The sequence below is a fragment of the Pseudomonas sp. PDM32 genome (assembly GCF_019219225.1).
Lineage (GTDB): Bacteria > Pseudomonadota > Gammaproteobacteria > Pseudomonadales > Pseudomonadaceae > Aquipseudomonas > Aquipseudomonas laurylsulfatiphila.
In genome coordinates this window covers 1-55,928 of record NZ_JAHUWE010000021.1, presented here as the reverse complement: position 1 = coordinate 55,928, position 55,928 = coordinate 1, and the positions used below count along the sequence as shown (strand labels likewise).

The following is a 55,928-nucleotide window of genomic DNA, read 5'->3' as shown; positions in this document are numbered from 1 at the left end:
CAATGGTGATGACCTTGCCGCTGTCCAACGTCACGGTGACCGGACCGTTCTGCGCGGTGACCGGTTTACCCTGGGCATCGGTCAGGGTCGCGGTGTAGGTGATGGTGCCGTTCTCGTCCACGCTCGGCGTCGCGGTCAGGGTCACGGTGGTGGTGTCGTTGACGTCGTTGACCGTGGTGGTCACTGGCGTTGTGTTTGGCGACACCAATTCCAGGTTGCCACCCACCGCGTCCTTGATGGATTCAGTGACGGTGGTTGGACCGGTGTAGACGTCGTTGCCGACAGTGACCGGCAGGCTACCGGAGCTCTGACCTTCGGCGATGGTGATGACTTTGCCGCTGTCCAACGTCACGGTGACCGGACCGTTCTGCGCGGTGACCGGTTTACCCTGGGCATCGGTCAGGGTCGCGGTGTAGGTGATGGTGCCGTTCTCGTCGACGCTCGGCGTCGCGGTCAGGGTCACGGTGGTGGTGTCGTTGACGTCGTTGACCGTGGTGGTCACTGGCGTTGTGTTTGGCGACACCAATTCCAGGTTGCCACCCACCGCGTCCTTGATGGATTCAGTGACGGTGGTCGGACCGGTGTAGACGTCGTTGCCGACGCTGACCGGCAGGCTACCGGAGCTCTGACCTTCGGCAATGGTGATGACTTTGCCGCTGTCCAACGTCACGGTGACCGGACCGTTTTGTGCGGTGACCGGTTTACCCTGGGCATCGGTCAGCGTGGCGGTGTAGGTGATGGTGCCGTTCTCGTCGACGCTCGGGGTCGCGGTCAGGGTCACCGTGGTGGTGTCGTTGACGTCGTTGACCGTGGTGGTCACTGGCGTTTTCACCGGATCGAGGGACTCGAGGTTGCCGCCGTCGGCCGATTTAATCGACTCGGTGACGGTGGTCGGGCCGGTGTAGACGTCGTTGCCGACGGTGACCGGCAAGGTGCCAGAGCTCTGGCCTTCGGCGATGGTGATGACCTTGCCGCTGTCGAGGGTCACGGTCACTGGACCGTTTTGCGCGGTGACCGGTTTGCCCTGGGCATCGGTCAGCGTCGCGGTGTAGGTGATGGTGCCGTTCTCGTCGACGCTCGGGGTCGCGGTCAAGGTCACGGTGGTGGTGTCGTTGACGTCATTGACCGTGGTGGTCACTGGCGTTGTGTTTGGCGACACCAATTCCAGGTTGCCACCCACTGCGTCCTTGATGGATTCGGTGACGGTGGTTGGACCGGTGTAGACGTCGTTGCCGACAGTGACCGGCAGGCTACCGGAGCTCTGACCTTCGGCGATGGTGATGACTTTGCCGCTGTCCAACGTCACGGTGACCGGACCGTTCTGCGCGGTGACCGGTTTACCCTGGGCATCGGTCAGGGTCGCGGTGTAGGTGATGGTGCCGTTCTCGTCGACGCTCGGCGTCGCGGTCAGGGTCACGGTGGTGGTGTCGTTGATGTCGTTGACCGTGGTGGTCACTGGCGTTGTGTTTGGCGACACCAATTCCAGGTTGCCACCCACCGCGTCCTTGATGGATTCAGTGACGGTGGTTGGACCGGTGTAGACGTCGTTGCCGACGGTGACCGGCAAGGTGCCAGAACTCTGACCTTCGGCAATGGTGATGACCTTGCCGCTGTCCAACGTCACGGTGACCGGACCGTTCTGCGCGGTGACCGGTTTGCCCTGGGCATCGGTCAGCGTGGCGGTGTAGGTGATGGTGCCGTTCTCGTCGACGCTCGGCGTCGCGGTCAAGGTCACCGTGGTGGTGTCAATCGAGTCACTGATGGATGTTACTGCCGGTTCTTTACTCGGCACCAGGTTCTCGAAGTTGCCGCCCGTGGTACCGGTGATGGTGGTGCTGACGGTGCTGCCGTTGACATAAACGTCATTGGCCGGCGTGTCGACCACGACAGTGCCGCTGGTCTGGCCCGCGTCGATGGTAATGACCGAGCCATTGCTCAAGGTCACGGTCATCGGAGTGCCGGCCGGGTTAGTCAGGGTCGCGGTGTAGGTGATCTGGCCGCCTTCGGTGATGTTGCCGGTGGCTGTCAGGGTCAGCGCGGTGTTGTCCACCGAATCGGCAATGGTGGTCACAGCTGGCGTGGTGTTCGGCACCAGGTTTTCGAAGTTGCCGCCCGTGATACCGGTGATGGTGGTGCTGACGGTGCTGCCGTTGTTGTAAACGTCGTTGGCCGCAGTTGGCACATTGACGCTGCCGCTGGTTTGGCCCGCGTCGATGGTAATGACCGAGCCATTGCTCAAGGTCACGGTCATCGGAGTGCCGGCCGGGTTAGTCAGGGTCGCGGTGTAGGTGATCTGGCCGCCTTCTGTGATGTTGCCGGTGGCTGTCAGGGTCAGCGCGGTGTTGTCCACCGAATCGGCAATGGTGGTCACAGCTGGCGTGGTGTTCGGCACCAGGTTTTCGAAGTTGCCGCCCGTGATACCGGTGATGGTGGTGCTGACGGTGCTGCCGTTGTTGTAAACGTCGTTGGCCGCAGTTGGCACATTGACGCTGCCGCTGGTTTGACCCGCGTCGATGGTAATGACCGAGCCGTTGCTCAAGGTCACGGTCATCGGAGTGCCGGCCGGGTTAGTCAGGGTCGCGGTGTAGGTGATCTGGCCGCCTTCGGTGATGTTGCCGGTGGCTGTCAGGGTCAGCCCGGTGTTGTCCACCGAATCGGCAATGGTGGTCACAGCTGGTGTGGTGTTCGGCACCAGGTTTTCGAAGTTGCCGCCCGTGGTGCCGGTGATGGTGGTACTGACGGTGCTGCCGTTGACATAGACGTCATTGGCCGAAGTCGGCACGTTCACGGTGCCGCTGGTCTGGCCGGCGGCGATGGTGATGGTCGAACCGTTGGACAGAGTGACGGTTACTGGCGTCTGTGCCGGATTGCTCAGGGTCGCGGTGTAGGTAATCTGGCCGCCTTCAGTGACGGTGTTGCCGGCCGTCAGGGTGACCGTGGTGGTGTCGAGGGTATCGGTGACCTGGGTCACGGCCGGGGCAGTCGGCGGTATCACACTAATGCCGCTGCCGCCGCTGGTGCCGGTGACAGTTACATCGATCTGGGTCGCGTCGTTATAGACAGTGTCGTTCGCAGCCAATGGCACGTTGACTGTGCCGGTGGTCGCGCCAGCGGGAATCAGAATCACGGCGCCGTTGGATAACGTGACAATCAGGTCGGTCAGTGGTGCCTGGGTCAGGGTCGCGGTGTACACCAGCACGCCACCAGCCTCGGTGATGGTCGGCGTGGCACTGAGGCTGAGGACTGATTCACTCGGGGTATTGGCGTTGGCGCTGGCATTAACGTTGGTGTTGGTGGACTGGCTACCCGGGATTTCCAGGGTCGTTTGCCCGGCAGAGTTGATGCCCTCGGTCGGAAAGCCGATTGTCGGATCGACGCGGCCAGCGGTGGCGTCGAGCATGACGAAGCTGTGACCGCCCCCGGCGGCACCACCCGAACCTGCGGCAGTCGGGCCGGCGGCGGTGGCTTCAAGGTCTTTGGTCGGGTCGGCACCGGAGGCAATGGCTTGTTGCAGCTCTTCAACGGACGGCGCGGCTTGTTCGGTGGCGGCTGCCAGGTCAGCACTGGAGTCCGGCGCGTCAGCGCTCCACTGGGTATCGCGGCCCAGGTCGAGGGTGCGGCCATCGGCCAGTTCCAGGGACACGGCACCGGAAAGACCAGTGTCTATCTGGTCCCCGGCGAACAGTTTGTCGCCTTCAACGAGAACGCGGCGTATGCCCTCTGGGGACACCACGAAAACTTGACCGACAATGCTTTTGACGATGGCAACAACACTGCTCATTGAAGACTCTCCGGGGTGTCACGTTCAGTTGACTTCCATAGACCTGATGGCGTCTGCGCCGACCAGTCTGGACGTTCATTGCAAAATAGATGCACAAGTTTGACGCTTTAATTCGTCAATATTTTGGCTATATCTTTTCGCTATTAACTTTATGCCAAACTATTGACCTTCTTGGAGCCATCCTAAACAATCGTCCCAGTAATGTCACATTGATATTTGAGCTGTGACCCTGTCCTCGGTATGTGATCCAGTTCTGCTTTTGAGCTTTCCGACGTACGGTCATTCCGCTGCCATCTTCCGACACGGCGCGCTTTTCAGTCGTGATTCAAGACAAGAAGTCCTGGGAAATTCTTACAATGCGTTCGCCTTTGTTCATGGCTCTACCTTTCGCCCTTGCCGCGTCTTTCGTACAAGCGCAATCCTTACCCGAAGCCATGCAACAGGCGCTGGATGTCCATCCGGAGGTCCAGGCCGGCGTCAACAGTCGGTTGGCGGCTGATTATCAGTTGAAGGCGGCGAAAGGTGGATATTTGCCCCGGGTCGACCTGCTGGGCGGTTATGGTCGTGAAGGCACCGATAGCGTGACGACGCGAGACGGCAGCAACAATCACTTCGAAACCCTGAATCGCAGTGAATCAAGTTTGCGACTGACCCAAATGGTTTTTGACGGTTTTGCGACGACCAGCGAAGTAGGGCGTCAACAAGCCACCGTCAACTCCCGCGCCTATTCGCTGCTGAGTACTTCCGAGCGTACCGGGCTGACCGTGGCCCAGGTCTATCTCGACGTGCTGACCCGTCGCGAATTCGTGCGCCTGGCCGAGGACAACCTCAAGAGCCACCAACGCATTTACGACCAGATCCAGCTGCGCACCCAGCGTGGCGTCGGCAGTGGCGCCGACCTCGATCAGGCGGAGGCGCGGATGGCCCAGGCGCGCAACAACCTGATCACCGAGCAGACCAACCTGGCTGATGCCGAGACCAACTATCTGTCCGCTGTCGGCCAGATGCCCGATCAGCTGGAGCGCCCGCCGAGTTTCCTGGCGTTGATGCCGGCCAACCTGAATGAAGCCCGTGCGCAGATGCTGGAAAACAGCCCGATCCTGCGCTCGGCCGAATCCGACATCGCCGCCGCCGAAAAGCAGTACGACACGGCCAAGTCGACCTTCTACCCACGCTTTGATGCTGAACTGGGTCGCACCGCAGACAACGATATCGATGGTCAGAATGGCCATAACAACGAATGGCAGGCCATGCTGCGCATGCGCTTCAACCTGTATGCCGGCGGCAGCAACAAGGCCGACCTGGAATCCAAGGCCTACCTGTCGAATCAGGCGCTGGACATTCGCAACAACGCCCTGCGCCAATTGAATGAAGAACTTGGCCTGGCCTGGAACGCGCTGAACAACGCCAATGCACAGGTGCCGATCGCCCAGCAGTACGTTGATCACAGCACCGCCGTGCGAACCGCTTACCAGCGTCAGTTCAGCCTCGGCGAGCGCACTCTGCTCGATTTGCTCGACAGCGAGAACGAGTTGTTCACCTCTTCTCACCGTCTGGCGGAGATCAAGAACATTCAGTTATTTACTCAGTACCGAATCAAGGCGACCATGGGCGAGTTGCTCAAGAGCCAGGGAGTGGTCGCACCATTGGCATCCGTTGTGCAGAACGACGTGAAGCCCAAGGTCCAATTGCCCGGTATGAATTGAGCAGGACCTTCATCGTTCAATTGTTAGCCAAGAGTGCCGAGCGTGGAATCAGAAGTCAGTCGGGTTCAACTCATTCATGATCCGCGCGCGTTGCATGACGATCCGTTGCTGGATGGTCTGCTCGCTCTTTGCATGCTGCACCAGAAACCGGCCAGCGCGGCCATGCTCACCACCGGCCTGCCACTGCCCGAGCAGCGTTTGAGTGTCGAGCTGCTGCCACGCGCGGCGGCTCGCGCGGGGCTGCAAGGTCGGGTGCTGCAGCGCAAGCTGGGGGACATTCCAGCGATTGCCATGCCGGCATTGTTGCTGCTCAAGGACGGTCGCAGCGCCGTCCTGCTTGGCTGGCAAGGCGAAGATCAGGCGCGGGTGCTGCTCAGCGAAAGCGATGGCGGTGAGTCCCTGGTCAGCCGCGAGCTGCTGGCCGACGATTACACCGGCAAAGTCTTTTTTGCCCAGCCACAGCACAAATTCGACGTCAATCACGGCACGCTGATTCCCCGTGCGCGCTCGTGGTTCCGCGACACCCTCAAGCGTTCGCGCTGGTTGTACGCCGACGCCATTGCCGCCAGCTTCCTGATCAACATCATTGCCATGGCCGCGCCGTTGTTCGTGATGAACGTCTACGACCGTGTCGTGCCGAACCAGGCCGAAGCGACGCTATGGGTGCTGGCCGTCGGCATCTCTGGCGCCTACCTCTTCGACCTGATCCTGAAAAGCCTGCGCAGCCTGTGCCTGGATCTGGCCGGCAAGAAAACCGACCTGATTATCTCGGCCACGCTGTTCGAGCGCATCGTCGGCATGACCATGAAGTACCGGCCGGCACGGGTCGGCAGTTTTGCCCAGAACATCCATGAATTTCAGAGTCTGCGCGATTTCCTCGCCTCGCTGACCCTCACCAGCCTGATCGACCTGCCGTTCACCCTGCTGATCTTCATGGTTATCGCGATCCTCGGCGGCCATCTTGTGTGGATACCGGTGTTGGCATTCCCGATCGCCCTGGCCATCGGCTATGCGTTGCAAAAACCCCTGGTGGCGACCATGGAGCGGACCATGGCGCTGGGGGCCGAGCGTCAGTCGAGCCTGATCGAAACCTTGGCCGGGCTGGATGCGGTAAAGGTCAACAACGCTGAAAGCGAGCGCCAGTATCAGTGGGAACAGACCATCGGCACCCTCAGTCGCCTTGAATTGCGGGTGAAGATGCTGTCCGGCCTGGCGATGAATATCACCTTGCTGATCCAGCAACTGGCCGGGGTGATCATGATCGTCTTCGGTGTGTACCAGATCATCGACGGTCACCTGAGCATGGGCGGCCTGATTGCCTGCTACATGCTCAGTGGTCGTGCGCTCAGCCCGCTGGCATCGCTCTCCGGGTTGCTGACGCGCTATCAGCAGGCACGGGTGACCATGACGTCCGTCGATCAAATGATGGAACTGCCCCAGGAGCGCAATTTCGAAGAGCGCCCGCTCAGCCGCAAGATATTGCAGGGTGCCATTGAATGCCGCCAGCTTAATTTCACCTACCCCCAACAGCAGAACCTGGCGCTGAAGAACATCAATCTGTCGATTCAGCCCGGTGAGAAAATCGGCATCATCGGTCGAAGTGGCTCGGGCAAGAGCTCGCTGGCCAAACTGCTGGTAGGGCTCTATCAGCCCGATGATGGCTCGTTGTTGGTCGATGGCGTGGATATCCGCCAGATCGACGTCAGCGAGCTGCGCTACAACATCGGCTACGTGCCCCAGGACATTCAGCTGCTCGCCGGCACCTTGCGCGACAACCTGGTTTCCGGTGCGCGGTATGTCGAGGATGAACTGGTGCTGCAAGCGGCAGAGCTAGCTGGTGTCCACGAATATGCACGCCTGCATCCGCAGGGTTATGAGCTGCAAGTGGGCGAGCGCGGGCAGAACCTCTCTGGCGGCCAGCGGCAGAACGTGGCCCTGGCCCGTGCGCTACTGCTCAATCCGCCGATCCTGCTGCTCGACGAACCGACCAGTGCCATGGATAACACCGGTGAAGAGCGCCTCAAGCAGCGCCTGGCAGCCGTGATCGAAAACAAGACCGTGGTGCTGGTGACACACCGGGCATCGCTGTTGTCGCTGGTGGATCGGCTGATCGTGATCGACCGCGGGCAGATACTCGCCGACGGCCCGAAAGCCGCGGTGATGGAAGCGTTGAAGAAGGGGCAGATCAGTGTTGCTTAAGTCGGGTAAGGGTTCGATCCTTCGCTACTTCAAGGGCTCTGCTTCGCTTCAGGGTCAGCCGCTGCCGGAGGTCAACAAGGCGTTGATCGAAGATGCGCCGCGTGTGGTGCGGCTGACGATCTGGGCGATCATCTCATTCTTCGTATTCCTGATGCTCTGGGCCAACTTCGCGGTCATCGACGAAGTGACCAAGGGCGATGGCAAGGCGATTCCGTCGTCGAAGATCCAGAAAATCCAGAACCTTGAGGGCGGCATCATTTCCGAGCTGTTCGTCAAGGAAGGCCAGATCGTCGACGCCGGTGCCCCGCTGCTTCGCCTGGATGACACGCGATTTGCCTCGAACGTCGGTGAAACCGAAGCCGATCGGTTGTCGATGGTGCTGCGGGTCGAGCGCCTGAGTGCGGAGGTCGACGATCGTCCGCTGAACTTCCCCGAGGATGTACTCAAGGCCGTGCCGGGTCAGGCCAAGAGCGAAGAGTCGCTCTATATCAGCCGCCGCCAGCAGTTGCATGACGAGATTGGAGGCTTGCAGGAGCAGTTGATCCAGCGTCAGCAGGAGCTGCGTGAGTTCACCTCCAAGCAGGCGCAGTACCGCCAGCAATTGGGCTTCCAGCGTCAGGAAATCAGCATGTCCGAGCCATTGGTGGCCCAGGGCGCGGTATCGCCGGTGGAAGTCCTGCGCCTCAGGCGTGCCGAAGCGGAGACCCGTGGCCAGCTCGACGCCACCACCCTGGCTATTCCGCGAGCCGAGTCGGCGATCAAGGAAGTGCAGCGCAAAATTGACGAAACCCGCGGCAAGTTCCGTAGCGATGCCCTGACCCAACTCAATGAAGCACGCACCGATCTGAACAAGGCTCAGGCCACCGGCAAGGCCCTGGAAGACCGGGTCAGCCGGACGCTGGTCACCTCGCCGGTGCGGGGTATCGTTAACAAGCTGCTGGTCAATACCATTGGCGGGGTTATCCAGCCAGGCAGCGACCTGGTGGAAATCGTGCCGCTGGACGACACCTTGCTGGTCGAGGCGAAGATCCGCCCGCAGGACATCGCGTTCCTGCACCCGGGGCAGGAAGCGACGGTGAAATTCACTGCCTATGACTACACCATCTACGGTGGGCTGAAGGCCAAGCTGGAACAGATCGGTGCCGACACCATTACCGACGAAGACAAGAAAACCACCTACTACATCATCAAGCTGCGCACAGAACGCAGCCACTTGGGCACCGACGAAAAGCCCTTGTTGATCATTCCGGGAATGGTGGCTTCTGTTGACATCATCACCGGCAAGAAGACCGTCCTCAGCTACCTGCTCAAGCCGATCATCCGCGCGCGGGCCGAGGCGCTGCACGAGCGGTAATTCGTCATTGAGGCTGATGGCCCCATCGCGAGCAGGCTCGCTCCCACATGGATTTTTTGCTGGATCACAAATTTGTGCCCAGCGGAGAACCCCTGTGGGAGCGAGCCTGCTCGCGAAGGCGTCAGTGGAAACACCACAACCCTGTCAGTAAGTGACAAAAAACGTCACTCCGCAATCCACGCAGTCCCTTTTCAATTGCCATATCGTTATTCATTAACGGTATTTAAATTTCAATTCTTATATCTATAAAGTCAATCTCCTGCGTACCTGCCGACCAATCGGCGCGCCGCACGACACGAACCAACACGGGACCTCCGTGAGTTTCTGATCGACGCGCGCGCCATTGAGCGTGCCGTGCGTGGGAGTGATTTATGTCTGCAGCCTCAGCTTCGCCAAGCATCGCGCCACAATTCTTTGAAATCCGCCCTTTCAGCGGAGCGGTGGGCGCCGAAATCCTCGGCCTCGATTTGTCCCGCCCGATCAATGATGAGGACTTTGCCCGCATTCACCGCGCGCACCTGGACCATCATGTGGTGGTGTTCCGCGACCAGCGCATCACCCCGCAACAGCACATCGACTTCAGCCGTCGTTTTGGCGTGTTGCAGATTCACGTGCTTAAGCAGTTCCTGCTGGCAGGGCATCCGGAAATCCTCATCGTTTCCAACATCGTCGAAAACGGCCAGAACATCGGCCTGGGTGATGCCGGCAAGTTCTGGCATTCCGATCTCTCCTACAAACAACTGCCGAGCCTGGGCTCGATGCTGCACGCCCAGGAGCTGCCAGCGGAAGGCGGCGACACCTTGTTCGCCGACATGCACAAGGCCTGGGACAACCTGCCCGAGGCGCTGCGCAAAGCGGTAGAAGGCCGCTCGGCCGCGCACTCCTACACGGCGCGTTACAGCGAGACCAAATTCGAAGGCAACTGGCGCCCGACCCTGACCCCGGAGCAACTGGCCCAGGTTGCGGAGGTGGTCCATCCGGTCGTGCGTACCCACCCGGAAAACGGCCGCAAGGCGTTGTTCGTCAGCGAGGGATTCACCACCCGCATCGTTGGCCTGCCGGAGGACGAGAGCCAGCAACTGCTGGCCGAACTCTACGCCCACAGCGTGTTGCCGCAAAACATCTACCGCCATCAATGGCAGCCCCATGACCTGGTGTTCTGGGACAACCGTTCGCTGATCCACCTCGCCGCCGGCTGCCCCAGCCATCTGCGCCGCAAGCTGTATCGCACCACCATCCAGGGCGACGCGCCTTTCTGAATTGCCGGAGATTTGATCATGTCCAAACGTCTGCCCTTTGCACCCCTGGCCGCCGCCATCGGCCTGGGTTTCAGCCTGATCGCCGGCAGCCTGGTGGCGCCGACCGTGGCCCACGCCGAAGGTGAAATCCGCATCGCCGAACAGTTCGGCATTGTCTACCTGCTGCTCAACGTGGTGCGCGATCAGAACCTGATCGAGAAGTACGGCAAGCAGGAAGGTATCGACATCAAGGTTGACTGGACCCAGCTCTCCGGTGGCGCGGCGGTCAATGATGCACTGCTGTCCGGCTCGATCGACATTGCCGGTGCCGGTGTCGGCCCGCTGCTGACCATCTGGGATCGCACCCACGGCAAGCAGAACGTCAAGGCCGTGGCTTCTCTCGGCAACTTCCCGTACTACCTGGTGAGCAACAACCCCAAGGTCAAGACCATTGCCGATTTCACCGAGAAGGACCGCATCGCGGTGCCGGCGGTGGGCGTGTCCGTACAGTCACGCTTCCTGCAATACGCGGCCGCCAGGCAGTGGGGCGACAAGGAATTCAACCGCCTCGACAAGTACACCATCGCTGTTCCGCACCCTGACGCGACAGCGGCGCTGGTAGCCGGTGGCACCGAGTTGACCGGGCATTTTTCCAACCCGCCATTCCAGGACCAGGCGCTGGAAAATCCCAATGTACACGTGGTGCTGAACACCTATGACCTGCTCGGCCCGAACTCGCCGACCGTGCTGTTCGCCACCGAGAAATTCCGCAACGAGAACCCGAAAACCTACAAGGCCTTCATCGAAGCGCTGACCGAGGCCGCACAGTTCGCACAGAACGATAAAGGCGCAGCGGCGGACACTTACATCCGCGTGACCAAGGCCAAAATCGACCGCGCCGCGTTGCTGAAAATCATCGACAACCCGCAGTTCGAGTTCAGCGTCACGCCGAAAAACACTTACCCGTTGGCCGAGTTTCTCTACCGTGTCGGCGCGATCAAAAACAAACCGGACTCGTGGAAGGATTATTTCTTCCAGGACGCCAAGCCGCTGCAAGGGAGCTGACCGAAATGAACGCCCCTTTGCAAGGCCACACGGTCAGCAATCCGATCGCGGCAGCCCAGGCGCTGCTCTCGGTCGATAACGTCAGCCTCGAGTACCGCACGCCGCAGCGGGTGGTGCGGGCGACCCATCAAGTCAGCTTCGAGATCGATCCGGCGGACCGTTTTGTCCTGCTCGGGCCGTCCGGTTGCGGCAAGTCGACCTTGCTCAAGGCCGCTGCCGGCTTCATCCAGCCCGTGGAAGGCGAGATCCGTCTGCAAGGCCAGCGCGTCGATGCGCCGGGACCGGACCGGATCGTGGTGTTCCAGGAGTTCGATCAACTGCCACCGTGGAAAACCGTCAAACAGAACGTGATGTTTCCACTGCTGGCCTCGAAAACCCTCAAGCGCAAAGAGGCTGAAGCGCGGGCCTTGCACTACCTGGAGAAGGTCGGCCTGGCGGCGTTTGCCGATGCCTATCCACACACCTTGTCCGGTGGCATGAAGGCTCGGGTTGCCATCGCCCGGGCGCTGGCGATGCAGCCGAAAATCCTCCTGATGGACGAACCCTTCGCCGCCCTCGACGCGCTGACCCGACGCAAGATGCAGGAGGAACTGTTGCTGCTCTGGGAGGAAGTGCGCTTCACGCTGCTGTTCGTCACGCACTCCATCGAAGAGGCGCTGGTGGTGGGTAACCGCATTCTGTTGCTGTCGCCGCATCCGGGGCGAGTGCGGGCGGAAGTGCACAGCCACCAATACGATTTGCACAGCCTCGGCGGTGTGGCGTTTCAGGAATCGGCGCGCCGCATTCACCGGCTGTTGTTCGATGAAGGTCAATCGCCGCAAGCCGAGCATGAGCTGGATTTCGCTGACATCCGCATCGCGTATTGAGCCAGTTGAGAGGAGGGCCCGATGAGCCATTTATCATCCCCACGTGAAGCGTTCGAAACGGTTTTGCAGCCACTGACCAGCGTGCCGCTGGAGCGTGAACTGCCCCTTGGGCAACGTCTGTGGCAACAGGGCTGGTTGCGTAAAACCCTGATCCTGGTGTTGCTCGCCGTGCTCTGGGAGGCCGTTGCGCGCTATCAGAACAACGACCTGCTGTTGCCGAGCTTCTTGCAGACCGCTCACGCGCTGTACGACGGCCTGCTCAGTGGCGAGCTGCTGGGCAAGGTGTGGATCTCTCTGGTGGTGTTGCTCAAGGGTTACCTGATCGGCATCGTCCTGGCGTTTGGCCTGACGACACTGGCGGTGTCGACGCAATTCGGTCGCGACTTGCTCAGTACCCTGACTTCGATGTTCAACCCGTTGCCCGCTATCGCGCTATTGCCGTTGGCACTGTTGTGGTTCGGCCTGGGGCAGAACAGCCTGATTTTCGTGCTGGTGCATTCGGTGCTCTGGGCCTTGGCGCTGAACACCTACGCCGGGTTTCTCGGCGTCTCGGAAACACTGCGCATGGCCGGGCGCAACTATGGCCTCAAGGGCATGCGTTTTGTGCTGTTCATCCTGATCCCGGCGGCGCTGCCGTCGATCCTTGCCGGTCTGAAGATCGGCTGGGCGTTTGCCTGGCGGACGTTGATTGCTGCCGAGTTGGTGTTTGGCGCGACCAGCGGCAAGGGTGGGTTGGGGTGGTACATCTTTCAGAATCGCAATGAGCTGTACACCGACAAGGTGTTTGCCGGCCTGGCGGTGGTGATTCTGATTGGGTTGCTGGTGGAGAATCTGGTGTTTAATTCGGTGGAGCGGGTGACGGTGAAGCGCTGGGGGATGCAGCGCTGATCGCAAACCAGAAGATCACATGCCTCTGTAGGAGCTGCCGAAGGCTGCGATCTTTTGATCTGCTAGCATTGCACCTGGATCAATCCTGATCGGCCATGAGTGCCCTGCATGCAACTCCCGGACATGAACCTGTTGGTCGCCCTCGACGCCTTGCTCGACGAGGGCAGTGTGGTGGGGGCGGCACGGCGGATGAACCTGAGCCCGGCGGCCATGAGCCGGACGTTGACGCGCATCCGCGAAGCCATTGGCGACCCGATCCTGGTGCGCGCCGGCCGTGGCCTGGTGCCGACCCCCAAGGCGCTGGAATTGCGCGAGCAAGTGCGCAGCGTGGTGGAGCAGGCCGGGTTGCTGTTTCGGTCGGCCGATGCGGTGGAGCTGAGTTCGCTGCGGCGTCGGTTCAGTATTCGGGCCAACGACTTCTTTGTCGGTGTTTACGGCGGCAGGTTGTTCGACACCCTCGACCGGCAGGCGCCGCACTGCGAATTGCGTTTCGTCCCGGAAGGCGATGGCGATGATGAGGCCTTGCGCGAAGGGCGGATCGATCTGAGCGTCAGCAACACACGGCCGCTGACCCCGGAAGTGAAGGTTCAGAACCTATTTTCCACCCACTTCGTCGGTCTGGTGCGCGAGGATCATCCGCTGCTGGACGAAGAGATCACGGCAGAGCGCTATGCCGGTTATTCCCATATCAGCATGTCCCGGCGCGGCATTGCCCGGGGGCCGATCGATACCGCGCTCAATGCCCTGGGCCTGGAGCGGCGGGTGGCGGTGATCGCGCCAAGCTTTCATGCGGCGATGTTTGCCTTGCCCGATTCCGACCTGATCCTGCCGGTGCCCAAGGAAGCCTTGCTGAGCGTGCGGCGGCTGGGGTTGAAACTGCGCTCGTTCAACCTGCCGATTCCGTTGCCGACCCTGATGCTGACCCAGGCCTGGCATCCGCGCTTCGACAAGGACCCGGCGCACCGCTGGCTGCGTGAAACCCTGAAAACCTGCTGCGATGAGACGTGGCTGGCGGCTCAACCGTGAGCTGATCAGTTCCCCTGTGGGAGCGAGCTTGCTCGCGATGAGGCCGGCAGCCTCGACATCCCTATTGGCTGACCTGCCGTTATCGCGAGCAAGCTCGCTCCCACAGGAGGGTATCGTTGCGTCTGACGCATTTATAACCTGCCAATAAGTTGATTTTCGTCAGGCATCACGCTTTTTAGAATGCTTCGGTCTTTCCACGCCGGAGCTCGCAGTACATGACTTCCCTTACGGTCACGGCACCTGTCGCGGCGGCCAGCACGGCAGCCGCACCGCCGGTCTTCGGCCCACGGATCATCATCGGCCTGGTGGGCGTGCTGCTGGCGGTGCTGGTGTCGGGCCTGAACGAGATGGTGACCAAGGTCGCGCTCGCCGACATCCGCGGTGCATTGGCCGTCGGCTACGACGAAGGCACCTGGCTGGTCGCCTGCTACACCGCGACGTCGGTGGCGGCCATGGCGTTTGCGCCCTGGTGTGCGGTGACGTTCTCGTTGCGGCGTTTCACCCTGTGCGCCATCAGCCTGTTCACCCTGTTGGGTGTGTTGTGCCCCTTCGCCCCGAATTACGAAAGCCTGCTGTTGCTGCGTACCTTGCAAGGCCTGGCGGGCGGCGCACTGCCCCCCATGTTGATGACCGTGGCCCTGCGGTTTCTGCCCGCCAACGTGAAGTTGTATGGCCTGGCCGGTTATGCCCTGACGGCGACGTTCGGCCCGGGCCTGGGCACGCCATTGGCCGGGCTGTGGACCGAATACGTCGGTTGGCAATGGACTTTCTGGCAAATCATCGCGCCGTGCCTGATTGCCATGGTCGCGGTAGCGTACGGCTTGCCCCAGGACCCGCTGCGCCTGGAGCGCTTCAACTCCTTCAACTGGCGCGGATTGCTGCTGGGCTTTCCCGCCATCTGCATGCTGGTGATCGGCATCCTGCAGGGCAACCGCCTGGACTGGTTCGAGTCGAACCTGATCTGCGGATTGCTCGGTGGCGGGCTGTTGCTGCTGGTGCTGTTCTTGGGCGGCGAGTGGTCGCAGCCGATACCGTTTTTCAAGATGCAGATGCTCGGCATCCGCAACCTGTCCTTTGCCCTGCTGACACTGGCGGGCGTGCTGGTGGTGCTGCAGGCGGTGATCATCATTCCGTCCAGCTACCTGGCGCAGGTCCAGGGTTATCGTCCGGTGCAGACTGCACCGATCATGCTACTGGCGGCGCTGCCGCAATTGATCGCGCTGCCGTTGGTGGCGACCCTGTGCAACTTTCGCTGGGTTGATTGCCGCTGGGTGCTGGGCATCGGCCTGGCCATGCTGGCGTTGTCGTGCGTCGGCGGCTCGCAACTGACGTCCGCTTGGATTCGCGACGATTTCTATGTGCTGCAATGGCTGCAGATTTTCGGTCAGCCCATGGCGGTGTTGCCGCTGCTGATGCTGTCCACCGGTAGCATCAACCCGATGCAAGGGCCGTTCGCATCGGCCTGGTTCAACACTGTCAAAGGCCTGTCGGCGGTCATCGCCACCGGGGTGATCGAAGCGCTGACCACGGCACGTCTGCATTTTCACTCGACCATGCTGGTCGATCGTCTCGGCAACTCGCCGCTGGCCGAGCGCGACAGCGCAAGTCTCGCTCATCGTCTGCATGAGCAAGCGCTGGTGCTCACGTCCTCTGATCTTTACCTGTGCATGGCCGGTCTCGCCGTGACCTTGATCCTGCTGATTTTCTGGCTGCCGACGCGGATCTATCCGCCGCGCACACCGACCTGAATGCTCCACTGAAACAGAAGGTTTTTATGAACACCCAAGCAAAGCAGAAAGTCGCGGTGGCCGTGGCCGTCGCATTGGCCGTCGGTGGGGCGCTGTACCTGGCAATGCCCGGCCTGTTCGGCAAGCGTACCCAGCAGAACACCAACGATGCTTACGTCTCGGCGGATTTCACCCTGGTCGTGCCGCGGGTCGCCGGGTTTATCAAGCAGGTGCTGGTGGAGGACAACCAGCAGGTCAAGGCGGGGCAATTGCTGGCGCTGATCGATGACCGGGATTTGCGCGCTGCCGCCCAGGCCGCCGACGCCGAAACGCTGGTGGCCAGGGCGCAACTGCAAAATGCCCGGGCGACCCTGGAGCGCCAGGCATCGGTGATTGCCCAGGCGCAATCTTCGGTGGTTTCGGCCAAGGCGGAAATGGCCTTTGCCGAGCATGAATTGAACCGCTACAAGCACCTCGCCGGGGTGGGCGCCGGCACGGTGCAAAATGCGCAACAGGCGCAAACACGCATCGACCAGGCCAGCGCACGGCTGGCCAATGCCACAGCGGTACTGGCGGCGGAGCGCAAGCAGGTGGAGATCCTGACGGCCCAGCGCGATGCGGCAGAAGGCGGACTGAAGAGGGCGCAAGCGAAGCTGGAAATGGCCAGCTACGAGTTGTCCTATACACGGATCGTGGCACCACAGGACGGTATGGTCGGAGAGCGCGCGGTGCGGGTCGGCGCCTACGTGACGCCGGGCAGCAAGATCCTTGCCGTGGTGCCGCTGGCGCAGGCTTATGTGGTGGCCAATTTCCAGGAAACGCAACTGACGGATGTGCAGCCGGGGCAGGCGGTGCAAGTGCGCGTCGACAGCCTGGGCGGTGCGGCACTCAACGGTCGTGTCGAAAGCATCGCACCGGCCACCGGAGTGACGTTCGCCGCGATCAAACCGGACAATGCCACTGGCAACTTCACCAAGGTGGTGCAGCGGATACCGGTGAAGATCGTGCTGGAGCCGGGGCAGTCGCTGGCCGAGCGCTTGCGGGTGGGGATGTCGGTGGAGGCGAGTATTGATACGGCCACCGCCAAGGCGAAAGAGGTTGTTCAGCGATGAAGATTTTCGTTGATAGCGCTAACGCCTTCGCGAGCAGGCTCGCTCCCACAGGGGAATGCGGTCAACTGTGGGAGCGAGCCTGCTCGCGAAGAGGCCTGTGGCAGCCACTCACCTTCAGTGCCTTGCTCGTCATGAGTCTCAGCGCCTGTACCGTCGGCCCCGATTTCCAAAAGCCCGAAACCACACAAATCGCCGAATGGGCAAAACCATCAAAGGCAGCCACCAGCCAGGCCATCGCCGAAACAATGGCCGAGCGCTGGTGGGAAGTGTTCCATGACCCGAAACTCTCGGCCTTGAGCCAGCGCGCCCTGACCGACAACCTCGACCTGAAGCTGGCCGGCAGCCGTTTGCAGCAAAGTCGTGCGGTGCGTCAGGTCATCACTGCCAACCGCTACCCCAACACGGCCGCCAGTGGCAGTTACGGGCGCAATCGCAACAGCGCTGAAGGCTTGAACGACCCGTCAGGACACAATGGCCAATCGGCTTTCAACCTGTGGAATGCCGGATTTTCCGCTTCCTGGGAGCTGGACTTCTGGGGCCGCGTGCGTCGGGAAACCGAAGCGTCCGACGCCACCTTGGAGGTCGCCGAGAACGACCGGCGTGGTGTGCTGCTGTCGGTGCTGGCCGAAACCGCCCAGGACTACATTCAATTGCGCGGTGTGCAGAACACCCGGCTTGTCACCGAACAGAACCTCGACGTCGCCCGCCATAGTCTGAAGCTCTCGCAACTGCGCCTGGCCGACGGCGTCGCGACGGATCTGGATGTCGCCGAAGCCGCCGCGCAGGTGGCGGCCATCGAATCCCGCCTGCCCGCACTGGAGCAGCGCCAGTGGCAACTGATCAATGCCTTGAGCCTGTTGATGGGCGAAGCGCCCCAGGCATTGGTGGCGGAGTTATCCACAGACGCCCCGGTGCCACAAACGCCGCGCCAGGTCGCCATTGGCTTGCCCTCGCAACTGGCTGAGCGTCGACCGGACATTCGCCAGGCCGAAGCGCGACTGCATGCCGCCACGGCCAGCATTGGCGTGGCCGCGGGGGATTTCTATCCGCGAATCACCCTGTCGGGGAACATCGGCTCCCAGGCCATGCAGCTGAGCGATTTTGGCTCCTGGGGTTCACGTTCGTTCGGGATCGGCCCGCAATTGAGTTTGCCGTTGTTCGACGGTGGCCGTTTGCGGGGCGTGCTCCAACTGCGTGAAGCGCAACAACAGGAAGCGGCCATTGCCTATCAGCAAACCGTGTTGCGCGCCTGGCATGAAATCGATGACCAACTGACCGCCTACAACGCCAGCCAATTACGCCGCGACAGTCTGGCCGAAGCCGTGCGGCAGAACCGCATTGCGCTGGACACCGCGCAACAGCAGTACGTGGAGGGCGTGGTGGATTTCGTCACCGTACTCACCGTGCAAGGGGCGTTGCTGGCCACGCAGGAGCAGTGGGTCGAGAGCTCGACCGGCGTGTCGCTGGCGGCCGTCGGGTTGTACAAGGCGTTAGGTGGGGGTTGGGAGTCGGTCTATCCGTTGGCCGAGAAGGCGCAGCGCTGATACACAGGTAATGGTGGCCATCTGCTTGACGCTCATCGCCGCTGCCGTAGACTCCGTTGATCCGAAAGGGAGAACGGTCATGCGGTGTTTCTGTGTGTTGGGGTTGGGTTTTTTCTTCGTTGCGAGCGTTGTCCTGGCGCAAACGCCCGGGGCAGACGACCCGCTTGCGCAAATGGATGCGAGCGCCAGTGCTGCAACCAGCACCGAGGCCCGTGGTGTATTGCGCGCCAGGGACCAGGCCGTACTGGCCAGTGAGGTGCCCGGGCGGATTGTCGAATTGCCGTTCAGCGAGGGGGAGTCGTTCAAGAAGGGCGATACCCTGGCGCGGTTCGATTGCTCGGCCTATCAGGCGCAGCTCAATGCCGCTCAAGCGGCCAGCCGTGGCGCAGGTGAAGAACTGGCGCATAACCGGCAACTGGCCGCGCTGAATTCGGTCGGGCGTTTCGAAGTGGCACGTGCCGAGGCCAAGGTCAGCGAAACCCAGGCGCAGTCTCAGGTGTATCAAGTGCAGGTCAAGCGTTGCAGCGTGCTGGCGCCGTTCGATGGCCAGGTCGTCGAGCGCAAGGTACAGCGCTATGAAAGCGTTCCTGCCGGCGCGCCATTGCTGGACGTGGTCGATAATCGCACCCTGGAAATCCACCTGCTGGTGCCCTCGCGCTGGATGGCCCGACTCAAGCCCGGGCAGACTTTCAGTTTTGTTCCCGATGAAACCGGCAAGCCGTTGGCTGCGACGGTCAAGCGCCTGGGCGCGCGAATCGATGAAGGCAGTCAGACCTTGCTGCTGGTGGCCAGCGTGCCTGACGCCAGCGGGTTGCTGGCGGGCATGAGCGGCACGGCGCATTTCGCGGAGTTCAAGTGAACGCGCCGGTGAGCGGCGGTGCCGAGCAGGTGTTCGCACGGTTTCTTGATCTTGAGCGCCAGACCCGCGCAGCCCAAACGCCTGCCCAATTGGCCTACAGCCTGGTCAATGATGGCCAGGCACTGTTTGGCTTTCGCCATGCGGCACTGTTGATCGCCGGGAAGGTGCAGGCCGTGACCGGTGTCAGCGCGGTGGAACCGAATTCGCCGTTTGTCGCGTTCGTCGAGCAGGCGGTGGCGCCGTTGTTCAAAGGCGAGCAGTTGCAGCAGGCGCGGGTCATTGCCGCCGACCTCCTCAGCGAATCACTGCAGGCGCAATGGCAAAGCCTGTCGGCTGCACAGGTGTTCTGGCTGCCGCTGATCGATCGCCAGGGCGAGGTGTTCGGCGGGTTGTGGCTGGCCCGGGATGTTCCGTGGAACCCTGGCGAACAAGTGCTGCTGTCGCAACTGGGCGATACCTACAGTCACGCCTGGCAGGCGTTGCAACTGCGCAAGCCGTGGCGCCTGCGCTGGACGCGCAAGCGCCAGGCATTGCTGGTGGCAATGCTAGTGCTCGGGCTGTTGATCCCGGTGCGCCAATCCGTTTTGGCGCCAGCCGAAGTGGTGCCGCTCGGTGGTCGGGTGGTGGCGGCGCCGCTGGACGGTGTGATAGCCGAATTCCTGGTCAAACCCAACCAGACGGTGAAGGCCGGTGACCTGCTGCTGCGCTTCGAAAGCACCACGCTCAAGGCTCAGGCCGATGTCGCCGGACGCGCCCTCGGGGTTGCCGAGGCGGAACTCAAGGCCAACTCCCAGCGCTCGTTCGCCGATGCCGAGTCCAGCTCGAAACTGGATTTGCTGGCCGCCCGGGTCGAACAGAAACGTGCCGAGCGTGACTACGCCCGTGAACTGCTCAAACGCAGCGAAGTGCGCGCCGAGCGCAATGGCATTGCGGTATTTGCCGATGCCGAACGCTGGACCGGCAAGCCCGTGCAGACGGGCGAGCGGCTAATGGAAATCGCCGATCCGGCTCAGGCGCAATTGCGTATCGAACTGGCCGTGGGCGATGCGATTTCCCTGGAGCCCGGCGCCGAGGTCGCCTTGTTCCTCGACAGTGACCCGCTGCAACGGCATCTGGCCAGGCTCGAACGTTCGGCTTATGAAGCGCAGCCCACGGCGGGCGGGCAGTTGGCCTATCGCCTGGATGCGATTTTCGACGCGGCACCCCCGCGCATCGGTTTGCGCGGCACGGCGAAAATCTTCGGTGACCGGGCGCCGCTGGCGTTGTACCTGCTGCGTCGACCGCTGGCCGGTTTGCGTCAGAGCGTGGGCCTGTAAATGAGCCTGCCCGGCCTGCGTGCCGACCTGCAATTATCCCCGGCAGCGCCGGCGCTGGACGGTGCGCCCTGCTGGACGCTGGCCGATCCGGTGCGGGGGCGTTACTTCAAGCTCGGTACCACGGCCATGCGATTGTTGCGTCACTGGTCGCTGGATGAACCCGAGCAAGTCTTGCAAGCGGCCAATCGTGAGCCGGGACTGGCGCTGGGTGCTGCGGATCTTGAGCAGTTGCTGGTGTTCTTGCGCAGCCACGACCTGATTACCGCCCTTGATCCCCAGCAGCGGGCCAGTTACAGCCTTAAAGCGGCTGCGCAGCGCCAGAGCCTGTGGCAGCTGTTGCTGCATCAATACCTGTTTTTTCGTATTCCGCTGTGGCGTCCCGAGCGTTTTCTCAACCGTGCCTGGCCATGGCTGGAGCGCTTTGGCCCGCGGGCGCTGCGCTACGGCTTGCCCACTGTGCTGGGTTTGGGGGTGTTTCTGGTGTCGCGGGACTGGCAGCGGTTTATCGCGACCTTTCCGCACTTGTTCAGCCTTGGTGGCGCATTGGCGTTTGGCGTGGCCCTGTTCTTCGCCAAGCTCTGCCACGAATTCGGTCATGCGTTCATGGCCAAGCGCGCCGGGTGCCGGGTACAGAGCATGGGCGTGGCGTTCATGGTGCTGCTGCCGATGTTCTATACCGATGTCAGCGATGCCTGGCGGGTCAATGATCGCAAGGCCCGGTTGCTGATTGGCGCGGGCGGGGTGCTGGCCGAGTTGCTGTTGGCGTGCATGGCCTTGCTGGCGTGGTCGTTGCTGTCCGACGGGCCTGCTCGCACCGCGGCGTTCATGCTCGCCAGTGCTACGTGGATCACGACGCTGGTGGTCAACCTCAACCCGTTCATGCGCTTTGACGGTTATTTTTTGCTCAGCGATTTCTGGCAGGTCGATAACCTGCAAGGCCGGGCGTTTGCCTTGTGTCGCTGGCGCCTGCGCGAGTTTTTGTTCGGCTACGGTGCCACGGCGCCGGAGCCTTGGTCGCCGACGATGCAACGGCGCTTGCTGATCTGGGGGTATGGCTCGTGGTTATGGCGTGCGGCATTGTTTTTCGGGATAGCTCTGGCGGTCTACCACCTGTTCTTCAAGGTGTTGGGGATCTTCCTGATGCTGGTGGAACTGGTGTGGTTCATCTTTCTGCCCATCATGAGTGAATGGCGCCAGTGGTGGAGCCGCCGCGAGCAGGCGCATGGGCCGCGGGTGCTGCTCAGCAGTCTGGCGGTGCTCGGACTGTTGTTGCTGCTGATCCTGCCGTGGCGCAGTGCCGTCGAGGTGCCGGCCATGCTCGAAGCGGGACGGGTCAGCACCTTGCATGCGCCCGTGGCGGCACGGATCAAGGCGGTGAATGTGCAGGACGGGCAGGCGGTGGCCCAGGGCGATGTCCTGATCGAACTGGAGTCTCCGGATCTCGATTCGCGCCAGGCCATCGCGCGCCGGGAGATCGAGATTCAGCAGTTGCAGATGCGTCGTCAGGCCGGCCGCAGCGAAACGGCTTCCGATGCCGGGATCGTCGAGCAGCGCCTGGCCGAAGCGGTCTCGGAATACCGGGGGCTGGCGGCTCAGCGCGAGCGTTTGCTATTGCGCGCCCCCCATGCCGGCACGGTGCGCGACCTGCTGCCGCAATGGGCGGTGGGGCGCTGGCTGTCGACCCGGGAGCCGCTGGCCCGGGTTGTCGAGCGGGGTGTGCGCTTGCGCGGCTATCTGGCCGAGGCGGAGCTCTGGCGCGTGGCACCGGGTGCCACCGGACGGTTTATCGCGGACGATCCGATGCACCCGGCGATTGCCGTGCAATTGAGCGAAATCGATACCAATGGTGCGGCGTTTGTCGATCAGGAAGCGCTGACATCCGATCACCACGGGCCGATTGCCGTGCGCCGCGATCAGTCTCAACGGGCCGAGCCGGTACAGGCGCAGTACGGCGCGCGCTTGACGCCGCTCGATCCAGCCCCGGCACCCGTGCAGCCGTTACGCGGCGTGGCGGTGTTGCAAGGCCGTGGTGAGTCGGTGCTGGGCGTTGCCTGGCGACGGCTGGCGGCGCTGGGTGTCAGGGAAAGCGGATTTTAGCTCGACCGGCTCTCCTCGCCGCGGGTCGTTTGGCCTGCGGGCCAGCATCGACGATGCTCGGGCTGAAGGTCTAAAGTGAATCGCGAGTAACCTGTCACTGAGCGTTGCAAGGGGAGGCGATGGAGGCGCGCAGAGAGACGCCGATGGGCGACACGCAGGGGCCACGCGCAAATCCTGGTTTCGCCAGGGGGGCGCAACTGATTATTCGCTGGGCGCGGGAGCATTGGCTGGTGCCGATCCTGGTCCTGGCGGCGCTGGTGCGCTTCTACGATCTGACGGCGGCTGCGATCTGGGGCGACGAGGGTTCCAGCCTGTTGCTGGCGCGTTATTCATTGCCGGACATCTGGCTTCACGCTGCCTACGACGTGCATCCACCGCTGTATTTCATGCTGCTGCACAGTTGGATGACCGTCTTCGGCGACGGCATATTTTCGATCCGCTGTCTCAGCGCCCTGCCGGGCATCGCCTCGGTCGGGCTCGGCGTGTGGCTGGTGGATCGACTGGCTACCCGCCGCGCCGCGATACTCGCCGGCTTTCTGCTGGCGCTGCTGCCCACGGCGGTTCGCTACAGCCAGGAAGTGCGCATGTATTCGCTGTTGGGGATGTGGTTGCTGGGGGCGACGATTGCCCTGGTGTACTGGATCCGCAAACCGCAACGCCGACGTTATCTGGTGATTTACGTCCTGCTCATGAGCGCGGCGTTCTACACCCATTACTTCACTGCGCTGTGCGTGCTTTGTCATTGGTTGTACCTGGGCATCATCCGCGTGCAGCCGGGGTATCGCCTGCGATGCATCCAGCGTGGCGACTGGTGGCTGGCAAACCTGGCCATTGTCGCGCTTTACCTGCCGTGGATACCGGGGCTGGTCGATCTGTTGCAGCACATCGATCAACTCAAGGCCAACGGGGATGTCGGCTGGGAAACGCCGGTCACCTTCGATTCCCTGCCGTCCATGGTGTGGTCGCTGTTGATCCAGGACGATGGTGAAAACCTGCCGCCGCTGGTGTTTGCCGTCCTGCCGCTGGCCTTGCCAATATTGGCGGGGGTGGCGCTGGTGCGGGACCGAAGCGTGTTCCGCGGCAGCGCGTTGCTGGCGGTCTACACCTTGGTTCCGATATTGCTGGTGTTTGCGGTGTCGTTCATTTCACCGATGTTCATTGAACGCTATCTCACCGCCTATGCTCTGGGCCTGCCGATGCTGGTGGCGTTGGCGATCGACCGCCTGTACAGCGGCTCCCGCGTGGTGGCGTTGACGGTGCTGGTGCTGTTTGTCGGTGTCGAACTGGTGGGCTTGAACAACAACGCCACGGTCGACATCCATGACCAGATCAATGTCCTGGTCGATGACGTCAACCAGCACTTCCAGCCCGGCGATCAAATCGTCACCAGCGACATGCTCTGGTACTTGAGCTACGTCTACTACAACCGTACCGGTGCAAAGCCGCTGCTGTACACCCCGCCACATGCCGACGGAACCTCGGGTCGTCCGAATGACTATGGTTTCGGCACCCTGACGGAGCCGGATGAGTACCTCGACAGCCTCGGCGATTTGCCCAAGGGCACCCGGCGAATCTGGTTGATCAGCACCGCCGATGTGCCAGATGAGTTTGCCCCCGTGCCGGCTCTATGGCGGCTGGGCCGTCAGGTCAAGGCCGGTGGCGTTGTCGCCAGGCTGTATGTGTCCCCGCTGGCTGGGAAATAAGCAGCATTGAGGCTAAAACGGTTCAGCCATTCGATGGAGATTAAATAGTCGGTCTCCAGTGGAATTGACTCCGAATTGATATCAAAACACCACTAGGCGTGGACTTTACCTTCGGTTACGCTTTGTCCTACAAAATGGACTTGCGGCTAATGGTGAAGGAATTGCACCAGTTCCACTTTATTTCCGGTTTGCCACGCTCAGGCTCGACGCTGCTTTCTGCCATTCTTTTGCAGAACCCGCGTTTCCATGCCGGAATGACCAGCCCCGTGGGTTCCCTGTTTTCCGGCGTTCTGGACCAGTGCAGCGCTGGCAGCGAGTTCGGCGCGGTGATCGACACCGACATGCGCCGCCGCCTGTTGCGCGGTCTGTTTGATTCCTTCTATGCCGACAAGGCCGACAAACCGGTGGTGTTCGACACCAATCGTCTTTGGAGCGCCAAGCTGCCGGCCATCAACGATCTGTTTCCCAAGGCCAAGGTGATTGCCTGTGTGCGCAACGTCGCCTGGATCATGGACAGCATCGAACGTCTTTATCGCGCCAACCCCTATGAAAACACCAAGCTCTTCGGCGATGCCGTCGAGCGCAACACCGTCTACAGCCGTTGCGAAACCCTGGCCCAACGCAATCGCCTGGTGGGTTTTGCCTGGGCGGCGCTCAAGGAAGCCTATTACGGCGAGCATGCCGATTCCTTGCTGATCATCGACTATGACTTGCTGACGCAAGCGCCTGATCGAGTGCTGCGGCTGGTCTACGACTTCATCGACGAGCCCTGGTTCGAGCACGACTTCGAGCACCTGGCGTACGACGCCCCGGAGTTCGACCAGGCCCTCGGGGTGAGCGGCCTGCACAAGGTCAAACCCAAGGTTGCCGCACAGGCCCGGCGCACCATCCTGCCGCCGGATCTGTTCAAGCAATACTCAGACTTGTCCTTTTGGCTCGATGGCTCTGCCAGCGCCGCCAATGTCATTCGTATGAAGTCCGACGCCGCGAACATTTGATCGCGGCGTTTTTCATTGATGCGTTACGTACATTCGTTCGAATTCGGGTGAGCAGCATGTGGTGGAGCATTTTTGGCGGAGCAAAGGCAAAGTCACGGGTAAACGAAGGCCAGCGGACGCCAGCGGCGCCCATGATCATGTCCCTTGAACCGCGCATGCTGTTCGACGGTGCCGTCGCCGCCACGGTGGCCGATACCGCCGCCCAGGCCGACAGCCATTCCACAGCTGATGCCGCCAAGGCGCCGACCGCCGAGCGCCCGACGGCGAGCAAGGATACCCACGGCCAGGCCGATGCCACGCCGGCGGCCAGTCCCGTTGCGGTGCCGGGGCAGAGCGTGGTGTTCGTCGACTCCCGGGTGAAAGATGCCGACAGCCTGCTCGCAGGCGTCGCCCCCGGGACCCAGGTCGTGAAACTCGACGCGGGCAAGGATGGGCTGCAACAGATAGCCGACTACCTCGATCAGCACCAGGGCATCAGCTCGGTGCAGATCATCGCCCACGGTAACGCCGGCGACCTGTGGCTGGGCGACAGCTATCTGTCGGCCGACAACGTCGCCGCCCGCAGCGCGGTGCTGGCGGAAATCGGCAAGGACATCAACGCCGGCGGCGACATCCTGATCTACGGCTGCTACACCGCCGAAGGCGAGCGTGGCCTGAGCTTCGTCGATTCGCTGGCGCAAATGACCGGCCGCGATGTAGCCGCTTCGAACAACCGTACCGGCGTGGGCGGTGACTGGGATCTGGAAATCACCACCGGCAACATCGAAAGCGCCAGCGTGCTGTCGGCGCAGGCCATGAGTGATTACCAATGGGGCCTGGCCACCTGGACAGCCACCAACAACTTCGATTCGGGCGCAGGTTCGTTGCGCGGGGAGTTGGTGAAGGCACAAAACGGCGACCTCGTCACCTTCGACTCCAGTCTGACCGGAACGACCATTGGTTTGAACACCGAGTTGTTGATCAACAAGAACATCACCGTCGATGGCGACCTGAACAACGACGGCGTGGCCGACATCACTCTCAGTGGCCAATACAAGACCCGTGTCATCGAGGTTGCAGCGGGCAGCACCGTGCAACTTGATGGGCTGGTCATCACCAAAGGCCTGGCCGCCGGAGACGGTGGCAACGGTGGTTTCGCCGCCGCAGATGCCTTGGGTGGTGGCATCCTGAACGCCGGCAACTTGACCCTGAAAAATGTCAGTGTGACCGCCAACGCCGCGTCTGGCGGTGGTGGCGGTGGCGGTGTGACACCGGTTTATGCGGGCGGCGGTGGCGGTGGTGGCGGCGGGGTCGGCGGTTCGGGAGGCGGCTCTGGCGGCAGTGCGCATTCGATCTACGCGGTACCTACCTATGACGGTGGCGTCGGCGGTTCAGGCAGGGGCGGGGCGGGTGGCAGTTATGACAACATCCACCTCAATGGCCGTGGTGGCAATCTTGACGGCAGTGGTGGTGCCGGCAGCATCGCTCCGGCCATAACGGGTTACAGCGTTGGGGGTGCCGGTGGTTCGGCAAGCAATGGCACGATTGCCGTCGGGGGTGGCGGCGGCGGCTCCGGTTTTAACAAGGTCGGTGGCATCGGCGGTTCGGCCGCAGGCGGTATCTACAACTCCGGCACCCTGACCGTCATCGGCAATTCGCATATCAGTGGCAATATTGCTGCCGGTGGCGGCGGTGGTGGCGGTGGCGGGAATGCCGCCTACGGTGGCACTGTGGATAACGGCGGTGCTGCTGGCCAGGGCATCGGCGGGATCTGGAACAAAGGCACGCTGGTAATGACAGCGGCGAATTTCGCGGCCTTGAGCGGCAACGTCGGCGCCAGCGGCACGGCGGGCAGCGCGGCGGGTGGTGGCTTCAGTGGCGGCAGCCCGACAGCCGTCACCAACCTGCGCAACGACAGCATTCTCATCAACGATTACGTCGAACCACCCACTGCCACCATCGTGGTCGCCGACACGGCACTGAGCATCGGCGAGACCTCGCTGGTGACCATTACCTTCAGCGCCGCGGTGACCGGACTCACCAATGCCGACCTGACCATCGCCAACGGCACCCTGAGCACGGTGAGCAGCAGTGACGGCGGCGTCACCTGGACCGCGACGTTCACGCCAAGTGCCTCCATCAGCGACACCACCAACATCATCACCCTGGACAACACCGGCGTACAAACGGTCACAGGCAGCGTAGCGGGCGTCGGCACCACCGACTCCAATAACTATGCCATCGACACCCTGCGTCCGACGGCCACCATTGCCGTGGCCGACACCGCGCTCAAAGCCGGCGAAACGTCGCTGGTGACCATCACCTTCAGCGAGGCCGTGACAGGCTTCACCAATGCCGACCTCACCATTGCCAATGGCACCCTGAGCAATGTCGCCTCCAGCAACGGCGGCATTACCTGGACGGCAACCTTCACGCCGACCGCCAGCATCACTGATACCAGCAACCTGATCACACTGGACAACACCGGCGTCAGTGATGCGGCAGGCAACGCGGGCTCCGGCACGACCGATTCGAACAACTTCGCCATCGACACGCTGCGTCCGACGGCGACCATCGTTGTGGCCGACACTGCGCTGTCTGTGGGTGAAACGTCGTTGGTGACGATCACGTTCAATGAGGCTGTGACTGCATTCACTACCGCCGACCTGACGGTAGCCAACGGCACCGTGACCGGCCTGAGTAGCGGCGACGGCGGCACTACCTGGACGGCAACCTTCACGCCGACCGTCAACATCACCGACACCACCAACGTCATCACACTGGACAACACCGGTGTCGCTGACCTGTCGGGCAACTTCGGCAGCGGCACCACTGATTCGAACAACTACGCCATCGACACCCGGCGCCCGACCGCCACCATCGTGGTGGCCGACAATGCGCTGAAAATCGGCGAAACCTCGCTGGTGACGATCACCTTCAGCGAAGCAGTCAGCGGTTTCACCAACGCCGACCTGACCATTGCCAACGGCACCTTGACCGCGGTGAGCAGCAGCGATGGCGGTATAACCTGGACCGCTACTTTTACCCCTACCGCCAGCATCACCGACACGACCAACCTGATCACCCTGGACAACACTGGCGTCAGCGATCTGGCGGGCAACGCCGGCAGCGGCACCACCGACTCCAACAACTATGCGATCGACACCGTGCGGCCAACGGCAACCATCGTGGTGGCGGACACGGCGCTGAGAATCGGCGAAACCTCGCTGGTGACGATCACCTTCAGTGAAGCAGTCAGCGGATTCACCAACGCCGACCTGACCATCGCCAACGGCACCTTGAGCGCGGTCAGCAGCAGCGACGGCGGGATTACCTGGACCGCGACCTTCACACCTTCCGCGAGCATCAACGACTCGACCAACCTGATCACTCTAAACAACACCGGGGTCAGCGACCTGTCGGGCAACGCCGGCAGCGGCACCACCGATTCCAACAACTACGTCATCGACACGGTGCGTCCGACCGCCACGATTGTACTGGCCGATACAACACTGGCAGCGGGCGAAACCTCGCTGGTAACCATCACCTTCAGTGAAGCGGTCAGCGGTTTCACCAATGCCGACCTGACGATTGCCAACGGCACCTTGAGCGCGGTCAGCAGCAGCGACGGCGGGATTACCTGGACCGCGACCTTCACCCCGACCGTCGGCGTGAATGACTTGAGCAACGTCATCACGTTGGCCAATACCGGTGTGACCGACATCTCTGGCAACACTGGCAGCGGCACCACGAGTTCCGGCAACTACACCATCGATACGGTGCGGCCGACGGCCACCATCGTGGTGGCCGACAATGTGTTGAAAATCGGTGAAACGTCGCTGGTGACCATAACCTTCAGCGAAGCGGTCAGCGGCTTCAGCAACGCCGACCTGAGCATCGCCAACGGCACCTTGAGTGCCGTGAGCAGCAGCGATGGCGGCATCACCTGGACCGCGACCTTTACGCCGAGCAACGCCATCACCGACGCCACCAACCTGATAACCCTGGATAACAGCGGCGTGCAAAACGCCTCGGGCAACGCCGGTAGCGGCACCACCGATTCAAACAACTACGCCATCGACACCGTGCGCCCGACGGCGACCATCGTGGTCACCGACGCTGCTCTGGGCGTGGGCCAGACAACCACGGTCACCATCACGTTCAGCGAAGCAGTGACCGGTTTCACCCTGGCCGATCTGACAGTGAGCAACGGCACGCTCAGCAGCTTGTCCACATCGGACAACATCACCTATACCGCGACATTGACTCCGACGGCGAGCATCACCGACACCAGCAACTTGATTACCCTGGACAATACCGGTGTTGTCGATGGGGCGGGCAACAGCGGTAGCGGCACCACGGACTCGAACAATTACGCCGTCGACAGCCAGCGCCCGACCGCGACCATTGTCATGGCCGACCCGACGCTGAGCGCCGGTGAATCCACGCTGGTGACCATTACCTTCAGTGAGCCGGTGAGCGGTTTCACCAACGCAGACCTGTCCGTGCCCAACGGCACGCTGAGCGTAGTCAGCAGCAGCGACGGCGGCATTACCTGGACCGCGACCTTCACCCCGACCGTCGGCGTGAAGGACTTGAGCAACGTCATCACCCTGAACAATACCGGTATCACCGATGTGGCCGGCAACACCGGCAGCGGCACCACCAATTCCGGCAACTACACCATCGATACGGTGCGGCCGACGGCGACCATCGTGGTGGGCGACAATGCGTTGAAAATCGGTGATACGTCGCTGGTGACCATCACGTTCAGCGAAGCCGTCAGCGGTTTCTCCAATGCCGACCTGACCATCGCCAACGGCACCTTGAGCGCGGTCAGCAGCAGCGACGGCGGCATCACCTGGACCGCGACCTTCACCCCGACCAGCGCCATCACCGACACCAGCAACGTCATCACCCTGGACAACAGCGGTGTGCAAAACGCCTCGGGCAATGCCGGCAGCGGCACCACCGATTCCAACAACTACGCCATCGACACCGTGCGCCCGACGGCCACCATTGTGGTCGCGGACACCGCGCTGAGAATCGGCGAAACCTCGCTGGTGACGATCACCTTCAGTGAAGCGGTCAGCGGTTTCACCAATGCCGACCTGACCATTGCCAACGGTACGCTGAGCACGGTGAGCAGCAGCGACGGCGGCATTACCTGGACTGCAACCTTCACGCCTTCGGCGAGCATCAACGACACGACCAACCTGATCACCCTGGACAATACAGGGGTGACCGATGGGGCCGGCAATACCGGCAGCGGCACCACCGACTCCAACAGCTACGCCATCGACACGGTTCGCCCAACCGCCACGATCGTGCTGGCCGATACGACGCTGAGCGCCGGTGAAACCTCGTTGGTAACCATCACCTTCTCCGAGGCGGTGAGCGGTTTCGACAACGCCGACCTATCCGTTCCCAACGGCACGTTGAGCGCGGTGAGCAGCAGCGACGGCGGCATTACCTGGACCGCGACGTTCACGCCGGACGTTGCGATCAACGACACGACCAACCTGATCATCCTGGACAACAGCGGCGTCACCGATCTGGCAGGCAACACGGGTACCAGTACGACCAACTCCGCCAATTTCACCATCGACACTGTGCTGCCAACGGCCGCCATCGTGGTCGCCGACAACGCCCTGAACGTCGGCGAAACCTCGCTGGTGACCATCACCTTCAGCGAAGCAGTGAACGGTTTCACCAATGCCGACCTGAGCATTGCCAATGGCACCTTGAGTGCGGTGAGCAGCAGCGACGGCGGCATCACCTGGACGGCGATCTTTACACCCACCGCCAACATCACCGACGCCAGTAACCTGATCACCCTGGACAACAGCGGCGTGCAGAACGCCTCCGGCAACGCCGGCAGTGGCAGCACCGATTCCAACAACTACGCCATCGACACCCAGCGCCCGACCGCCACTATCGTGGTCGCCGACACTGCCCTGAACGTCGGCGAAACCTCGCTGGTGACGATCACCTTCAGTGAAGCGGTGAGTGGTTTCAGCAACGCCGACCTGAGCATTGCCAACGGCACCTTGAGCGTGGTGAGCAGCAGCGACGGCGGCATCACCTGGACGGCCACCCTGACACCGTTGGCGGCCATCACCGACACCAGCAACCTCATCCAGCTCGATAACAGCGGTGTTCAGGATGCGGTGGGCAACGCCGGCAGCGGCACCACGGATTCGAACAACTACGCCATCGACAGCCAGCGCCCGACCGCGACCATCGTCATGGCCGACACCGACCTACGACCCGGCGAAACGACCCTGGTGACCATCACCTTCAGCGAAGCGGTCAGCGGTCTGGACAGTTCCGATCTGAGCGTCGCCAACGGCAGCTTGAGCGGGTTGAGCAGCAGCGACGGCGGCGTCACCTGGACGGCGACTTTCACGCCGACCGCCAGCATCACCGACACCACCAACCTCATCACCCTGGACAACACCGGTGTCACCGACGCTGCAGGCAACGCCGGGAGTGGGGTGACCAACTCGGCGAATTACCTGGTGCAAACCACCGTGCCGACCGCCAGCATCGTGATCGCCGACACGGCGCTCAAAGCTGGCGAAACGACCCTGGTAACCATCACCTTCAGCGAGGCAGTCAACGGTTTCAGCAATGCGGACCTGAGCGTCGTCAACGGTACATTGAGCAATGTCAGCAGCAGTGACGGCGGCATCACCTGGACAGCAGCGTTTACGCCAGCCTCGAACGTGACCGACGCCAGCAACCTGATTACGCTCGACAATAGCGGCGTGGCCAATGCGTGGGGCAATACGGGAGCGGGCACCACCGACTCGAATAACTTCGCCATCGATACCGTGCTGCCGACAGCGACCATCGTGGTTGCCGACACCCAGCTCGGCATCGGCGAAACGACCACTGTGACCATTACCTTCAGCGAAGCGGTGAGCGGTTTCGACCTGTCGGACATCAGTGTTGCCAATGGCACGCTGTCGAACCTGAGCAGCAGCGATGGCGGCGTGACCTGGACCGCGACCCTGACGCCGACCGCCAATGTCAGCGATGCAACCAACCTGATCGTGCTCGACACCGGTCGAGTGCAGGACGTTGCCGGCAACTTCGGTGCAATTATCGCCATCTCCAACAACTACGCGCTCGATGCGACCCGGCCGACGGTGACCATCGTGGTGGCCAACCCGAACCTCGGTATCGGCCAGACCACTATGGTGACCTTCACCTTCACCTTCAGCGAGGCGGTCAGCGACTTCGACCTGTCCGACCTGAGCGTGACTAACGGCGAGCTGAGCAATCTCGGCAGCAGCGATGGCGGCAAGACCTGGACGGCGACGTTCACACCGACGGCCAATGTCACCGATCCAAGCAACTTCATCGCCCTGGACACCGGCAACATCACAGATCTGGTGGGCAACACGGGCAACACCGTAGCGGTGTCGAACAATTACACACTCGACAGCGAGCTGCCGACCGCCACCGTGGTAGTCGCCAATCCAGACCTGGGTGTGGGCCAGACCTCGCAGGTGACCATCACCTTCAGCGAAGCGGTCAGCGGTTTTGATTTGTCCGACATCAGTATTGCTAACGGCACCTTGTCCGACCTGAGCAGCAGCGACGGCGGCAAGACCTGGACGGCGATGCTGACACCGACCGCCAACATCAATATCGCCAGCAACGCGATCATCATCAACCGCGCCGGTATCAGCGACATGGCCGGCAACAGTGGCAGCGGCGTGAGCCAGTCCGACAACTTTGTTATCAACACGGTGCCGACCTCATCGGTCGTTGTCGTTTCGCCAGACCCGGCGTTCCGCACCAACACCCCGGTGACGCTGCCCGATGTGCCCAACGTGCCGCTGCAACCGTTTGTTTTCACGCCACCGACGGGCAATCTCGCTTCACCGCTGACTTTCCAGCCGTTGTTCGAACAACGGGTGATCGGCGACGGCATCCGGCCGTTGGGCGATATTTTCATGAACCACGGCGCACTGACCCCGAGTTTCATCGCGCAGGTTTTCAGCAGCGATGACGGCGGTGGCGATGGTTCGGGGCATGGTTTCCTCGGATTCGGTGGTGGCGACGGCGGTGTGTTCAGCACCAGCACGCTGTCGAGCCTGTTTAATCAGGACAGCAGTGCAGAGCGCGATTCGCTGAACGCCTTTGGCAGTCAGTCGATCAAGTCCGGCGATGTTTCCCAAGGCCTGCGCGGGGTATTTGGCGCACCGACCCTGGGTCAGCAATTGCAACAACTCAAAGACAACGAGCAGCAGCAGGTCGACCAATTGGCCGCCGCTCTGAAGCTGGCCGGCATCAGCGAAATGCAGGCCTGATGAAAACTTTCACTTTTGATGCGGCACCCAGGGGCGATGCAAGGATGAAAAAAAGTCATAAGTTGTTCGGCGCCAGCCTGCTGGCACTGGCGATCAGCGGATGCGCAGTCACCAGTGAGCCGATCGAACGCAGTGTCAGTGAGCAGCGGGCCAAAAGTGACCTGCAAGCCATGTACAAGGGGCAGGAGCCTCTTGGCGGCCCGTTGACCCTGCACCAGGCCATGGCCCGTGCGGTGAAGTACAACCTCGAAGGCCGGTTGAAAATCATGGAAGAGGCCCTGGCCAAGCGTCAGCTCGACCTCGCCAGTTTCGACATGCTGCCGCGCATGGCGCTGGATGCCGGATACGTGGGGCGCAACAACGTCAACGCCTCCAGCAGCCAGAGTGTACGCACCGGCACGCAGTCCCTGGAACCTTCGACCTCCCAGGACCGCGACCGTGATGTAGCGGACCTGACCATGGTCTGGAACGTGCTCGATTTTGGTGTCAGCTACATCAGCGCCAAGCAGCAGGGCGACCAGCGCCTGATCGTTCAGGAGCGTCGGCGCAAGGTGATCAACACCATCGTCCAGGACGTGCGTTCGGCGTACTGGCGGGCGATGGCTGCCGAACGCCTGCTCACACAGATCGACAGCCTGATGGCGCGGGTTGAGACCGCGCGCAACAACAGCCAGAGCATGAGCCAGCAGCGCATTGGCGACCCGGTGCAGGCCCTCGGGTATCAGCGCTCGCTGATCGAGGCGACCCGCCAACTGGAAGAGCAGCGCCGTGCGTTGTCACTGGCCAAGACCGAACTGGCAACCCTGATCAACCTGCCGATGGGCACGGAGCTGACCCTGGCGACCGATAACGGTTATGAGATTCCCGAGCTCAAGGTCGACTTGGCCAGTCTCGAACAGGAAGCCTTGACCAGTCGTCCGGAACTGCGCGAACAGGATTATCAGACCCGTATCAGCGCGGCCGAGACCCGCAAGGCCATGTTGCGCCTGCTGCCGGGCCTGGAGTTCTCCGCCGGCGGACATTACGACAGCAACTCGTTCCTGGTGGAGCAAGGCTGGGCCGATTACGGCGTCAAAGTCACCTGGAACCTGTTCAACGTGATCTCGGCTCCGGCGGCGATCGACGTAGCCAAGGCAGGTGAGGAAGTCGCCACGGCGCGCCGTCAGGCGATGTCGATTGCGGTGCTGGCGCAACTGTATGTGGCCAATGCCAACTACCGCGAGGCCTTGCGCCAGTTCAAGACCAATCAGCAATTGTCGGACATCGACGGGCAAATCGTCGGTCAGTTGCGCAACCGTCACCAGGCGGACGGTATCGGCGAGCTTGATCTGATCCAGGGGGAACTCAACACCTTGCAGGCCGATCTGCGTCGTGACCTGTCCTACGCCGACCTGCGTAACGCCTATGGGCAGATTTTCGCCAGTGCCGGTCTCGACCCGCTGCCGGATCAGGTGCAATCGACACAAGTCCAGTCCATCGCCACGGCCCTGGCCAACCGCGAAGCGGCCTGGGCGGCAGGTGATATTACGGTGCCGGTGACGCATGCCCCGGTGCGCTGACGTGAAGGCCCCGACCGCCAGCGTCAGCAGGGCTCAGCGCGAGCGACGCAACGGTCATCGCGGCGCGGCCATCTTGCTGACCGGCCTGCCGGCGGCAGGCAAGTCGACCCTTGCGCAAGCGCTGCACGCCGAGTTGTTTGCCCGCGGACTGCAGAGCGTGGTGCTCGATGGTGACGGGCTGCGGGTGGGGCTCAACCGGGACCTGGGCTTTGGCGACAGCGATCGTCAGGAGAACATCCGCCGCGCCAGCGAACTGGCATCGTTGCTGGTGGAGAACGGACACATCGTGATCCTGGCGATGATCGCGCCCTTGGTGGAGTTGCGTGATGTGTTCGCCCGGCGACTCGGTGACGATTACCGGGAAGTCTGGTGCAGCGCGGCCCTGGCGGTGTGCGAGCAACGTGATCCGAAAGGTCACTATGCCCGTGCCCGACGGGGTGAGTTGGCCGGCTTTACCGGGGTGTCTGCGCCGTATCAGGCGCCGGTCGATGCGGAGCTGGTGCTCGACACCGGGGTACAAACGGTCGAGGCCTGCCTTGATCGACTGCTGACCTGGCTCGCTGAATCCGAAGTGCTGCCCAGGTCCTGACCGATCGGCGCTCAGGGTTTTGGCGACAAGTCAGCCATGCCCTTGAGCAACTCGATCGGCAACGGAAAGACGATGGTCGAGCTCTTGTCGCCGGCAATCGAACTCAGGGTCTGCATGTAGCGCAGTTGCATGGCCCCCGGTTGGCGGCCCAGCATTTCGGCGGCCTGCATGAGTTTTTCCGAGGCCTGCAATTCGCCTTCGGCGTGGATCACCTTGGCGCGCCGTTCCCGTTCGGCTTCGGCCTGCTTGGCAATAGCGCGGACCATCGATTCGTTGAGGTCCACGTGCTTGATCTCGACGTTGGCGACCTTGATGCCCCAGGCGTCGGTCTGGGCGTCGAGTACTTGCTGGATATCCAGGTTCAACCGCTCGCGTTCGGCCAGCAGTTCGTCCAGTTCGTGTTTACCCAGCACCGCCCGCAACGTGGTTTGCGCCAATTGGCTGGTGGCGGCCAGGAAATCCTCGACCTGAATGATGGCTTTCTGCGGATCGAGCACGCGGAAATACAGCACCGCGTTGACCTTGACCGACACGTTGTCGCGGGTGATCACGTCTTGCGGCGGTACGTCCAGCACCACGGTGCGCAAGTCGACTCTGACCATTTGCTGGACCACCGGAATCAGCAGGATCAGGCCGGGGCCCTTGACCTGCCAGAAGCGCCCGAGCTGGAACACCACCCCGCGCTCGTACTCGCGCAGGATGCGGAACGTCGACCCCGCCAGTGCGATGAGCAACAGCAGCAGCGCGACAAGACCCAATTGCAAACCCATGACTATTCTCCGCCCGGCGCCGCGTCAGCCGCGGCCACTTGCAGCAGCAAGCCCTTGCGCCCCACCACCCGCACCCGTTGCCCGGGTTGCAGCGGCGTTGCGCTGAGTACCTGCCATTGTTCTCCTTGCAGATGCACCCAGCCGCCATAGGCGTTGCCGGCCTGCAATGACGTCACTGCCGTCACGCTGCCAAGCAGCCCGGCATCACCGCTGACGGTGTGGCGGGGTCGGGTTTTCAAGGCGTGAATCACCAGGTAGATCAGTAGCAGCGCACTGACCACTGCCAGGCCGATCATCAACGGCACGGGCACTTCGGTGTTGGACAGGATCACCGCGCCGATCACGAACATCACGATGCCGCCCAGGCCGATCACGCCGTAATTGGGCAGGGCCGCCTCGGCGATCAGGAATGCGATGCCGAAGGTGATCAGCCAGATCCCCACGGGATTGGGCACCAGCAACACCACCGTGTCGGCAGCGCAGGCCGATCCGCTCAACGCCAACAGCAACGCAACCGCACAACAACGCGTGTTCACCTGACCCTCCGGGAGAGTCGTGGAGTGGCTCTGAGTACAGTTTAGTTGAGCCTCGGCCTGTATGAATTTTGCTCAATTGTCGTCGTCGGCCGATGGGCGGATTTCCCGCCGGATCACGCCGGCGGGCCTAGACTTTTACTACGCAAGCAACGCTTTAACCATCGTCTGCCAGCGATCACGGCGGACACCGAGGTGCATCATGCGTATGGCAAGAACCGTGCAGCGAAGCCTGGAAAAGGCTCAATGCGAATATGACATCGTCAGCCACCCCCACTCGGCCAGCAGCCTCGAAACGGCACGGGTCGCCGGTATTCCTGCCGAACGGGTGGCCAAATCGGTGATCCTCGACGATCACCATGGGCACTATCTGATGGCCGTGCTGCCCGCCAGCCGTCACCTTGACCTGAGCAAGGTCCGCAGCAGCGGTGAGTGGCAGGTTTCCCGGGAAAGCAACCTGGCGCACCTGTTCGACGATTGCGAACGCGGTGCCGTACCGGCGCTGGGTGAGTCCTATGGATTGGAAGTGGTGATCGACCCGCTGCTGACCCGGCAGAAAGACATCTATCTGGAGGCCGGCAACCACGTCAACCTGGTGCGTATGGACATGCCCGAGTTCCTGAAAATGGTGCCGCATGCGGAGGTGCGGGAGTTGAGTCATTGAGTTTTGTTTCGTCAATGCTGACGTCTTCGCGGGCAAGCCCGCTCCCACAGGGTTTGGTGTCAATCACAAAACCTGTGGGAGCGGGCTTGCCCGCGATTGACCGCGCAGCGGTCCCCCTAAATTGATCCCCAGGAGTTCAACATGGAAAGCCCGACCCACAACCTGCCATCCCTGTTCAAACAACTCGGTCTGCCGGACGACGCCGAAAGCATCGATAAATTCATCGCCACCCATTCACCGCTCAAACCGGAACTGCACCTTGCGGATGCATTTTTCTGGAGCCCGAGCCAGGCGGAGCTTCTGCGAGACGAGATTCTCGATGACGCGGATTGGGCGGAGGTGGTGGATCAACTGGATGTGATGTTGAGGAAGGGGCGGGGGGTGTGAACCGTCATCGTCCGGGCGGCCACTGTCGAGAGGTATGGACCAGGGCGAGTATCCAGATGGCGTCCAGCCCCTGTTCATAAACAATGCGGTAACTCTGATGTGGAATCAGCTCGCGAGTGCCTGAAATGATCCCGGCAGGGCCACTTTCCGGGTATTGGGCAAGCCGGAATAGTGCATCGCTGAACCGGTTGTCCATGTCGATGGCTGCCTTCGGGTTAACGGCATGCAGGTAATCCCAAATGTCTGCACGGTCCTGTGCTGCGTCTTTCGTCCATATTATTTTCATTCTTGTCGCTCGGCCCGCCTGCGCCTGGCAGCGAACTCTGCCTCGATTTCTTCATTTGTCAGCCCGTCGCCGGCGCGCATCGAAGCGCGTGCGGTGTCGACCTTGCGCTGCAGGAATGCTTCGTACTCGCGAGCCTCCCGTTGGGTTTGAACAAACTGACGCATCATTTCCCGGACGATTTGCGAGGCGGGGCGATGAGCGGCGTCTGCCTCTGCCATGAACTGTTCACGCAATTCAGACTCAAGTTTCATTGTAAAAACGGCTTGTTTCGACATGGCTGCCTTCTCGGTTGTCGTAATGACAAAGTATATACATCTTCAGTACGTTGGCTGGTTCACCTCTATGGCTTCACGACGGATGGCAGCCAATATGTTTCAAAACTTGACGGAAAATCCTCTCCAATGCAATATTGATAGTTAGCAAACTAACAGTGTGTGTTTTCCCTCGTGCCGAACAACCTCGACGTTCTCCAGATGAACATCAGCAGCGCCATGGTGGTGGCCGCCAGGCATTGGCGCAAAATCTGCCAGACCACGCTGGTCAACTATGGCATCTCCGAAGCCTGCGCCGTTCCGCTGTTGATGATCGGGCGCCTGGGCGAGGGCGTGCGTCAGGTGACGGTGGCGCAAGCCGCAGGGATGGAGAGTCCATCGCTGGTGCGCCTGCTGGATCAACTGTGCCATTCCGGTTACGTCTGCCGGACCGAAGATGCGCAGGACCGTCGCGCCAAATGCCTGAGCCTGACCGAAACCGGCCGGGAGCTGGTGCAGGCGGTCGAAGTGGAGCTGGTGCGCTTGCGCCAGGAGGTCCTGGAAGGCATTGACCAGAGTGATCTGGAAGCTACGCTGCGGGTACTGAGAGCTTTTGAAGCGGCCACGCCGCCATCGGTGGCCAACTCTTGAACGGATTTTTCGCAGGCATGCCCCCGGCGCGAGACTGGTTCTACGGGGTTCGCACCTTTGCCGCATCGATGATCGCGCTGTACATCGCCCTGCTCATGCAAATGCCGCGTCCGTACTGGGCGATGGCCACGGTGTACATCGTTTCCAGCCCGTTTCTCGGCCCTACCAGTTCCAAGGCGTTGTACCGGGCAGTCGGCACCTTTATCGGCGCGGCGGCGGCGGTTCTGTTCGTGCCGATGTTCGTGCAGAGCCCCTACGTGTTGGTGGTGGTGATTGCACTGTGGACCGGCACGCTGCTGTTTCTGTCCCTGCATTTGCGCACCGCGAACAACTACGCCTTGATGCTCGCCGGCTACACCTTGCCGTTGATCGCCCTGCCGGTGGTGAACAACCCGCTGGGGGTGTGGGACGTGGCCGAGGCGCGGACCGAAGAAATCTTTCTGGGCATCGTCGTAGCGGCGGTGGTCGGTGCCATGTTCTGGCCGCGACGCCTGGCGCCGGTGTTCAATGATTCGGTGAGCAAATGGTTTACCGATGCATCGACCTACAGCCTGCGCTTCCTCAGTCGTAACGTGCAGCCGGAAGAAGTCAGCGCGTTGCGCGCATCGATGGTCGCCACCTTCAACTCCCTGGAGTTGATGATCGGTCAGTTACCCCACGAAGGATCGCGTCCGCAGACGGTGCGCAATACCAAGGAGTTGCGTGGGCGGATGATTCACCTGCTGCCGGTAGTCGACGCTCTCGACGACGCGCTTTATGCCCTGGAACGACGTACGCCCGAGCTTGTGGACAAGTTCGCGCCGTTGCTGACGGCCACCACCGAATGGCTCGAGCACAAGGATGCCGACCTCGACCGTTGGCAAGCACTCAAGGATCAACTGGAAGCCCTGCAACCCGCCCCCGAAGCGCTGGATGACCGCAAGCAGCTGCTGTTCTCCAATGCGATTTATCGTCTCGGCGAGTGGATCGATTTGTGGCAGGACTGCCGCAGCCTGCAGTACGCCATCCAGTGCGAAAGCCAGGACAGCTGGCGCGCAGTGTATCGGCACTGGCGGCTGGGGCGGCTGTCCCCGTTTCTGGATCGCGGCCTGATGTTGTATTCCGCGGCTTCCACCGTCACCGCGATTATCGTGGCCTCGGTGTTGTGGATTCTGCTCGGCTGGACCGATGGCGGCAGCGCCGTGATCCTGGCGGCTGTGGCGTGCAGCTTCTTCGCCTCGATGGACGACCCGGCGCCGCAGATTTACCGGTTCTTTTTCTGGACGGCGATGTCGGTGGTGTTCGCCAGCCTTTATCTGTTTCTGGTGCTGCCCAACCTGCATGACTTTCCGATGCTGGTGCTGGCGTTTGCCGTGCCGTTCATTTGTGTCGGCACCCTGACGGTCAAGCCGCAGTTTTACCTGGGCATGCTGCTGACCCTGGTCAACACCTCGTCCTTCATCAGCATTCAGGGTGCCTACGACGCCGACTTCCTCAGTTTCGCCAACTCCAACCTGGCCGGTCCCATGGGGCTGCTGTTCGCGTTCATCTGGACCCTGATCGCCCGGCCGTTCGGGGCCGAGCTGGCGGCCAAGCGCCTGACCCGTTTCAGCTGGCGTGACATTGTCGGCCTCTCCGAGCCGGCCACGTTGTCCGAACATCGGCTGTTGGGCATAAAGATGCTCGATCGGCTGATGCAGCACCTGCCGCGCCTGGCCATGACCGGCCAGGACTCCGGCGTGGCCCTGCGGGAAGTGCGGGTGGCATTGAATCTACTGGACCTGCTCGCCCATACGCCGCGGGTCCTCGGTGTGCCGCAGGTGCTGCTGCGCCAGGTGGTGGCCGAGGTTGGCGAGTACTTCAAGGCCTGTCTCAAGGCCGGTGAGCGCTTGCCGGCACCGAGCCCGCTGCTGATGACCCTCGACCGCACGCGTCGTGCCCTCAGCGGTGCCGGCGATGACGAAACCCGCCGGCATTTGCTGCACGCCCTGAGCGGCCTGCGCCTGGCATTGCTGCCCGGTGTCGAATTCGTCGGTGCCGCCGAACCCGAAGAACCGCTTCCCCATGGCATTGATGGAGCGCCTTTATGATCGGTGATCTGGATGTCAGCGGGGTGTTTCTGCCCACGCTGCTGGTGCTGATGGGCATTACCTATGTGTTGTACCTGTTGGTGCACGGGGTGCTGACGCGCCTGCACTTTTACCGTCTGGTCTGGCACCGGGCATTGTTCAACGTGGCCCTCTACGCCCTGCTGCTTGGCGCCGTGGACTCACTCAGTCGATACCTGATGACATGAAAAAACCCTTTCTAACCCTTGGTCGCGTGGTGCTGACCCTGCTGATCGTGAGCTTCGCCGTGGTCGTGGTCTGGCGCATGGTGATGTATTACATGTTCGCGCCCTGGACCCGCGATGGGCACATCCGTGCCGACATCGTGCAAATCGCGCCGGATGTTTCCGGGTTGATCCAGCAAGTGGAGGTGCGCGACAACCAGTTGGTCAAGCGCGGCCAGGTGCTGTTCAGCATCGATCCGGACCGCTTCAAGCTGGCACTGCGCCAAGCGAAAGCGGCTGTCGCCGACCGCGAAGAAACCCTGGCCCAGGCCCAGCGTGAGGCCAAGCGAAACAAAGGCCTCGGTAACCTGGTGCCGGCTGAGCAACTGGAAGAAAGCCAGTCGAAAGTGGCCCGCGCCCAAGTGGCCTTGATGGAAGCCCAGGTGGCGGTGGACAGCGCGCAGCTGAACCTCGACCGCTCGGTGATCCGCAGCCCGGTGGACGGCTACGTCAACGACCGTGCGCCACGGGCCCAGGAGTTCGTCAGCGCCGGGCGTCCGGTGTTGTCGGTGGTCGACAGTAATTCGTTTCACATCGACGGCTATTTCGAAGAAACCAAACTGAACGGCATCCATATCGGCCAGAGCGTCGACATCCGGGTGATCGGCGATAATGCGCGCTTGCGCGGGCACGTAGAGAGCATCGTTGCCGGTATCGAAGACCGCGACCGCACCAGCGGCAACAACCTGCTGCCCAACGTCAACCCGGCCTTCAGTTGGGTGCGCCTGGCCCAGCGGATTCCGGTGCGCATCGCCTTCGATGACGTGCCGGCGGATTTCCGCATGATCGCCGGGCGCACCGCCACGGTATCGATCATCGACGATCAGCAACGGGAGCCGGCGCAATGAGCAAGGCCTCGGGTTTGGCGGTCGCCGGTTTGGGTTTGCTGCTGTCGGCGTGTCAGATGGTCGGGCCGGATTATCACTTGCCCGAAGAGGCGGCTGTCCATCGTCCAGATATCCAGGGCGATCTGGCGGTCGATGGCAAAACGGTGGTGTCCGCACCGGTGCCAGCCGATTGGTGGCGCCTGTACAAGGACCCGCGACTCGACCAGCTGGTACAGCAGGCCATGGCCTCCAACACCGATTTGCGCGTGGCGGCAGCCAGCCTGTCGCGGTCTCGCGCTCAGGTGGATGAGGCTGAAGCGGCGGGCGGCTGGAGCGGCGGCGTGCAGATGGGCGCCCAGCGCTTGCAGGAGTCCGGCCAGGCGTTCCTGCTACCGGAAAAAGTGCCGGTGGCCAACATTGGCGACATCGGCATCAGCGCGTCCTACCAGTTCGACCTGTTCGGGACCTTGCAACGCGGTATCGAAGCGGCCAAGGCCAATGCCGATGCGACGCAGGCCGCCGCCGATACGGCACGCATCACCGTGGTGGCCGACGTGGTACGGGCCTACACCCAGGTGTGCGCGGCCAATGAAGAGCGGGAAATCGCCCAGCACTCCCTCGACCTGCAAGCGCAAAGCACCACACTGATCCAGCGCCTGCGCGATGCTGGGCGTGGCGATGAAACCCAGGTCACCCGCTCGCAAACCCAATTCAAATCCCTGCGCGCTGACATGCCGCGCTATGAGGCCTCACGTCAGTCCGGGCTGTATCGCCTGTCGATGTTGCTGGCCAAGCCGGTGGATCAACTGCCGGCCGGCACCGTCACCTGCGACGAGCTGCCGAAAATCGCGCAATTGGTCCCGGTGGGCGATGGCGCCGCGTTGCTCAAGCGTCGCCCCGATGTGCGGCAGGCCGAGCGGCGGCTGGCGGCTGCGACGGCCGGTATCGGTGTCGCCACGGGTGAGCTGTACCCGAATATCAGTATCGGCGCGACCATCGGTACCGTCGGTATCCTCGACGATCTCGGCGACCCGTCGACCAACCGCTGGGGCTTCGGCCCGTCGCTGACCTGGAAGGTGCCGACCAACGGCGCCCGGGCGCGCATCCGCGAAGCCGAAGCGGTGACCCAGGCGACGCTGGCGCATTTCGATGGGGTGGTGCTCAACGCGATTCGTGAAACCCAGACCAGCCTTGCCCAATACACGGCCTTGCTGCAACGCCGCGACGCCCTGGCCGATGCCGAGCAATCGGCAAAACTGGCGGCTGAACAGACCCATCGCTTCTTCCAGGCCGGCCGCGAATCATTCCTGGCGGACCTGCAAGCGACCCGCACCTACACGGATGTCACGGCGCAATTGGCCGCTGCCAACACCCAGGTTGCCGCCAGCCAGATCGATTTGTTCCTGGCGTTGGGCGGCGGATGGGAAAGCGGACGAACGCAAGCGTCGAACTCCGGCAAACCCTGAGGCCGTTGCTATGCTTTGAAGTGTTGGAAGGGCGCCTCGTGCAAAGCGCCCTTTCTTCGCACAAGGCTCGCGCAGGTCAGGGGGAAACCAACAATGAAAAACCCTTATGCTCTCGGCTTCTGGTGCGCCATCGTGGCGTTGGTGCTGCTGTCGGCCACCTATTTCTACGGCGTCATGCTGGCCCACCAGATCGACAAGGCTCTGGCGTTCCTCGACAGTGCCGTCGCGTTGATAGCCGTGATGTCCGTTGCGGTGGTGGCCTGGGCGTCGGTCCAGAATCAGCGCATCAAAAAAAGACAACTCGAACAAGGCAAGACCCTGGTCCTGATCTGGGATACCAAGGTGGCGTTGCGTCGTGTCGAAACGGTGTTCGACCGTTATTTCTGGGGCAGTTACTGGCAACCGGGGCGCACGTTTCAGGAAGTCATGGGCGAATTGACCGGCACGCCGCTGGAAAAAAGCCTCGAAACCCTGAAAAAACAATGCCTGGCGCTGGACCGGCAGGTGGCTGACGACGGTCGGCACTGGCTCAGCAATGCCCGGGAGCTAGCCGATGTCGCTACGGCCATGGCCCGTGAACGCTATCAACTGGACGTCTGCGACCCACGCGCGGAAGTGACGGGCGGAGCGGTGATCAACCGCGACTTCGAAGTGCTGGTGTACACCTGGACGGCGCGGCTTAAAAGCTTTGATCATCAACTGGACGAGATCGAAGTCCAATACTCCTGATTTTGTGTTGGCTGTTCTGACGCCTTCGCGAGCAAGCCCGCTCCCACATTGGAATGCATTCCCCTGTGGGAGCGGGCTTGCTCGCGAAGGCGATTGAATGCACAGCGAAAATTTCGAACCCTGCGCCCCCCCAAGACACTCTTTCACCTTTAATCATTGGGCCGTTCGTCGCGCCTGATGCTAATCTGCATTCCACTTTCAGCGCAGTCGAGCCGCAACCCGTCATGGGTTCAGGGAAGACGACCACACTTTCAACAACGGACATTGAACGGGTCATACATGAACAAATCAGCAGGCGTGCTACTGGGAATTGTTGTCGCAATCGGTGCCATCAGCGCAGGCGGAGCCTGGTTCACCGGCACCAAACTCGAAGGTGTGTTGAACACCTCGATTGCCGATGCCAACAAGGAGCTGCAAGCAGCCATGGTCGGTTCCAACGGCACGGCGTCGCTGGAGCTGGTATCGCTGGAGCGTCATGTATTCAGCAGCACCGCGCACTATCGTCTCAAGGGCGAAGGTGAAATGTTCGGCGAAGCGCCGGCCGAGTTGCTGTTTGTCGATCACATCGAACACGGCCCGTTGCCGTTCTCGCGGCTGATGTCGCTGAAGTGGCTGCCAGTCCTGGCGACCAGTCACTACGAACTGGAAAAGACCCCGCTCACCGAGAAGTGGTTTGCCGCCGCCAAGGACAAATCTCCACTGACCGGCGTGGTCAACATCGGCTATGACAATGCCACCAATGGCACCTTCGAGTTGCAGCCGCTGGAAATGGCGCTGGATGACAAGTCGAGCATGAAATTCTCTGGCCTGAGCATGGACGTCGATGCCAGCGCCAAGGCGCAGAAGGTCAAGGCCAACGGCTACATGGACAGCCTGAAAGTGACCACCGTTTCCGAAGACCAGGCACCGGTTCAGGTTGAGTTGAACGGCCTGACCCTGGCCAGCAACCTGACCAAAAGTACCTACGGTTTCTATGTCGGCGAGAACGTCCTTGAACTGGCCAGCGGCAAATCGACTTTTGGCGTCAAGCAGTCGGTGCTGGACTTCAAGAAATTCGAGATGAAAAACCTGACGGAAGAAAAGGGCAGCAACGCGTCCGGGCGTGCCGATTACAAAGTTGGCGAAGTGTCCCTGAACGGCAAGGCCATCGGCTCCGGTGCGCTGGTCATGAGCGTGAAGAACCTCGACATTCCGGCCACGATGTCGTTGATGCAGGTCTACCAGAGCAAACTGCAGCCGTATGAGCGTGAGGCGGCCGAAGCGACGGCAGCGGGCCTGCCGGCACCGGAGCTGAAACTGACCGAAGCCGAAGAAGCGCTGCTCAAGTCCAGCCTGGAAAAACTGCTGGCTGCCGGGCCGCAAGTGGCCCTGGAAAACCTGTCGTTCAACACCGCCAATGGCGAGAGCCGCGCCAACATGGTGCTCGACCTGACCAAGCCACAAGCCATCGATCTGCCGACCGATCAGTTGGTCAGGCAGTTGATCGCATTGCTGGACTTCAAACTGCTAGTGTCCAAACCCATGCTGGTCGACGTGCTCACCGTGCAATCGCAAATTGACGGTCAGACCGACGCCAAGCTGATTGCCGATCAGGCCACTGCAACCGCAGACATGTTCAGCAGCATGGCGGTCGGCAGCCAACTGGCAAAACTGGACGGCAACAACATCGTCACCAACTTGCGTTACGCCAACAATCAGGTGGACTTCAACGGCCAGAAAATGACCGTCGAAGAGTTTGCCGGTTTTGTCATGAGCAAGTTTGCGGATACTGGCGCCACCGAATAACGGCGGCCGTTTACCCGGAAACGCCCGGCCTCTGCATCGCGCAGGTGCCGGGCGTTTTGCTGTCCCTAGGGGGTGTCACGGATCAGGCGCCATGCCTCTTCCCAGGGCAAGGGTTGTTTCATCCGCTCGGCAAGCATTGCCATGGCCCGGTCCATCTCGCAGGCTAGCGCTGCGGACACCACACCATTTTTTCCGAACAGGCCTATGAAGGGCGGATCGTAAGGGTCGCCCTTGAACTCGACTTCATCCCAGCCCTCGGCGTGCCCGAGGTAGTCGTAGGTCTTGCCGAAATGCCAGGTCCAGAAAAACGGCACGTCGAGGTAATGCTCGTCCCCGCCCAGCATATTGGCCGCTGCGATCCGCGCCTGCTGTTGGGCCAGTCGCCAGTGTTCGATGCGCACGTATTGGTTGTTCAGCGGGAAGGTGGCGATATCGCCAGCCGCCCAGAGGCTGTCGGCCACGCGCATTGCGCCGTCGACACGCAGCGACTGATCCTGCTCTTTCGTCAGCCCGGTGAAGGCGGCGGTGGCTGGTGTGACGCCAATGCCGACCAGAACCAGATCGGCCGCCAGGCGTTGGCCGTTGTCCAGGCGCACGGCTTCGACCTTGTCCGTTCCTTCGATCTGCGCCGCATTGCCCTGGGTATGAAACATCACGCCATGGGCTTCATGTCGCGCGCGAATGGCCTTGCCGACCGTTTCGCCGAACTGTTTGGCAAAAGGCACTGCGTGGCGGGCCAGCACAGTCACGTCCAGGCCAAGCTGGCGCAGGGACGAGGCGGACTCCATGGCAATGAAACTGTCGCCGATGATCACCACCCGTTGGCCGGCGCTGGCGCTGTGCAGAATCTGCTGTGCATGGGCTCTGGAGCGTAAAACGAACACCTGCGGCAAGTCGGCGCCGGGCAGCGTCAACAGCTTGGGTATGCCGCCGGTGGCCAGCAGCGCGGCGTCGTAGGTCAGTGATTGGCCGTCAGTCAGCCGCAGTGTGCGGTTTGATGCGTCCAGGCTGGCGACTTCGCCCTGCAGGCGCTCGATCCGCTGCTCCCGGTAAAACGCCTCGTCGCGCAGCGGCGGGACTTCCTGCGGCGGCATTTCCCCGGCGATCACGTATTTGCTCAGCGCGGTGCGGTCGTATCCGGCATCGGCTTCGCGGTCGATCAACAGCACCCGGCCACCGAAACCTTTCTCGCGCAACGCCGCCGCTGCTGCCGTGCCTGCCGCGCCAGCGCCGATAATGATGAAGGTTCGTGGATCGTCGGCCGGTGGCGTGTGGGCGTCCGATAATGGCTGGTCGCCGACCCAGATTTCGCCGTCACGGATTTCGAGGGGATAGCGCTTGAGACTGTCCAGGGCTGGTGGTTCGCACAGGCCGCCATCCTCGATCCTAAACTGCGCCTTGTGCCACGGACAGGTCAGGCGTCCGTTGCATACCGCACCGTCAGCCAGCGGGGCGCCGGCATGCGGGCACTCGGCCTGATAAGCGCGAAGTTGCTCACCGGCCCGCAACAGGAGAATCTTGCTGCCCTGGACTTGCACTTCCAGACCCCGGTCTTCGGGCACATTGGTGACACGCGCAACGCGATGCAGAGTCATGATTGCTCTCCAGACAGACGTTTACTTATGAGTCTGGTGCTTATCGCGAGGTTCAGCCAATTCCCCCCTGCCACGGCGTGAACGGTCCGGCTATAGTTTGCACGCCGACGACGGCCCAACACGCACAAGGTGCTCCGGTATGACCCGATTGACCTCAATCAACGCTTGGCTCGCAGCCGCCGCTGTCGCCCTTTGCGTGCAGTTCCCGGCGCAGGCCCAGGAACGCTTCACCCTGAACATTCCCGGAGTTTCCGATGACCGTCTGTTCACCTCGGCCGCTGCGAGCGATTCCGCGGGCTGTGGCGGACACAACATTTCCCCGGCATTGAACTGGAACGCCGGCCCGGCTGCCACCCAAAGCTACGCCATCGTCATGCACGACCCGGACGGCCAGAAAGGCCAGGGCATCGATCAGTGGGTGCATTACGGCATCAAGGCCGGCACCCACCAGATCCCGGCCGGTGCCGGAAGCAAACCCGGCCTCGAGGGCGTTGGCGGTACCAACAGCCAAAACACCATCGGCTACATCGGCCCTTGCCCGCCTGTTGGCGACAGCGCGCACCACTACATCATCCAGATCTACGCCCTGGACCTGGCCCCGGACGCTTTGCCCGCCGGCCTGACCCGTGCGCAGCTGCTGGAAAAAATCAAAGGCCACGTCCTGAGAAACAGCAGCGTGGTACGGCGCTATCACCGCTAAAGGCTGATTTGCAGCAAACTGAAGTGCGCAGCATGGCTGGGATTTGGCATCCACCCCCGAAAGCGCGCACTATCAGGCTATAGCCGATGCGTTGGAGGATGCCGTGGCAAAAAAAATCGACCGCATCGCCCAAATGCTCAACTGCCCGCAAAAGGGTGAAGAACTACGGCGAGCGATTACCGAGAGTCGCAAGGATTTTCTGCTGAACCAGCCGGAAGAGGATGTTGTTGAAGGCGACGACCTTGAAGAGGAGTTCTTTGAGGACGACGAGAATGATGACGATGAGTACGACGAGTTTGATTGGACGACAGAATGAAAAAACCGCCTTGGCGGTTTTTTTGCTTTGCGAAGCGGTCAACCTCCCGAATCTCCTCGGTGTTTTCGTTTGATCTTCGACGTTTCCTTCAAGATGCTGTAACCCGAACAAGGACTGCAACGGTTAGTTCAAGGTTATTGCTCTTGGGTTGTAATCACTGCTGTTTCACGGTGAAACAGGGAGGCCGGGTACTGAAGTCTGATTTCCCTGTCGTTGATGTGCTTTGTCACAATCTTTTTAATTCTTGCTTGATCCGAAAAGACGCCAGCTGTCAGGCCTCCCAAGCCTGGAGGCGTGAGCGTCACTCCAGCCAATTACGCAATTTTTTTCAGTTCTTCGGTTCCAGTAGATGCCCGATGGTACTGATGGCATTCAGACCGGCCCGCAGTCGCGTCGACGGAATTCTCCAGGTACCCAAGCCCCTCAAACATCAGGCTTCCACGCAAGTTCCGACGGCCATTGTTTCCGTGCAACCCATGTGAATGAGGGGCGGGGCGACGTTTCAGACAAACTCAAAAAAGAAATGAATCTAAACATTTCGATTTTTCGGTGATGCCAATATGATATCGCCCGTAGTTCCCAGCAGACATCGTCGAAAAAAGCGTGATGAACAATCAATGGGATACCTACCGGGCAAGCTGATGGCCAACAAAAATGTTGGCTGGCCAATGCCTGACCTAATTGCGAAGGAACGATTGAATATGACTTTGAAACAGGGGTTTCTCAGGCCAACTGCTCTCGCCGTGGCGATTTCGATGGGGGTCGCGGGCTGCTCCACAATTGATCATCAGTTGGGTCAGTCATCAGGGGCAACAGCCTGCGCAGTGGGCGGCGCTGTTGGCGCGGTAGCAGGTGCGTTGGTTGCCGTTGCCACTAAGGGTAAACCGGAAGTCGGTGCTCTTGCTGGCGCCGGTATTGGTTGCGGCATAACAATGCTCTACCAAAGTCGAGTCAAACGTCTCCAGGCTATTGCTCAGGCTGAGCACATGGACATGGATGTCAAAGAGATCGTTACCAATACCGTCGCCGGTGGTGTTTCTGAAGGGGCCACGGTGGGTATTGAGGCGCAGGCACGTGATTCGACGATGTTTGCCCCGGCCTCTGCCGAGTTGACCCCGGAAGGCGTACGTCAACTGCGTAAAGTCGCCGAAACCATGGCAGAAGCTCAAAAAGCCCAGTCGGCAAAGCCCGCGCAATTTAATCAGCAAGCGCCTGCGGGTGACATGAAAATTCTGGTCGTAGGCCACACAGACTCCACCGGTGAAGCACAATTCAACCAAAGTCTGTCTGAAAAACGTGCGCGCGCTGTCGGCAATATTCTGGCCGAAGCTGGCATCAAACCCACTGATATCTATTACCAAGGCGCTGGATCTTCACGTCCTGTCGCGGATAACAGCACGGTAGCGGGGCGGGCAAAAAACCGTCGCGTCGAGATGTCGCAGATCGATAGCCAGAAGTTGTTGGTCGAACGGGTTCGCAGTGAACGCAACAACACCAAGTACCTTGAATACGGTACTCGCACGCAGTCTGCAACGGCGCCTGCCGTCGCCGTGAGGACCTCAAAAATTGCGACCTCGCCTGCTGTCGCTCAAGTACCAATGGCCGCTGCAAAGGCGAAAACCAAAAAACCGGTTTCCCCATCAATTTCGCAGGAAAGTGCCTCTTCGCAGGAGAGCTCGTCTGCACCCTCGCCGTTGGCAATTATCGGCAAGGGTGGCATCGACTTTGGCGGCCACGCGGTGACCAATGGCAACTCGGCTCTTGCGCAGTCCATCGTGCCCAAGAAGTCTATGTTCTCGCTGATTTCCAGCGCCTATGCATCCGCCCCTGTCGGATCTTGCATCGCCGATATGCCACGTACCGAAGGCGAAGTCATGAACCTGGGCACTGGCAAGTCGATTGATGACGTCGATACCAGCGACTTCCTGCCGGGCATGAACGGGCGTCCGTGGGCTCAGTTGGTCAATGGTCACCTTGCGAGTATTGGTCCGGTGTCGATCCTGAAGGCGGATTCGACCTTGGCCGAGCAACCATTCATGTCCTTCAAGTCCAACTACAAGACCGCTAAAGAGAAGCAGATCAGTCGAGTTCTGGCATCTGCAAATACTTATGACGGTGAAACCCAGGTTCTGTATCGAGTCTTCTCGGTCGACGCGAAAAGCTCGCCGGTATCGTGCATGGACATCGTGTTCGACAAACGCACGGGTCAAGCATCGGGTGGCGAAATCTACTACCCCAAAGGTGGCACCGCTTTCGTTGCTGCATTCGATCCTAGCCGTCAGTAATTCTCCAAGGAAGACAACATGCTCGAGACCATAAAAACAATCATGACGGCCTATTGGTACATCGTTGTACCCATTATCACGACCCTGATAATGATGATTCCCGTAGTGATCTATTGGGAAAAGGTCCGTTATGGATTGATGATCACCCGCCATCGCTTTCCTTTGATCGGGACAATCAGCTATTGGGTAAAAAACCCTGGCAAGCAGGACAGTCAGACTCACTTCCTGAAATCGGAAACGGAGCTTTGCGGTGCCTACCATCACTACTACCTAAAGCATTCCAAAGACGGCACGTTCTACAAAAAGGCTGAAGACTACCTTCTCAAGGTCAATGAGGATGGTCGTAAGGAAAAAGGGCTGCTGCTTTGGGCATTGATCCTGACCTTGATGGTGGTTGAGGCCTCGGCCTTCGGTTACGCGCTGGCTCCGTACGTGCTGGCCATGGCTACTCCAAATACCGCGATGATTACGGCCTGGGGTATTGGCCTGGTCATTTCGGTTGTTGGTTTGTACCTGTCCGAGAAGAGTGGTCACCAGCTATATACCAACCACAAGATCAATCAGGTAATGGCCTACAGCTCGATGCGCGAAAGCGGATCGGCCGGTGACTTCATCCGCAAGGATCGCCTGAATATAGACAAAACCTTTGAAGATGATGACCGCCCGGCCTACCAACAGCTGCTGAACCGCATCAAGGTAGGAGGGGACACGGCCAAGCCGAGCAAGTCCTTCAACTACTTGATCATCTACTCGGTGTTCATTGTGGGGCTTGCCATAGCTGCCTTTGCCGTGCGGACCGAGACGCTGAAGGCGACCGAAGCCGAGCTGGTCGCGAACCCGATGACCTCCATGTCCATGGAGCAGGCATCGCCAGATGCAGAAAGCTTTGATCTGGGCGATGACATGAAGGCAGTAAAACAGGCTTCCGTATCGAAAAGTGCACAAGACCAGATCGACTCGATGCACCGCGCTTCGATGATCACCTTCGCCGTATTGAGCGCCTTGTTCTGCTTCATTCAGTTCACATCGACGATCATGGCCTACTCCCGCGGTTTTGCCGGTAGTCATTCGAGCGAAGCCTGGAAGGCCACGAAAGGCTTTGCCAACGCCGATGAGTTTGTCTCTCATCACGAAACAATTGCTCGATCCATCGCTGTGGATGCTCAGCGCGCCCTTGGCAACCTGCAAGCGCTACTGAGTGCGCAATTTCATATTTCTGGTGACGATAACAACCAGAAAGAAACGAATAAGCATGAGCGCACCTTTGAACGTTTCCTCGCCATCAAACACGCCGAGAAGATGGCTAAAGACCAGCGGGATGTATTGAGCGGCATTCTGGATAATCTCAACAAGCAGTCTGCGGATTTCGCCAGAAAGGGTGATCAGGCTGGTTCCGATCTCGCAATGGCCAAAGCTGCCGAAATTCGCGCTCGAATCAACAGCCTCAACGGCACCGAAACGGTTGTTGCAGCTGCACAGGCCGTAGTGCCTGTCAGAACTGAATCACCCCATCATGAAGTACTGGCTGCCACGGTTGTTGTCGCTCCTGTCGAGCCGGTTGCTGCCGTTGCGCAAGCTGGTTTCGATCCGCATGCGTGGGGCAACCTGATGGGTTTTGAAGAAGACGATCTGGAATATGTAGCGGGGAAGAAAGGTGTTGATATCGCCCTCATCCGTCGCGCATACAAGCTCCAGAAGCTGGATGCGGAGCTTAGTTGATCATGATCAAGTCCCTTATGGCGGCGCTCGCCTTCGCCCCTGTGGTCCTGCTGGCTGCCGAACGCAATGACGTGCCAAGTTGTTACGAGATCACCAAGCTGACCGAGTTCAAGTCGCCCTCTTCAGGGCGCTTGTTGACGGTCATCGTCGATCAAACGACCCCACTGACCGGAGACCTGCAACAGACCGCCTGGAACCACATCAAGCGGTTCATGGGGCCTGGCGACAAGCTTCGTCTCTACAGCTTCAGTGCTTACTTGAACGGACGCTACACCAAGCTTGAGTTTGCGGGTGAGTTGGAAAGCCCTATTGATCCCGCGGCGATCCCGAACGTGCCGATTATGGCGGCGAAAAAGTTCGACGGCTGCCTGACGCAACAGCGTCAGGTGCTCTTTCAGCGCTTTGGCAAGGCATTCGCCGGCACGATCAAGGCGTCCACCACCGATATTCCGCGCAGCGAAATCCTTTTCAGCCTGCGTGAAATCGCAAACGACATCAGCAAGGCCAAAGACACAAACGACCAGGTCGTCCTACTGATGTCCGACATGCTGGAATACAGTGACTTTGGCAGCTTCTATGCCTCGAACCGCATTCGGGACATCAGCGCCCCGGCTGAACTTGAAAAAGTTAAGAAGCAGAACCTGTTAGCAGATTTCGGGGGCGCGCGAATCTATGTTCATGGTGCGGCATTCGTGCCTCAGTCCAACAAGGATGGCTACCGTTCCGGGAAGATGATCAGCAATCTCAAGATTTTCTGGAATGGTTATTTTGAGCAGTCAAATGCCGAACTTAGAGGTTTCGGCACTCCTGAACTCACCAGCGCCGTCGAATAAAAAATATTTCGCTTGTAATCTGGCAAATCAATGATTTAAAGAATATTGGAGCGCAACATGTTTGGAAACATTGTGATAATAGCGGCACTTACTGCCGCCGGTTTTTATGCGGGGAAGAAGTTTAATAAAAATGTCGTATTGATCATAACGACGCTGGTCGCATTTCTTCTGCTGAAGCCTGAGTACATTTACTATGACTTTAACCTTCCAGAATTAATGTTTTCCGTTTTTCTTGCGTTGGTGCCGGCCATTGCAATAAAGCTGATAGGTGGGGGGGAGTTTGCCGACTTTAACTTGGGTGGGTCGCAGCAACGTGATAGTTCGGACGGCGTCGGGTCCGCGACATTCCTGATCGGCAAGATTTTATCTGCCAATGACACGTCCTATACTACGACGAGTGTAGGCATCTCAAAAGATGTCTTTGGGAACGATAAGGCCACTGCATACAACACACTTCACAGCTCGCATCGAACCTGGGTCTATGACCATGAGCGCCAGCAGGAAGTGGAATATCGCAGCTCCGGTGAGTCGCCTGGCCGCCCTGGCCACAACATCGGTGTGGCGATGGTCGAGGGTCAAGGAAAGCTCGAAGTAAACTTCGACACTCACGTGGAATACACCTACAAGTCCGTCAGTGAACACGCTGTGTTGGCGGGGGGCATTCTATCAGTGGGCATGTTGTTTCTTGGTTGGGTAATGATACCGGTATCTTGGCTTAAACTGGTATTTTCTCGTCTGGCCAAAAAGCCCCTCTGTTTTTACACCAATACCGCATGCACCGGGTTTCCGGGAAGTGAGGCACCGCAAATAAAATCCTTGCTCATTCAAACCGTTCTGGTTGGAGCAATTTACCTTCTATTGTTGGCCTCCCTCACTAAGCATTCCACGGACTTGGCCTTTGTAGCTGTTGCCGTGTTCGTCGGGCTGATTTGGTGCAATATTCATTTCATGAAAGCCACAATCACGGCATATCAGCAATTCATTTCCAAATGCCGGGACGAATTATTTCTGCGTTATAAAGCGCATTTGCGAAAAGTTAGTGGTGCGGAGCAGGCGAATTCAAAAGCCTCCGCAGAAGTTTGACCTATGGGCTGAAAAGCATTACTGCAAATTATTGAATGCTACAAAACAGTTAATATGTGAAAAGGTCTTCAATGAGGCCTTTTTACGTACTTATGTTTCTGATTTATCGGCTACGTACGGTTTGGTAGCGGGTGCGATCAAAAAAAGAGGTCGCTAGGCGATGCAAGCTCATCGCGAGGCGCGGGCCATGCACGAAGCTGGCACAACCTGGAAACAAAAAAGGGCCCATGTTTTCACATGGGCCCTTGCTTTATATATGGTGCACCAGGCGGGATTCGAACCCACGACCCCTGCCTTCGGAGGGCAGTACTCTATCCAGCTGAGCTACTGGTGCAGCGGGCGCCATGATACTCATATGCACTGCGGGCGTCCATGCTGCTGAATCGCCTGCGTTTTTTTAAAGCTGTAACGGGTGTTTGCTACGTTGATCAGAAAATACGGGCAAAAGCGTCGTTTTCGTTCTTTTTTTCGAACAGCCTATTGTCCTTTACCCCCTTTGATCCTAGGATTCGTTTGAGATTTCAAACGCTCTTGTCTGGGTGCTGAACCGCACGAGTTCAATCAGTGCGCTATTTATGTGCTTCAGCCCGGTGAATGATTTCCCTGACGGCAGCCTATCAGGCGCCTTTCTACAATCATAATTTGCTCCGCGCGTGCGCGGTGCTGTTAAGGAAAGCCGACATGCAGCTTAAAGACACCCAGTTGTTCCGCCAGCAAGCCTTCATCGATGGCGCGTGGGTTGATGCGGACAATGGTCAGACGATCAAGGTCAACAACCCGGCAACGGGCGAAATTCTGGGCACTGTG

General features: G+C 60.7%; 40 protein-coding genes, 1 tRNA gene and 1 pseudogene. 35 read left to right on the top strand and 7 right to left on the bottom strand.

The features are described from left to right. On the bottom strand, positions 1-3,781 hold a 3,781-nt coding region (locus KW846_RS29030; RefSeq protein ID WP_218486373.1), incomplete at its 3' end, for a retention module-containing protein. Positions 3,782-4,137: 356 nt separating this feature from the next. On the opposite strand from KW846_RS29030, the gene KW846_RS29025 reads away from it, so the two are divergent. The 19 genes from KW846_RS29025 to cysC all read left to right on the top strand — a co-directional run bounded on the left by KW846_RS29025 (position 4,138) and on the right by cysC (position 35,930). Then, positions 4,138-5,487, top strand: a complete 1,350-nt coding sequence (locus tag KW846_RS29025; RefSeq protein ID WP_218486372.1) for a TolC family outer membrane protein — start codon at positions 4,138-4,140, stop codon at positions 5,485-5,487. Positions 5,488-5,529: 42 nt separating this feature from the next. Further along, a complete protein-coding gene (locus KW846_RS29020) occupies positions 5,530-7,686 on the top strand; it encodes a type I secretion system permease/ATPase (protein WP_218486371.1) in 2,157 nt (718 codons plus the stop codon). Next, a complete protein-coding gene (locus tag KW846_RS29015; protein WP_218486370.1) occupies positions 7,676-9,040 on the top strand; it encodes an HlyD family type I secretion periplasmic adaptor subunit in 1,365 nt (454 codons plus the stop codon). Before KW846_RS29020 ends, KW846_RS29015 begins: the two co-directional genes overlap by 11 nt. Positions 9,041-9,411: 371 nt before the next feature. After that, positions 9,412-10,299 carry a TauD/TfdA family dioxygenase gene (locus KW846_RS29010; protein ID WP_218486369.1) on the top strand — a complete coding sequence of 296 codons (888 nt, stop codon included), beginning with the start codon at positions 9,412-9,414 and terminating at the stop codon, positions 10,297-10,299. 18 nt (positions 10,300-10,317) lie between these two features. Next, positions 10,318-11,343, top strand: coding sequence for an ABC transporter substrate-binding protein (locus KW846_RS29005; RefSeq protein ID WP_015092949.1), 1,026 nt, complete (start codon positions 10,318-10,320; stop codon positions 11,341-11,343). A 5-nt stretch (positions 11,344-11,348) separates the two neighbouring features. Continuing rightward, positions 11,349-12,209, top strand: coding sequence for an ABC transporter ATP-binding protein (locus KW846_RS29000; protein ID WP_102675794.1), 861 nt, complete (start codon positions 11,349-11,351; stop codon positions 12,207-12,209). A 21-nt stretch (positions 12,210-12,230) separates the two neighbouring features. Then, positions 12,231-13,097, top strand: coding sequence for an ABC transporter permease (locus KW846_RS28995; RefSeq protein ID WP_218486368.1), 867 nt, complete (start codon positions 12,231-12,233; stop codon positions 13,095-13,097). A gap of 108 nt (positions 13,098-13,205) precedes the next feature. Continuing rightward, positions 13,206-14,123, top strand: a complete 918-nt coding sequence (locus KW846_RS28990; protein ID WP_102702427.1) for a LysR family transcriptional regulator — start codon at positions 13,206-13,208, stop codon at positions 14,121-14,123. A 215-nt stretch (positions 14,124-14,338) separates the two neighbouring features. After that, complete coding sequence (locus KW846_RS28985; protein WP_218486367.1) at positions 14,339-15,871, top strand: MFS transporter; 1,533 nt, start codon at positions 14,339-14,341, stop codon at positions 15,869-15,871. Between the two features lie 26 nt (positions 15,872-15,897). Continuing rightward, positions 15,898-16,962 carry an HlyD family secretion protein gene (locus KW846_RS28980; protein WP_218486366.1) on the top strand — a complete coding sequence of 355 codons (1,065 nt, stop codon included), beginning with the start codon at positions 15,898-15,900 and terminating at the stop codon, positions 16,960-16,962. Next, positions 16,959-18,506 carry an efflux transporter outer membrane subunit gene (locus KW846_RS28975; RefSeq protein ID WP_218486365.1) on the top strand — a complete coding sequence of 516 codons (1,548 nt, stop codon included), beginning with the start codon at positions 16,959-16,961 and terminating at the stop codon, positions 18,504-18,506. Before KW846_RS28980 ends, KW846_RS28975 begins: the two co-directional genes overlap by 4 nt. A 79-nt stretch (positions 18,507-18,585) precedes the next feature. Then, positions 18,586-19,365: an efflux RND transporter periplasmic adaptor subunit gene (locus KW846_RS28970; protein ID WP_218486364.1), complete on the top strand. Its 780-nt coding sequence runs from the start codon at positions 18,586-18,588 to the stop codon at positions 19,363-19,365. Then, positions 19,362-20,681 (top strand): HlyD family efflux transporter periplasmic adaptor subunit, encoded by a 1,320-nt coding sequence (locus KW846_RS28965; protein ID WP_218486363.1) that lies wholly within the window; start codon positions 19,362-19,364, stop codon positions 20,679-20,681. The genes KW846_RS28970 and KW846_RS28965 overlap by 4 nt, the downstream gene beginning before the upstream one ends. Continuing rightward, complete coding sequence (locus KW846_RS28960) at positions 20,682-22,778, top strand: biotin/lipoyl-binding protein (RefSeq protein ID WP_218486362.1); 2,097 nt, start codon at positions 20,682-20,684, stop codon at positions 22,776-22,778. A gap of 119 nt (positions 22,779-22,897) precedes the next feature. Continuing rightward, positions 22,898-24,481: a glycosyltransferase family 39 protein gene (locus KW846_RS28955; RefSeq protein ID WP_218486361.1), complete on the top strand. Its 1,584-nt coding sequence runs from the start codon at positions 22,898-22,900 to the stop codon at positions 24,479-24,481. Positions 24,482-24,633: 152 nt separating this feature from the next. Further along, positions 24,634-25,479 carry a sulfotransferase gene (locus KW846_RS28950; protein WP_218486375.1) on the top strand — a complete coding sequence of 282 codons (846 nt, stop codon included), beginning with the start codon at positions 24,634-24,636 and terminating at the stop codon, positions 25,477-25,479. 131 nt (positions 25,480-25,610) lie between these two features. Beyond that, a complete protein-coding gene (locus KW846_RS28945) occupies positions 25,611-33,782 on the top strand; it encodes an Ig-like domain-containing protein (RefSeq protein WP_371321784.1) in 8,172 nt (2,723 codons plus the stop codon). Positions 33,783-33,826: 44 nt separating this feature from the next. Continuing rightward, the gene (locus tag KW846_RS28940; RefSeq protein ID WP_116582502.1) at positions 33,827-35,341 is read left to right on the top strand and encodes a TolC family protein; all 1,515 of its coding nucleotides are present in this window, start codon (positions 33,827-33,829) and stop codon (positions 35,339-35,341) included. After that, complete coding sequence (gene cysC / locus KW846_RS28935) at positions 35,325-35,930, top strand: adenylyl-sulfate kinase (protein WP_218486359.1); 606 nt, start codon at positions 35,325-35,327, stop codon at positions 35,928-35,930. Before KW846_RS28940 ends, cysC begins: the two co-directional genes overlap by 17 nt. Positions 35,931-35,941: 11 nt before the next feature. Here the strand turns inward: cysC and KW846_RS28930 are convergent, their stop codons facing one another. Together KW846_RS28930 and KW846_RS28925 are read right to left on the bottom strand one after the other, a co-directional pair. Then, positions 35,942-36,700 (bottom strand): slipin family protein, encoded by a 759-nt coding sequence (locus KW846_RS28930; protein ID WP_116582504.1) that lies wholly within the window; start codon positions 36,698-36,700, stop codon positions 35,942-35,944. A gap of 2 nt (positions 36,701-36,702) precedes the next feature. Continuing rightward, positions 36,703-37,236 carry an NfeD family protein gene (locus KW846_RS28925; protein WP_218486358.1) on the bottom strand — a complete coding sequence of 178 codons (534 nt, stop codon included), beginning with the start codon at positions 37,234-37,236 and terminating at the stop codon, positions 36,703-36,705. 199 nt (positions 37,237-37,435) lie between these two features. On the opposite strand from KW846_RS28925, the gene KW846_RS28920 reads away from it, so the two are divergent. Together KW846_RS28920 and KW846_RS28915 are read left to right on the top strand one after the other, a co-directional pair. Then, on the top strand, positions 37,436-37,897 hold the full coding sequence (locus tag KW846_RS28920; protein WP_007975646.1) for an aminoacyl-tRNA deacylase: 462 nt from the start codon (positions 37,436-37,438) through the stop codon (positions 37,895-37,897). A gap of 141 nt (positions 37,898-38,038) precedes the next feature. Next, positions 38,039-38,284, top strand: a complete 246-nt coding sequence (locus KW846_RS28915) for a DUF2789 domain-containing protein (RefSeq protein ID WP_007975644.1) — start codon at positions 38,039-38,041, stop codon at positions 38,282-38,284. Positions 38,285-38,288: 4 nt separating this feature from the next. On the opposite strand, the gene KW846_RS28910 is transcribed toward KW846_RS28915, so the two are convergent. Continuing rightward, a complete protein-coding gene (locus KW846_RS28910; RefSeq protein ID WP_218486357.1) occupies positions 38,289-38,570 on the bottom strand; it encodes a type II toxin-antitoxin system RelE/ParE family toxin in 282 nt (93 codons plus the stop codon). Continuing rightward, entirely contained in the window at positions 38,567-38,845 is a 279-nt protein-coding gene (locus KW846_RS28905) for an antitoxin of toxin-antitoxin stability system (protein ID WP_218486356.1), read from the bottom strand. The genes KW846_RS28910 and KW846_RS28905 overlap by 4 nt, the downstream gene beginning before the upstream one ends. A 198-nt stretch (positions 38,846-39,043) precedes the next feature. Between KW846_RS28905 and KW846_RS28900 the strand changes: the two genes are divergently transcribed. The 7 genes from KW846_RS28900 (at position 39,044) to KW846_RS28870 (ending at position 46,590) form a co-directional block, all read left to right on the top strand. Next, positions 39,044-39,472 carry a MarR family winged helix-turn-helix transcriptional regulator gene (locus tag KW846_RS28900; protein ID WP_033047983.1) on the top strand — a complete coding sequence of 143 codons (429 nt, stop codon included), beginning with the start codon at positions 39,044-39,046 and terminating at the stop codon, positions 39,470-39,472. Next, positions 39,469-41,541, top strand: a complete 2,073-nt coding sequence (locus tag KW846_RS28895) for an FUSC family protein (RefSeq protein ID WP_218486355.1) — start codon at positions 39,469-39,471, stop codon at positions 41,539-41,541. Before KW846_RS28900 ends, KW846_RS28895 begins: the two co-directional genes overlap by 4 nt. Further along, the gene (locus KW846_RS28890; protein WP_007975639.1) at positions 41,538-41,747 is read left to right on the top strand and encodes a DUF1656 domain-containing protein; all 210 of its coding nucleotides are present in this window, start codon (positions 41,538-41,540) and stop codon (positions 41,745-41,747) included. Before KW846_RS28895 ends, KW846_RS28890 begins: the two co-directional genes overlap by 4 nt. Continuing rightward, the gene (locus KW846_RS28885; protein ID WP_218486354.1) at positions 41,744-42,631 is read left to right on the top strand and encodes an HlyD family secretion protein; all 888 of its coding nucleotides are present in this window, start codon (positions 41,744-41,746) and stop codon (positions 42,629-42,631) included. Before KW846_RS28890 ends, KW846_RS28885 begins: the two co-directional genes overlap by 4 nt. Then, the gene (locus tag KW846_RS28880; RefSeq protein ID WP_218486353.1) at positions 42,628-44,076 is read left to right on the top strand and encodes an efflux transporter outer membrane subunit; all 1,449 of its coding nucleotides are present in this window, start codon (positions 42,628-42,630) and stop codon (positions 44,074-44,076) included. The genes KW846_RS28885 and KW846_RS28880 overlap by 4 nt, the downstream gene beginning before the upstream one ends. Before the next feature lie 93 nt (positions 44,077-44,169). Beyond that, entirely contained in the window at positions 44,170-44,805 is a 636-nt protein-coding gene (locus tag KW846_RS28875) for a hypothetical protein (RefSeq protein WP_007975635.1), read from the top strand. 279 nt (positions 44,806-45,084) lie between these two features. Then, on the top strand, positions 45,085-46,590 hold the full coding sequence (locus KW846_RS28870) for a YdgA family protein (protein WP_218486352.1): 1,506 nt from the start codon (positions 45,085-45,087) through the stop codon (positions 46,588-46,590). A gap of 65 nt (positions 46,591-46,655) precedes the next feature. Here KW846_RS28870 and KW846_RS28865 read toward each other — a convergent pair whose 3' ends face one another. Next, complete coding sequence (locus tag KW846_RS28865) at positions 46,656-48,185, bottom strand: apoptosis inducing factor family protein (protein WP_218486351.1); 1,530 nt, start codon at positions 48,183-48,185, stop codon at positions 46,656-46,658. Between the two features lie 139 nt (positions 48,186-48,324). Here KW846_RS28865 and KW846_RS28860 point away from each other — a divergent pair, with 139 nt between their 5' ends. The 6 genes from KW846_RS28860 (at position 48,325) to KW846_RS28835 (ending at position 55,121) form a co-directional block, all read left to right on the top strand. Beyond that, positions 48,325-48,885, top strand: a complete 561-nt coding sequence (locus KW846_RS28860) for a YbhB/YbcL family Raf kinase inhibitor-like protein (RefSeq protein WP_218475562.1) — start codon at positions 48,325-48,327, stop codon at positions 48,883-48,885. Positions 48,886-48,928: 43 nt separating this feature from the next. Then, positions 48,929-49,201 (top strand): hypothetical protein, encoded by a 273-nt coding sequence (locus tag KW846_RS28855; RefSeq protein WP_256356903.1) that lies wholly within the window; start codon positions 48,929-48,931, stop codon positions 49,199-49,201. A 560-nt stretch (positions 49,202-49,761) separates the two neighbouring features. Further along, entirely contained in the window at positions 49,762-51,486 is a 1,725-nt protein-coding gene (locus KW846_RS28850) for an OmpA family protein (RefSeq protein ID WP_218486350.1), read from the top strand. Positions 51,487-51,504: 18 nt separating this feature from the next. Next, positions 51,505-53,205 carry a hypothetical protein gene (locus KW846_RS28845; protein ID WP_218486349.1) on the top strand — a complete coding sequence of 567 codons (1,701 nt, stop codon included), beginning with the start codon at positions 51,505-51,507 and terminating at the stop codon, positions 53,203-53,205. Between the two features lie 2 nt (positions 53,206-53,207). Continuing rightward, positions 53,208-54,038 (top strand): hypothetical protein, encoded by an 831-nt coding sequence (locus KW846_RS28840; RefSeq protein WP_218486348.1) that lies wholly within the window; start codon positions 53,208-53,210, stop codon positions 54,036-54,038. Between the two features lie 57 nt (positions 54,039-54,095). Then, positions 54,096-55,121, top strand: coding sequence for a hypothetical protein (locus tag KW846_RS28835; RefSeq protein ID WP_218486347.1), 1,026 nt, complete (start codon positions 54,096-54,098; stop codon positions 55,119-55,121). Between the two features lie 257 nt (positions 55,122-55,378). Here the strand turns inward: KW846_RS28835 and KW846_RS28830 are convergent. Further along, positions 55,379-55,455: transfer RNA gene (locus KW846_RS28830), tRNA-Arg, on the bottom strand. Between the two features lie 347 nt (positions 55,456-55,802). Between KW846_RS28830 and KW846_RS28825 the strand changes: the two are divergent. Beyond that, positions 55,803-55,928, top strand: a pseudogene (locus tag KW846_RS28825) (aldehyde dehydrogenase); the annotation flags it as partial.

Coding starts and splice junctions, on each gene's coding strand:
- KW846_RS29025 (WP_218486372.1), top strand. CDS start 4,138: ATGCGTTCGCCTTTGTTCATGGCTCTACCTTTCGCCCTTGCCGCGTCT.
- KW846_RS29010 (WP_218486369.1), top strand. CDS start 9,412: ATGTCTGCAGCCTCAGCTTCGCCAAGCATCGCGCCACAATTCTTTGAA.
- KW846_RS29005 (WP_015092949.1), top strand. CDS start 10,318: ATGTCCAAACGTCTGCCCTTTGCACCCCTGGCCGCCGCCATCGGCCTG.
- KW846_RS29000 (WP_102675794.1), top strand. CDS start 11,349: ATGAACGCCCCTTTGCAAGGCCACACGGTCAGCAATCCGATCGCGGCA.
- KW846_RS28995 (WP_218486368.1), top strand. CDS start 12,231: ATGAGCCATTTATCATCCCCACGTGAAGCGTTCGAAACGGTTTTGCAG.
- KW846_RS28990 (WP_102702427.1), top strand. CDS start 13,206: ATGCAACTCCCGGACATGAACCTGTTGGTCGCCCTCGACGCCTTGCTC.
- KW846_RS28985 (WP_218486367.1), top strand. CDS start 14,339: ATGACTTCCCTTACGGTCACGGCACCTGTCGCGGCGGCCAGCACGGCA.
- KW846_RS28980 (WP_218486366.1), top strand. CDS start 15,898: ATGAACACCCAAGCAAAGCAGAAAGTCGCGGTGGCCGTGGCCGTCGCA.
- KW846_RS28975 (WP_218486365.1), top strand. CDS start 16,959: ATGAAGATTTTCGTTGATAGCGCTAACGCCTTCGCGAGCAGGCTCGCT.
- KW846_RS28970 (WP_218486364.1), top strand. CDS start 18,586: ATGCGGTGTTTCTGTGTGTTGGGGTTGGGTTTTTTCTTCGTTGCGAGC.
- KW846_RS28960 (WP_218486362.1), top strand. CDS start 20,682: ATGAGCCTGCCCGGCCTGCGTGCCGACCTGCAATTATCCCCGGCAGCG.
- KW846_RS28955 (WP_218486361.1), top strand. CDS start 22,898: ATGGAGGCGCGCAGAGAGACGCCGATGGGCGACACGCAGGGGCCACGC.
- KW846_RS28945 (WP_371321784.1), top strand. CDS start 25,611: ATGATCATGTCCCTTGAACCGCGCATGCTGTTCGACGGTGCCGTCGCC.
- KW846_RS28940 (WP_116582502.1), top strand. CDS start 33,827: ATGAAAAAAAGTCATAAGTTGTTCGGCGCCAGCCTGCTGGCACTGGCG.
- cysC (WP_218486359.1), top strand. CDS start 35,325: ATGCCCCGGTGCGCTGACGTGAAGGCCCCGACCGCCAGCGTCAGCAGG.
- KW846_RS28930 (WP_116582504.1), bottom strand. CDS start 36,700: ATGGGTTTGCAATTGGGTCTTGTCGCGCTGCTGCTGTTGCTCATCGCA.
- KW846_RS28920 (WP_007975646.1), top strand. CDS start 37,436: ATGCGTATGGCAAGAACCGTGCAGCGAAGCCTGGAAAAGGCTCAATGC.
- KW846_RS28915 (WP_007975644.1), top strand. CDS start 38,039: ATGGAAAGCCCGACCCACAACCTGCCATCCCTGTTCAAACAACTCGGT.
- KW846_RS28910 (WP_218486357.1), bottom strand. CDS start 38,570: ATGAAAATAATATGGACGAAAGACGCAGCACAGGACCGTGCAGACATT.
- KW846_RS28905 (WP_218486356.1), bottom strand. CDS start 38,845: ATGTCGAAACAAGCCGTTTTTACAATGAAACTTGAGTCTGAATTGCGT.
- KW846_RS28900 (WP_033047983.1), top strand. CDS start 39,044: ATGAACATCAGCAGCGCCATGGTGGTGGCCGCCAGGCATTGGCGCAAA.
- KW846_RS28890 (WP_007975639.1), top strand. CDS start 41,538: ATGATCGGTGATCTGGATGTCAGCGGGGTGTTTCTGCCCACGCTGCTG.
- KW846_RS28885 (WP_218486354.1), top strand. CDS start 41,744: ATGAAAAAACCCTTTCTAACCCTTGGTCGCGTGGTGCTGACCCTGCTG.
- KW846_RS28880 (WP_218486353.1), top strand. CDS start 42,628: ATGAGCAAGGCCTCGGGTTTGGCGGTCGCCGGTTTGGGTTTGCTGCTG.
- KW846_RS28875 (WP_007975635.1), top strand. CDS start 44,170: ATGAAAAACCCTTATGCTCTCGGCTTCTGGTGCGCCATCGTGGCGTTG.
- KW846_RS28870 (WP_218486352.1), top strand. CDS start 45,085: ATGAACAAATCAGCAGGCGTGCTACTGGGAATTGTTGTCGCAATCGGT.
- KW846_RS28865 (WP_218486351.1), bottom strand. CDS start 48,185: ATGACTCTGCATCGCGTTGCGCGTGTCACCAATGTGCCCGAAGACCGG.
- KW846_RS28860 (WP_218475562.1), top strand. CDS start 48,325: ATGACCCGATTGACCTCAATCAACGCTTGGCTCGCAGCCGCCGCTGTC.
- KW846_RS28850 (WP_218486350.1), top strand. CDS start 49,762: ATGATATCGCCCGTAGTTCCCAGCAGACATCGTCGAAAAAAGCGTGAT.
- KW846_RS28845 (WP_218486349.1), top strand. CDS start 51,505: ATGCTCGAGACCATAAAAACAATCATGACGGCCTATTGGTACATCGTT.
- KW846_RS28840 (WP_218486348.1), top strand. CDS start 53,208: ATGATCAAGTCCCTTATGGCGGCGCTCGCCTTCGCCCCTGTGGTCCTG.
- KW846_RS28835 (WP_218486347.1), top strand. CDS start 54,096: ATGTTTGGAAACATTGTGATAATAGCGGCACTTACTGCCGCCGGTTTT.